Source organism: Mucilaginibacter puniceus, from assembly GCF_054783175.1.
The window spans coordinates 57,542-115,212 of record NZ_BAAGRB010000003.1; the positions used below are offsets into that span (position 1 = coordinate 57,542).

The 57,671-nt window shown below is 39.5% G+C and carries 54 protein-coding genes (2 of these 54 running past the window's edge); 22 read left to right on the top strand and 32 right to left on the bottom strand.

Features of this window, described 5'->3' with window-relative positions:
- Window positions 1-251: the 3' portion of a BamA/TamA family outer membrane protein gene (locus tag ACYVJ6_RS13900; protein WP_460694693.1), read on the top strand. 1,042 nt of this gene lie to the left of the window's left edge; the window shows 251 of its 1,293 coding nt (coding positions 1,043-1,293); its start codon lies off the left edge, out of view; the stop codon is at window positions 249-251.
- Between the two features lie 66 nt (window positions 252-317).
- Here the strand turns inward: ACYVJ6_RS13900 and ACYVJ6_RS13905 are convergent, their stop codons facing one another.
- From ACYVJ6_RS13905 to ACYVJ6_RS13940, 8 genes are all read right to left on the bottom strand, one after another.
- Window positions 318-746 (bottom strand): SPW repeat domain-containing protein, encoded by a 429-nt coding sequence (locus ACYVJ6_RS13905; protein WP_460694694.1) that lies wholly within the window; start codon window positions 744-746, stop codon window positions 318-320.
- Between the two features lie 66 nt (window positions 747-812).
- Window positions 813-1,214: a hypothetical protein gene (locus tag ACYVJ6_RS13910; protein ID WP_460694695.1), complete on the bottom strand. Its 402-nt coding sequence runs from the start codon at window positions 1,212-1,214 to the stop codon at window positions 813-815.
- 125 nt (window positions 1,215-1,339) lie between these two features.
- Window positions 1,340-2,293, bottom strand: a complete 954-nt coding sequence (locus tag ACYVJ6_RS13915) for an energy transducer TonB (RefSeq protein WP_460694696.1) — start codon at window positions 2,291-2,293, stop codon at window positions 1,340-1,342.
- Between the two features lie 136 nt (window positions 2,294-2,429).
- On the bottom strand, window positions 2,430-4,391 hold the full coding sequence (locus tag ACYVJ6_RS13920) for a TonB family protein (protein ID WP_460694697.1): 1,962 nt from the start codon (window positions 4,389-4,391) through the stop codon (window positions 2,430-2,432).
- Window position 4,392: 1 nt separating this feature from the next.
- Window positions 4,393-4,764 carry a BlaI/MecI/CopY family transcriptional regulator gene (locus tag ACYVJ6_RS13925; RefSeq protein ID WP_460694698.1) on the bottom strand — a complete coding sequence of 124 codons (372 nt, stop codon included), beginning with the start codon at window positions 4,762-4,764 and terminating at the stop codon, window positions 4,393-4,395.
- A gap of 9 nt (window positions 4,765-4,773) precedes the next feature.
- Window positions 4,774-5,223 (bottom strand): energy transducer TonB, encoded by a 450-nt coding sequence (locus tag ACYVJ6_RS13930; RefSeq protein ID WP_460694699.1) that lies wholly within the window; start codon window positions 5,221-5,223, stop codon window positions 4,774-4,776.
- Window positions 5,224-5,306: 83 nt separating this feature from the next.
- Window positions 5,307-6,920, bottom strand: a complete 1,614-nt coding sequence (locus ACYVJ6_RS13935) for a TonB family protein (RefSeq protein WP_460694700.1) — start codon at window positions 6,918-6,920, stop codon at window positions 5,307-5,309.
- A 2-nt stretch (window positions 6,921-6,922) separates the two neighbouring features.
- A complete protein-coding gene (locus ACYVJ6_RS13940; protein WP_460694701.1) occupies window positions 6,923-7,294 on the bottom strand; it encodes a BlaI/MecI/CopY family transcriptional regulator in 372 nt (123 codons plus the stop codon).
- 134 nt (window positions 7,295-7,428) lie between these two features.
- On the opposite strand from ACYVJ6_RS13940, the gene ACYVJ6_RS13945 reads away from it, so the two are divergent.
- Window positions 7,429-8,832 (top strand): MBL fold metallo-hydrolase RNA specificity domain-containing protein, encoded by a 1,404-nt coding sequence (locus ACYVJ6_RS13945; protein WP_460694702.1) that lies wholly within the window; start codon window positions 7,429-7,431, stop codon window positions 8,830-8,832.
- Here the strand turns inward: ACYVJ6_RS13945 and ACYVJ6_RS13950 are convergent.
- From ACYVJ6_RS13950 to ACYVJ6_RS13975, 6 genes are all read right to left on the bottom strand, one after another.
- Window positions 8,829-9,521 (bottom strand): response regulator transcription factor, encoded by a 693-nt coding sequence (locus ACYVJ6_RS13950; RefSeq protein WP_460694703.1) that lies wholly within the window; start codon window positions 9,519-9,521, stop codon window positions 8,829-8,831. The genes ACYVJ6_RS13945 and ACYVJ6_RS13950 overlap by 4 nt on opposite strands.
- 63 nt (window positions 9,522-9,584) lie before the next feature.
- On the bottom strand, window positions 9,585-11,372 hold the full coding sequence (locus tag ACYVJ6_RS13955) for a sensor histidine kinase (RefSeq protein ID WP_460694704.1): 1,788 nt from the start codon (window positions 11,370-11,372) through the stop codon (window positions 9,585-9,587).
- Between the two features lie 155 nt (window positions 11,373-11,527).
- Window positions 11,528-11,890: a DUF3127 domain-containing protein gene (locus tag ACYVJ6_RS13960; RefSeq protein WP_460694705.1), complete on the bottom strand. Its 363-nt coding sequence runs from the start codon at window positions 11,888-11,890 to the stop codon at window positions 11,528-11,530.
- A 190-nt stretch (window positions 11,891-12,080) separates the two neighbouring features.
- A complete protein-coding gene (locus ACYVJ6_RS13965; protein WP_460694706.1) occupies window positions 12,081-14,012 on the bottom strand; it encodes an OmpA family protein in 1,932 nt (643 codons plus the stop codon).
- Between the two features lie 29 nt (window positions 14,013-14,041).
- Window positions 14,042-15,853: an ice-binding family protein gene (locus tag ACYVJ6_RS13970; protein WP_460694707.1), complete on the bottom strand. Its 1,812-nt coding sequence runs from the start codon at window positions 15,851-15,853 to the stop codon at window positions 14,042-14,044.
- Window positions 15,854-15,986: 133 nt separating this feature from the next.
- Window positions 15,987-16,538 carry a helix-turn-helix domain-containing protein gene (locus tag ACYVJ6_RS13975; protein ID WP_460694708.1) on the bottom strand — a complete coding sequence of 184 codons (552 nt, stop codon included), beginning with the start codon at window positions 16,536-16,538 and terminating at the stop codon, window positions 15,987-15,989.
- A 508-nt stretch (window positions 16,539-17,046) separates the two neighbouring features.
- On the opposite strand from ACYVJ6_RS13975, the gene ACYVJ6_RS13980 reads away from it, so the two are divergent.
- The 9 genes from ACYVJ6_RS13980 (at window position 17,047) to ACYVJ6_RS14020 (ending at window position 24,110) form a co-directional block, all read left to right on the top strand.
- Entirely contained in the window at window positions 17,047-18,222 is a 1,176-nt protein-coding gene (locus ACYVJ6_RS13980) for a THUMP domain-containing class I SAM-dependent RNA methyltransferase (RefSeq protein ID WP_460694709.1), read from the top strand.
- 72 nt (window positions 18,223-18,294) lie between these two features.
- Window positions 18,295-18,792, top strand: coding sequence for an energy transducer TonB (locus ACYVJ6_RS13985; RefSeq protein WP_460694710.1), 498 nt, complete (start codon window positions 18,295-18,297; stop codon window positions 18,790-18,792).
- Window positions 18,793-18,868: 76 nt separating this feature from the next.
- Window positions 18,869-19,129 (top strand): helix-turn-helix domain-containing protein, encoded by a 261-nt coding sequence (locus ACYVJ6_RS13990; protein ID WP_460694711.1) that lies wholly within the window; start codon window positions 18,869-18,871, stop codon window positions 19,127-19,129.
- Between the two features lie 29 nt (window positions 19,130-19,158).
- Window positions 19,159-19,806: an HD domain-containing protein gene (locus ACYVJ6_RS13995; RefSeq protein WP_460694712.1), complete on the top strand. Its 648-nt coding sequence runs from the start codon at window positions 19,159-19,161 to the stop codon at window positions 19,804-19,806.
- Window positions 19,807-19,887: 81 nt separating this feature from the next.
- Window positions 19,888-20,415: a YceI family protein gene (locus ACYVJ6_RS14000; RefSeq protein WP_460694713.1), complete on the top strand. Its 528-nt coding sequence runs from the start codon at window positions 19,888-19,890 to the stop codon at window positions 20,413-20,415.
- A 124-nt stretch (window positions 20,416-20,539) separates the two neighbouring features.
- Complete coding sequence (locus ACYVJ6_RS14005; RefSeq protein ID WP_460694714.1) at window positions 20,540-21,604, top strand: sensor histidine kinase; 1,065 nt, start codon at window positions 20,540-20,542, stop codon at window positions 21,602-21,604.
- Window positions 21,605-21,652: 48 nt separating this feature from the next.
- On the top strand, window positions 21,653-22,303 hold the full coding sequence (locus tag ACYVJ6_RS14010) for a DUF47 domain-containing protein (RefSeq protein ID WP_460694715.1): 651 nt from the start codon (window positions 21,653-21,655) through the stop codon (window positions 22,301-22,303).
- Window positions 22,304-22,325: 22 nt separating this feature from the next.
- Window positions 22,326-23,339 carry an inorganic phosphate transporter gene (locus ACYVJ6_RS14015; protein ID WP_460694716.1) on the top strand — a complete coding sequence of 338 codons (1,014 nt, stop codon included), beginning with the start codon at window positions 22,326-22,328 and terminating at the stop codon, window positions 23,337-23,339.
- A 30-nt stretch (window positions 23,340-23,369) separates the two neighbouring features.
- Entirely contained in the window at window positions 23,370-24,110 is a 741-nt protein-coding gene (locus tag ACYVJ6_RS14020; RefSeq protein ID WP_460694717.1) for a DUF4197 domain-containing protein, read from the top strand.
- Here the strand turns inward: ACYVJ6_RS14020 and ACYVJ6_RS14025 are convergent.
- The 3 genes from ACYVJ6_RS14025 to pdhA form a co-directional block, all read right to left on the bottom strand.
- Window positions 24,107-24,706, bottom strand: coding sequence for an energy transducer TonB family protein (locus ACYVJ6_RS14025; protein WP_460694718.1), 600 nt, complete (start codon window positions 24,704-24,706; stop codon window positions 24,107-24,109). The genes ACYVJ6_RS14020 and ACYVJ6_RS14025 overlap by 4 nt on opposite strands.
- Window positions 24,707-25,035: 329 nt before the next feature.
- Complete coding sequence (locus ACYVJ6_RS14030) at window positions 25,036-26,697, bottom strand: dihydrolipoamide acetyltransferase family protein (RefSeq protein WP_460694719.1); 1,662 nt, start codon at window positions 26,695-26,697, stop codon at window positions 25,036-25,038.
- Between the two features lie 39 nt (window positions 26,698-26,736).
- On the bottom strand, window positions 26,737-27,732 hold the full coding sequence (gene pdhA, locus ACYVJ6_RS14035; protein WP_460694720.1) for a pyruvate dehydrogenase (acetyl-transferring) E1 component subunit alpha: 996 nt from the start codon (window positions 27,730-27,732) through the stop codon (window positions 26,737-26,739).
- A gap of 216 nt (window positions 27,733-27,948) precedes the next feature.
- On the opposite strand from pdhA, the gene ACYVJ6_RS14040 reads away from it, so the two are divergent.
- Window positions 27,949-28,515 (top strand): C40 family peptidase, encoded by a 567-nt coding sequence (locus ACYVJ6_RS14040; RefSeq protein WP_460694721.1) that lies wholly within the window; start codon window positions 27,949-27,951, stop codon window positions 28,513-28,515.
- A gap of 71 nt (window positions 28,516-28,586) precedes the next feature.
- Here ACYVJ6_RS14040 and ACYVJ6_RS14045 read toward each other — a convergent pair whose 3' ends face one another.
- Entirely contained in the window at window positions 28,587-28,772 is a 186-nt protein-coding gene (locus tag ACYVJ6_RS14045; RefSeq protein ID WP_460694722.1) for a hypothetical protein, read from the bottom strand.
- Window positions 28,773-28,862: 90 nt separating this feature from the next.
- Here ACYVJ6_RS14045 and ACYVJ6_RS14050 point away from each other — a divergent pair, with 90 nt between their 5' ends.
- The 7 genes from ACYVJ6_RS14050 to ACYVJ6_RS14080 all read left to right on the top strand — a co-directional run bounded on the left by ACYVJ6_RS14050 (window position 28,863) and on the right by ACYVJ6_RS14080 (window position 34,213).
- Window positions 28,863-29,807, top strand: coding sequence for an SPFH domain-containing protein (locus tag ACYVJ6_RS14050; RefSeq protein WP_460694723.1), 945 nt, complete (start codon window positions 28,863-28,865; stop codon window positions 29,805-29,807).
- A 119-nt stretch (window positions 29,808-29,926) separates the two neighbouring features.
- Window positions 29,927-30,562: a Crp/Fnr family transcriptional regulator gene (locus ACYVJ6_RS14055; RefSeq protein WP_460694724.1), complete on the top strand. Its 636-nt coding sequence runs from the start codon at window positions 29,927-29,929 to the stop codon at window positions 30,560-30,562.
- A 66-nt stretch (window positions 30,563-30,628) separates the two neighbouring features.
- Window positions 30,629-31,426, top strand: coding sequence for a sulfite exporter TauE/SafE family protein (locus tag ACYVJ6_RS14060; RefSeq protein WP_460694725.1), 798 nt, complete (start codon window positions 30,629-30,631; stop codon window positions 31,424-31,426).
- 63 nt (window positions 31,427-31,489) lie between these two features.
- On the top strand, window positions 31,490-32,899 hold the full coding sequence (locus tag ACYVJ6_RS14065; RefSeq protein WP_460694726.1) for an MBL fold metallo-hydrolase: 1,410 nt from the start codon (window positions 31,490-31,492) through the stop codon (window positions 32,897-32,899).
- 34 nt (window positions 32,900-32,933) lie between these two features.
- On the top strand, window positions 32,934-33,491 hold the full coding sequence (locus ACYVJ6_RS14070) for a YeeE/YedE family protein (protein WP_460694727.1): 558 nt from the start codon (window positions 32,934-32,936) through the stop codon (window positions 33,489-33,491).
- 4 nt (window positions 33,492-33,495) lie between these two features.
- Complete coding sequence (locus ACYVJ6_RS14075; protein WP_460694728.1) at window positions 33,496-33,909, top strand: YeeE/YedE family protein; 414 nt, start codon at window positions 33,496-33,498, stop codon at window positions 33,907-33,909.
- 94 nt (window positions 33,910-34,003) lie between these two features.
- Window positions 34,004-34,213: a YgaP family membrane protein gene (locus ACYVJ6_RS14080; protein WP_460694729.1), complete on the top strand. Its 210-nt coding sequence runs from the start codon at window positions 34,004-34,006 to the stop codon at window positions 34,211-34,213.
- A 19-nt stretch (window positions 34,214-34,232) separates the two neighbouring features.
- Here the strand turns inward: ACYVJ6_RS14080 and ACYVJ6_RS14085 are convergent, their stop codons facing one another.
- From ACYVJ6_RS14085 to nagB, 4 genes are all read right to left on the bottom strand, one after another.
- Window positions 34,233-36,773, bottom strand: coding sequence for a ligase-associated DNA damage response DEXH box helicase (locus ACYVJ6_RS14085; protein ID WP_460694730.1), 2,541 nt, complete (start codon window positions 36,771-36,773; stop codon window positions 34,233-34,235).
- A 96-nt stretch (window positions 36,774-36,869) separates the two neighbouring features.
- Window positions 36,870-39,716 carry a M16 family metallopeptidase gene (locus ACYVJ6_RS14090; protein ID WP_460694731.1) on the bottom strand — a complete coding sequence of 949 codons (2,847 nt, stop codon included), beginning with the start codon at window positions 39,714-39,716 and terminating at the stop codon, window positions 36,870-36,872.
- Between the two features lie 72 nt (window positions 39,717-39,788).
- Window positions 39,789-40,889, bottom strand: coding sequence for an acyltransferase family protein (locus ACYVJ6_RS14095; RefSeq protein ID WP_460694732.1), 1,101 nt, complete (start codon window positions 40,887-40,889; stop codon window positions 39,789-39,791).
- A gap of 130 nt (window positions 40,890-41,019) precedes the next feature.
- A complete protein-coding gene (gene nagB / locus ACYVJ6_RS14100) occupies window positions 41,020-42,936 on the bottom strand; it encodes a glucosamine-6-phosphate deaminase (RefSeq protein ID WP_460694733.1) in 1,917 nt (638 codons plus the stop codon).
- An 86-nt stretch (window positions 42,937-43,022) separates the two neighbouring features.
- Between nagB and ACYVJ6_RS14105 the strand changes: the two genes are divergently transcribed.
- Window positions 43,023-44,210, top strand: coding sequence for an anhydro-N-acetylmuramic acid kinase (locus ACYVJ6_RS14105; RefSeq protein ID WP_460694734.1), 1,188 nt, complete (start codon window positions 43,023-43,025; stop codon window positions 44,208-44,210).
- Here ACYVJ6_RS14105 and ACYVJ6_RS14110 read toward each other — a convergent pair.
- The 4 genes from ACYVJ6_RS14110 to ACYVJ6_RS14125 form a co-directional block, all read right to left on the bottom strand.
- Window positions 44,194-47,937 carry a sensor histidine kinase gene (locus ACYVJ6_RS14110; RefSeq protein ID WP_460694735.1) on the bottom strand — a complete coding sequence of 1,248 codons (3,744 nt, stop codon included), beginning with the start codon at window positions 47,935-47,937 and terminating at the stop codon, window positions 44,194-44,196. The two genes, ACYVJ6_RS14105 and ACYVJ6_RS14110, sit on opposite strands and share 17 nt — an antisense overlap.
- A 68-nt stretch (window positions 47,938-48,005) precedes the next feature.
- The gene (fabD, locus tag ACYVJ6_RS14115) at window positions 48,006-48,890 is read right to left on the bottom strand and encodes an ACP S-malonyltransferase (protein WP_460694736.1); all 885 of its coding nucleotides are present in this window, start codon (window positions 48,888-48,890) and stop codon (window positions 48,006-48,008) included.
- 121 nt (window positions 48,891-49,011) lie between these two features.
- Entirely contained in the window at window positions 49,012-49,650 is a 639-nt protein-coding gene (gene folE, locus ACYVJ6_RS14120; protein ID WP_460694737.1) for a GTP cyclohydrolase I FolE, read from the bottom strand.
- Between the two features lie 10 nt (window positions 49,651-49,660).
- Window positions 49,661-50,077: a 6-pyruvoyl trahydropterin synthase family protein gene (locus tag ACYVJ6_RS14125; RefSeq protein WP_460694860.1), complete on the bottom strand. Its 417-nt coding sequence runs from the start codon at window positions 50,075-50,077 to the stop codon at window positions 49,661-49,663.
- Window positions 50,078-50,152: 75 nt separating this feature from the next.
- Here ACYVJ6_RS14125 and mqnB point away from each other — a divergent pair, with 75 nt between their 5' ends.
- Window positions 50,153-50,818 carry a futalosine hydrolase gene (gene mqnB / locus ACYVJ6_RS14130; RefSeq protein ID WP_460694738.1) on the top strand — a complete coding sequence of 222 codons (666 nt, stop codon included), beginning with the start codon at window positions 50,153-50,155 and terminating at the stop codon, window positions 50,816-50,818.
- A gap of 82 nt (window positions 50,819-50,900) precedes the next feature.
- A complete protein-coding gene (locus ACYVJ6_RS14135) occupies window positions 50,901-51,767 on the top strand; it encodes a menaquinone biosynthesis family protein (RefSeq protein WP_460694739.1) in 867 nt (288 codons plus the stop codon).
- Window positions 51,768-51,883: 116 nt separating this feature from the next.
- Here ACYVJ6_RS14135 and hflX read toward each other — a convergent pair whose 3' ends face one another.
- From hflX to ACYVJ6_RS14165, 6 genes are all read right to left on the bottom strand, one after another.
- Window positions 51,884-53,068: a GTPase HflX gene (hflX, locus tag ACYVJ6_RS14140; protein WP_460694740.1), complete on the bottom strand. Its 1,185-nt coding sequence runs from the start codon at window positions 53,066-53,068 to the stop codon at window positions 51,884-51,886.
- Window positions 53,069-53,131: 63 nt separating this feature from the next.
- Window positions 53,132-53,914, bottom strand: a complete 783-nt coding sequence (gene trpC, locus ACYVJ6_RS14145) for an indole-3-glycerol phosphate synthase TrpC (RefSeq protein WP_460694741.1) — start codon at window positions 53,912-53,914, stop codon at window positions 53,132-53,134.
- A gap of 182 nt (window positions 53,915-54,096) precedes the next feature.
- Window positions 54,097-54,669, bottom strand: a complete 573-nt coding sequence (locus ACYVJ6_RS14150; protein ID WP_460694742.1) for an anthranilate synthase component II — start codon at window positions 54,667-54,669, stop codon at window positions 54,097-54,099.
- Between the two features lie 106 nt (window positions 54,670-54,775).
- Complete coding sequence (locus tag ACYVJ6_RS14155) at window positions 54,776-56,188, bottom strand: anthranilate synthase component I family protein (RefSeq protein ID WP_460694743.1); 1,413 nt, start codon at window positions 56,186-56,188, stop codon at window positions 54,776-54,778.
- A 228-nt stretch (window positions 56,189-56,416) separates the two neighbouring features.
- Window positions 56,417-56,854 (bottom strand): cytochrome B, encoded by a 438-nt coding sequence (locus ACYVJ6_RS14160; protein ID WP_460694744.1) that lies wholly within the window; start codon window positions 56,852-56,854, stop codon window positions 56,417-56,419.
- A 32-nt stretch (window positions 56,855-56,886) separates the two neighbouring features.
- Window positions 56,887-57,671: the 3' portion of an ABC transporter substrate-binding protein gene (locus ACYVJ6_RS14165; RefSeq protein WP_460694745.1), read on the bottom strand. The gene runs 691 nt beyond the window's last position; 785 of the gene's 1,476 nt are visible here — the last part of the coding sequence; its start codon lies beyond the right edge, outside the window — the gene reads right to left on this strand; it ends in the stop codon at window positions 56,887-56,889.

Genomic DNA, 57,671 nt, shown 5'->3' on the forward strand with positions numbered 1-57,671 from the left:
TGTATAGCGAATTAGAATATCGTTTCCCTATTACTAAAAACAAATTACTATCAGGCGTTACCTTTGTTAACGGGCAAACAGCCAGCAACCGGAGGCGCGATATTAAATTAATGGAATATATTGAACCCGGTGCAGGGGTAGGGTTAAGATTACTTTTTAATAAAAATAGCCGCTCCAACCTTTGTATTGATTATGCCCGTGGTGCTTATGGGTCAAGCGGCATATTTTTAGGGCTTAACGAGGTGTTTTAGCCAGGCAACAAAACACGGCTTGAAAATTTTATTTTCCAAGCCGTGTTAAAAAATATTTCTTTATTCTTAGTGATTCAATCTTCCTTCGTGCGCATCAACAGATGTAATACCGGCTTCGGGCAAACTTGGCGTGGCCCTGGTTAAAAACGGCGAATTGGTTACAAAAATACCATTTAAACAAAGCACCAATCCTAATGCAAAGTGCGGTAACCAAACCGACCCTGAGAAATGATATATCCATGGTAATGATAATAAAAATGAACCCGGCAAAACATTTAAGCAGGTATGCATCTGTAACGGGAATACCCTGATAAAACCTAACGGAGTAATGCTAAAAATGGCCATAATTAACTGTATCCAGCCTATTAATAACGGCATAAAAAAGGCAGCACCTCCCATGTCGTCAAATCCAAATAACCATGGTGATGTTAATAATAAAATTGCGCAAGCGTAATTTATAAATCCGTAAAGTTTTGTTGATATAAAAGGTTTCATTTTTTATTGCTGATTAATGCATTAATGGCCCAAAATTAATAATTTAAATGCAAGATTAGGCTTCGGTTATGCCTTTTTTACAAATTTTGATGCTATAACCGAAAACAGCCCCAATACTACACCCGAAATAACACCAATTAACGCGCCAAATATGGCCTGTACCAGCCTTGGATGGGTAGCCACGCCCACAGGAGCATCATTATTCATTAATGCAACACTTGGATGATTAGCTATATAGGTGTTATAAAATATAGTATGCACGGCAATTATCCACACACAGTTAACCAGCGATACTAAAAAGCCATGTAAAAAATATTTACCCGGCGCCGCTTTTGCAATAACCCACGCGCAAATAATAAATATAACTATCCAAAAAACAGGTTCAATTTGCTGGGGTATCAATGATACTGTACCCAGGGACATGATCAACCCAAAGGCCGATAGTTGTAAAATAAGTTTTAGGTTCATGATGATTTGTTTTAATTAAATATATCAAAAAAATCATAACCAAAACTCAAAAAAAAGCCCTGCAAAGTATCACTCTGAAAGGCCAAATTTACTAATTGAAAAAGATATGGTTTAGGCTATTTAATTTATTGTTTTACAGCATCTGTTACCCCTTTTGATGTAGTATTATCATTGTTAAGGGTGAAATTAATAGGTACGGTAAATTGTGATCTTACAAAACTTCCGCCTTGCATACCGGGGATCCATTTTGGTGAGCTGCTCACCACCCTTACAGCTTCTTCGCTCATAGTATTGCTTGGGCTGCGTATTGCTTTAATATCGGTCAAACTACCGTTGGTTTCTATAACAAACTGAACTATAACCTTTCCCTGTAAATTATTTTTCCTGTCTTCTGCCGGGTATTTTACGTTATTGGCTATATATTGCAGAAAATTTTTTATTCCACCCGGAAATGTGGGCTGGGTTTCAAGCACAGTAAAAACCTGGTTATCTACACTATTATCAACCACTTTAAAAATTTTGGCCCCATTTGAGTTATCGTAACTTAAAGTAAAATTTACCTCATAGCTATAAGGCATTTTTATCAATTTTCCATTTTTGTAACCCGGTATCCACTTTGGCGAATTTTTCATAGCCACTATGGCAGCATCTTTCAGGCTTTGACTGGGGCCCGAAATGGCTATTACATCAGTAACTGATCCGTCGGTTTCAATAGCAAACTGCAGGTTAACTTTTCCCTGTATATTATGTTCCCTATCCCTTATCGGATATCTTACATTTCTTCCCATGTATGCATCCAATGCAGATTTTCCTCCCGGGAAAGATGGCTGCTGTGTATTCTCACTGGTATCGGCTAGCAATACAGGGGGCGCCACCGCAACATTGTTATCATCGGTCAACATAGCTACAGATGACGAGGCCGGGACCAATAATACATCTTTGGCTTTTGTGCTAATATTTTTTACTGCCTTGCTGTTGTCTATTGTAGCTGATGATAAAATCAGCATTAAAACAAATAGCGGTACCGAAAGGCCGTATTTACCCAGGGCTATGCGTTTCGATCTATTTTTTTGTAACATGATAATGCGTTGTTTAATAAATTTACCAAAAATCATAACTCTATAAACTCACAAAAAACCTTGCAAAGTATCACTTTGCAAGGCCAAATTAACTAATTGAAAAAGATATGGTTTAGGATATTTTTAGTTATTGCTTTTAATTGGTGGGGGGGGTCTCTCCCTTAGGACCCGTACCATTTTTTGTAGTTATTATTATCACCCCATTTTTTGCTTTTTCGCCGTATTTTGAAACAGCTGTAGCATCCCTTAATATACTAAATGATTGGACACTACTTGCATCTACCCGGTTTAAATCGCTTGTTACTTCTATGCCATCAACAATAATTAGCGGGGAGTTAGCGTCTACTCTCAATCCTCTTATAAAATTTGAAGGGTCATCGTTACTTAAACTAAAATTTATCGGCACGGTATATTGCAATCTTATTTTACGCCCCTTTTGAATTGCGGGATTCCATTTTGGAGCATTTTTTAACACCCTAACAGCCTCATTAGCCATGCTGGTAGTTGGACTTTTTAAAACCTTTATATTAGTTAAACGTCCATCGGCTTCAACAACAAGTTGCGTAGTAACCCTACCTTCCACTTTGTTATTTTTATCAGCTTCGGGGTATTTTAAATTTTGTTTTAAATACTCCAAAAAAGTTTTTGTACCGCCCTTAGGATATGGCATGATATCTACCGCATCATATATCTTGTTATATTGTACCTTGCTATAATCATCATCAATTTTTTTATCCAGGGTAAAATTAACAGGTATAGTAAATTGGGCCCTTACAGCGCTTCCGCCCTGTTTACCGGGTTCCCATTTTGGTGAGTTGCTTAACACTCTTACGGCCTCCTGTCCCATTGCGGCGCTGGGGCTGCGTACCACCTTAATATTAGTTAAACTTCCGTCTTTTTCAACGACAAACTGAAGTACAACACGCCCTGTTACATTGTTTTTCCTGTCATCTGCCGGGTATCTGATATTAGCGGCCATATACTGTAGAAAATTCTGTGTTCCGCCTGGGAATTTTGGCTGAATTTCAAGCACGGTAAAAATACGGTCATCCTTGCTGGTGTCTCTAAAAGTGCTTTGTACTTCATAAATAGGCAATACATCACTTTCGTCAGCAAACAAGTGTTGCTGCGTAGGTTTAATTTTATCTGCCGAATTTACAAGATCACTTTTTTCATCATTGGTTAACATGGCAACCGACGACGAGGCCGGAACCAATAATACATCTTCGGCCTTTGTGGTAATATTTTCTAACGCCTTGCTATTGTTTACTGTTGCTGATGATAATATCAGCATTAAAACAAATAGTGGTGCCGAAAGGCCATATTTAGCCAGGGCTATGCGTTTTGATTTATTTTTTTGTAACATGATAATACGTTGCTTTAATAAACTGTGGTTATAAAAATTGCTTACTAAATGATTTGATGGGACATCAAATGTTTGGGTTAACAGCAGCATGGCATAGTCGGCTTTATCTGTTGTACCCGTTTGCAGCACCTGGTTATCAGCAATAAACTCATGAACATATTTAATGGCAAACCTATACAGGTATACCACCGGATTAAACCAATTAATAATAACTATACTTTCAATGATCAATACATCAATAGTATGCCATTGGCTGGCATGAACATGCTCGTGCCGGGCGATTACATCGTGGTTATCCGTATTATTACCCAAGCTTATTTTTTTAAAAAACGAATAGGCTACTGATGGATCTGGCTTTTCTATTTCCTTTTTCAAAACTATAAGCTCCCACATCAGCTTTAAAACTAAAATTAAGGCTACAACTATATATAATATGCCCAACGCCTCGCCAATGGTAAGCAAATCATCGGCCGGTGTGATATTATAGGTAAAATTGTAGGTGTAGGTACTTATAGGCGTATTATAAATGGTTTGCTGTACTTGTTGCGTAATGAATAAGTTTTTTACCCAATCGGCTTGAATAAGTGGAATAGCAAATGACAATACCGCCGCCACTACCAGGTAAATGCGATTAAGCTGAAAAAACGTTTCTTTACGTAGCAGTAAAGTGTAAAACCCGAAAAACAATACCAGGTAAAAATTTACCAGTAATAAATAATGCCACCAGTTCATATTACTTCTTCTTTAATTTTTCAATCAGTTCAATAATTTCATCAGCCTCGTTCAGGTCAATTTTTTCCTTTTTCACAAAATAGGATAACATGCGCTTTACCGAGTTATCAAAATAACCGCTCATTAATTTATCGGCGGCAAAGCTTTTATACTGCTCTTTACTTATCAACGGATAATACTCATGACTTTTACCATGTGCTACGTAACTAACAAAACCTTTAGCCTCCAATATTCTAATAAAAGTTGATACGGTGTTATATGCAGGCTTTGGCTCGGGTAAGTGTTCAATTACATCCTTAACAAAACCCTTTTTTAAATCCCAAAGTATTTGCATCAACTGCTCTTCGGCACGCGTTAGTTCCTTTATTTCCATTTTTTTAATTTATGCTTCCAGGGTAAAAGTTACCGGCACAGTATACATTGCTCTTACAGCTTTACCCTTTACTTTACCCGGTTTCCATTTAGGCGATTTCTTTAAAACTCTTATAGCCTCATCAGCCATTGCCTTACTTGGTGAACGGACAGTTTTAATTTCGGTCAAACTACCATCGTTTTCTACAACAAATTGAGCAATTACTCTGCCTTGTACATTGTTTTCCAAATCTGTAGTAGGATATTTAACGTTTTGGGCCAGGTAATTCATAAACGCATTAGCTCCCCCCGGAAAAGCAGGCGCATCCTCTACCATACTATAAACCCCATTTTTTTGCTGAGTCAGTAATTTGGGATTAGGCGCATTTGGCTTTTTAGAATTTTGGGCCATTGCCGGTAATACCAGCGTTAATGCAAACACTATGGCCATTAGGTGTTGCAATAGTTTCTTAAGTTTCATAATCATTGGTTTTAAATTATAAAACTAAGATATTAGTTATATTTTACTTTTGCAACTAATTTTTTAGTTTTATAATTTCTTCCCTAATAATCCGAGTCTGAATCCTGCTTTATACCGCTTAAGCCACCCATTATTCGCCTGGCCATTGTAGCCACCATGGTGGTTAAACTACTTTCGGGTTGAATAATTACCGGGGTTAATACTTTTGTTTTAACCACATCCAAAGCGGTAACTGATTTTGTTGCTGCAATAAGCGAGGTTGCTTTCTTCTTATAATTACGTGCAGACGTAGTATCCTTTAAGTTAGGTTCAGCCTCTAATTTAAATGTAATAGGTATTTGGTACCTAACACTAACCGGGTGCCCGTTTTGATAGCCCGGCTTCCATTTAGGTAATAATGCCATTACCCTTTGTGTTTCTTCCTCTGATCCATATCCCGGGTCGCGAATGGTTTTAAAATCGGTAACAGAACCATCTTTTTCAACCACAAACTGAACAAAGGCTTTACCCTCAATACTGCTTTCACGCATTTGCTCAGGATATTTTATGTGGCTTTTTATTATCTCATAAAATTTTTCTATCCCTCCGGGAAACTCGGGTTGCTTTTCAATAGGTACAAAAACAACCTGGCCTTTTACATTGTCGGTGTTTATACCATCAACATTTTTCCTAACCGCAAATAAGTCGGAAAATTCTTCCCTTGGCAATGTCATATCTTCTGTATCGGGTACTGGTGTATCATGGGCAACATATTGCAAATCGTTAACTACTTTCTCCTTACTTGTGATATTAGAATTAACATCCTTTAATAACTGTGTTGAAGCAGCGGGCAGCATAGCTATTTTTGCCGCCTTATTATTAATAACTTTTACCGCCTTGCTATTATTTACTGTAGCTGATGAAAATATTAACATCAATATAAATAATGGAGCCGATAAGCCATATTTTGCCAGGGCTATTCGTTTTGATTTATCTTTTTGCAACATCAAAATTCGCTGCCTTAATAAACTGCTGCTATAAAAATTGCTTACAAGGCCGCTTGTTGGTGTATCAAAAGTTTGGCTTAATAATAATAAAGCATAATCAGCTTTATCTGTACCTGCTTGTAATACCTGCCTGTCGGCAATAAATTCATGTATGTATTTAATAGAAAAACGATACAAATAAACCACCGGATTAAACCAGTTGATGATCATCACTATTTCAATGATCATTACATCAACTGAATGCCATTGACTGGCATGTACTTGTTCATGCTCGGCAATAACACCCTGGTTTAACAAATTGTTGCCCAAACTTATTTTTTTAAAAAAGGAGTATGCTGCTGATGGCTGTGGCTTTTCAATAGCCTTTTTTATCGTCATGAGCTGCCATAAAAGCCTTACCAATAAAAACAGGCTAACTGTTATATATAGGGTGGTAAGTATATTGCCAAGTGTGAGGGCGTGTTCTGCAGGCTTAAAGCGGTATAAAATAACCTGCTGACTATAAATAGTGCTTTGTACCTGCTGGGTTATAAATAATCCCTTTACCCAATTGGATTGAATAAGGGGAATAAAAAATGATAATAAGGAGGCCGCAACCAGATAAACTCGGTTAAGATGAAAAAATGTCTCCTTACTAAGCAGTAAGGCATAAAAGACAAAAAATAAAACCAGGTAAAAATTAACCAGTAATAAATAATGCCACCAGCCCATACTTATTTATTTTTCAATTTTTCAATAAGTTTCATGATCTCATCTGCCTCCTTCAAGTCAATCTTCTCCTTTTTTACAAAGTATGAAAACATGTGCTTTACAGAATTATCAAAATAACCATTCATTAATTTATCAGTAGCAAAGTTTTGATATTCTTCTTTACTAACAACCGGATGATACTCATGACTTTTACCATAAGCCGTATGGCCTACAAATCCTTTGGTTTCTAATATTCTGATAATAGTTGATACGGTATTATATGCAGGCTTGGGCTCGGGTAATTGTTCCATTACATCTTTCACAAAGCCTTTTTTTAATTGCCACAATATTTGCATCAATTGTTCTTCGGCACGAGTAAGTTCTTTAATTTTCATTTCTTTAGTTTTTAGGGGGGGTATTCAAATCAATCTAACGAATTTATTAGTTTAAAACGATAAATGCTAATTTTTTTTCAAAAAAATTAAAACTTCTTTTCAAATATTGTCTTTATTTGGGCACAAACCTATATATGAATATAACTTTTCATGGTGCTGCCCGCAATGTTACCGGCAGTAAGCATTTAATACATTTACAGGACGGAACCAGCATTTTGCTGGATTGCGGCATGTTTCAGGGTATGGGCGAACATACAGATGACCTGAATGACCACTTTGGCTTTAACCCTAAAAAGCTGGATTACCTGATACTATCGCATGCACATATTGATCATTGCGGCTTAATACCTCGCCTGGTTGCACAGGGATTTAACGGGCAAATTTTTTGTACGTCGGCCACGATGGATCTTGCCCGTATATTGCTGATGGATTCGGCTAAAATTCAGATGCAGGATATAGCTTATAGCAATAAACACCGTATAAGAAAGGGCTTACCTCTTTTAACACCTTTATATACCGAAGATGATGCCATAGAAGCTTTACGCTTATTTAAAATTGTTGAATATCATGAAGAGTACGCCATTACCCCGCGCATAAAATTTCATTTTACAGATGCCGGACATGTATTAGGAAGTGCAGCGGCACACCTGGTTATTTTGGAGGATGGCAAAGAAACCCGTATTACTTTTAGTGGCGATGTTGGCCGTTATGACGATATGGTGTTAAAAAGCCCGCAACCGTTTCCGCAGGCTGATTATATTTTATTAGAATCAACTTATGGCGATTCACTGCATAAAGAGTTAGCACCTATTGCCGATGCTTTACTGGAGATTATTAATCAAACTTGCCTGATAAAAAAAGGAAAGGTTATTATACCCGCTTTTAGCGTTGGCCGTACACAGGAATTACTATATGCTTTAAACGCATTAGAATTAAAAGGTATATTGCCTGATTTGCCTTATTATGTAGATAGCCCCTTGTCTGAAAAAGCCACTAAAGTGTTAAAGGAACATCCTGAGGTATATAACAAAGCGGTTAACGAGGTATTAAAGGTTGACTATGACCCATTTGGCTTTAAGGGACTTCGTTTTGTGCAATCAACAGAAGAATCTATCGCGTTAAATAATGACCCAAGACCATGTGTGATTATTTCGTCATCAGGAATGGCCGAGGCGGGGCGAGTTAAGCATCATATTAAAAACAATATTAATACCGAAAAGACAACCATTTTAATGGTAGGTTATTGTGAACCAGATTCGTTAGGCGGAAGCCTGATGAGAGGGGATAAAGAAGTGTTTATTTTTGACGAAAGGTATGATGTTAAAGCCGAGGTGAGGTCCATCAAATCTATGAGCGCGCACGGCGATTATGAAGACCTGTTACGCTTCCTATCTTGCCAGGATCCTGAAAAAATTAAAAAGATATTCCTGGTACACGGCGAATACGATGTACAGCTACATTTTAGCAAAATGTTAAAAGAGAAGGGCTTTTTAAATGTGGAGATACCATCTCAGCATGAAAAGATAATGTTGAATTAATTGATCAGCAATTTATACCCCCTGCCATGCACGTTAACTATCTCCACATTAGGGTCGTCTTTTAAATACTTACGTATTTTGCTTAAAAACACATCCATACTACGACCGTTGAAGTAATTGTCATCATGCCAGATGTGTAGCAACGCTTCTTCGCGGGTTAATACCTCATTTTTATGCAGGCATAAAAGACGTAATAATTCGGCTTCTTTGGTAGAAAGTTTTTGCTGCAAATCGCCTATGGATATCACTTGAGTAGAATAATCAAAATCATACTTACCAATTTTAAAATGTGCCTGTATTTCTTCGGCTTTCTTCTCAGATCCCTCGGTACGTTTTAATAAAGCGTTTATGCGCAACAATAGCTCTTCTATACGGAAAGGTTTGGTGATGTAATCATCTCCGCCAAGGTTGTAGGCTTGCGTTTTATCCTCTATCATGGCTTTTGCAGTTGCAAAAATTATAGGCACGTGGTCATTGATCTTTCGTATCTCTTTACCTAAAGTAAACCCATCCTTTTTAGGCATCATCACATCCAGTATCAGTAAATCATAGCTTTGTTTGGTAAAAGCGCGCAAGCCTTCATCGCCATCGGTACACAACACCACTTCAAACTTTCCTTTTAACTGCAGATAATCCTGTAACAAAAGGCCAAGGTTGGGATCGTCTTCAACAAGTAATATTTTTTTCATAGGTAGGTGTACTAATTGTGATTTTTAATATCAATTACTCCCTGCACAGCTCAACCCCGCTATTTATACAACAGAAAATTTTAGCTCAAACTCCGAGCCCTTATCCTTTTCAGACTTAACCGCAATTGTGCCGTTAAGCCTTTTAACTATGGTATTTACATAGCTTAAACCTAAACCAAAACCTTTAACATTGTGTAAATTACCGGTAGGTATCCGGTAAAACTGCTCAAATATTTTAGCCTGCTGATCGCGGCCCATACCTATGCCTTTATCGGCAACCTTAATAACTACATGCCCATTTTTATTATAGGTACTTATGGTTATCTGCGGCACATCCTCACTATATTTGATGGCATTATCAATTAAATTATACAATACGTTTGAAAAATGAAGTTCATCTGCGTTTATGACTGCATTTTCGGCATCAAGGTTTAATGCTACATCGGCATTGCATTTTTGCAGCTTAAGAGCCATGCTATCCAGCACCACATTAACCATCTCATTCACATCAACCGGGTTATTTTCCAGTTTGAAATCGTTTTTATCAATACGGGCAATATTTAATACCCTCTCAATATGGCTGCCCAGGCGTTCATTTTCTTCATAAATAATATTAGCTAAACGCGATACCCGTGCCTTATCTTCGGTAATTTCATCATCAAGCAGGGCCTCGCTGGCTATCATAATGGTTGATACCGGAGTTTTAAACTCATGCGTCATGTTATTGATAAAGTCGGTTTTCATTTCGCCTATTTTTTTCTGCCTGATGATAGAGAAAAGGGTATATCCAAAACATATAATCAATACCAATAATAGCCCGGCAGTAGTAAACATGGTGGCTGTCATGCTGCTTAAAATGAGCGATTTTTTTTGTGGAAAGGTGAGCTTGATCAAACCCGGATCATTAACGATCTCTTTGCTAAATATAGGTGTTCGGTAGGTCTCTCCCTGTATAAAAACCGGCTTTTCGTTGGCATTACCTTTAGCATTTGAATAAATAAGTGTATCAGAATAAGCGTGCGATACCTCATAACTGAAAGGCAGGTAAATTCCCTGGTTATGCAGCTCATAATGTAATAATGAATCTACCCAAAGCCTATCAAGCCTTTTGCGCAGTGGCTCGCCGGAACGTTCATACTCCTGCACTAAAGATTGCATAACACCCGCTTTACCTGTTTGTGCGCGAGCTATAGAATCGCTACTTAACACTTGCCTTATCCGGTTTATTTGTCGTTCCTTTTGCTTACGTTCCTGTTCAGCCAACCATGATTGATTGATACGAATATCCACCATATTGCCAAATTGAGGATCATAATATGGTATGGTATCATATTTACGCAATTCCTTTTTGGAGTTGTGCTTAGGGGCTACAAACTGAGGCGTTATGCTATAATCAATATTGCCAAATACATCAATATATTGTTCAAACTTTATCTGTAGGCCGGCTAATACATCTTTTAGCTTTTGATCTACTATTAATTTCTGCAAACTATCACGTAGCCGTGCCAGTTGCCGCTCTCTATCGGGTTGATTTTTTATTTTTGAGGAATCAACTAATTGTATTCTTCGTTCGTTAGGGTCGGCCTTTTGAGTAGCACTTAAAATATCGGTTATATCATTAGCACCTTTTGCAAATAAACGCTGCTGCCTGCCTTGCTCATTTAAAAATTTATTGGCATCAATACGGTTTAGCTTTTCAACTACGTTTTTTAAAGCCTCATTAACCTGGCGGTCAAACGATTTGGATTGCATATCATAAGATTGCCTTAAAAAATATAATTGCATAGCAACTACACCTAATAGTGCAAAACTCATTAAACCTATAATAATAGCAATGCTGCGCTTTTTCAACGTAAGTTATCTATATGTAAAAGCGGTTATTATCTCCGCAGCACAAAAATATTCTTAAATAAAGGTATTGCAGTTTGTTTTAACAATTTTTAACATATAATAGAAAAACCCCGGCAAGCGGGGTTTTTCTATTATTTTTCTGAAAATAAAATATTTTAAAAAGGCAGATCGTCTTCTTCAGTGGCTGAGCTGATGTCTGCAGGTGGTGCATACTCAGGGGTAGTATTGTTGCTGGCGCCACTTAAAATGTTAATTTTCCATAGTTGCATGGAGTTAAAATAACTTTTTTTACCGGTTTTATCTGTCCATGGACGGCCTCTTAAATTAAAGAAAACCTCCACATCATCACCAACTTTTACGTTATCCAATAAGTTGCAGCGATCATTTATTGCTTCAAATTTTAAGTATTCAGGGTATTGTGGGTTTTCAACATACTCCACTATCAATTCGCGCTTTTTAAGCGAATCGGTTACCTGTTGTGTTGGCGCCACTTCATGTACTTTGCCTTTAATATCCATAGTATTAAAAATTAAAATGTAAAGTTAATAGATATGGAATGAAATTAGGATTTATTTAATTTATAAATCCGCACAAAAGCAGGCAAGTTTTCCACATTTAATCGGATTATTAGTGGCTGATGCGGCTCCACCAAAATAAAAGCCACCCTAATTAGGGTGGCTTTATCAAATATCAATAAAGAGTTAATGATTAGTTCAGAATAATATCTATAATAACAGTCCTATTATAAAAACGCTCTTCGGGAAGATTGTTATCAAACGGTGAATGTGCATCATCTTCGCCAAATCCTAATGTTTGATATTTAACATTGTTTTTGCCTGAAGCCCTTACTGCTTGTTCAATCATCTTTTGCGTCTGCGATGATCTACTGTCAGACAATGATTGGTTATACTCATCACTTCCGGTAACGTCTGTGTGGCCATGTATAATTACTGTTGACCCATCAGCAATTAATGGTGCAACGGTTTCAGATACAAACTTGCTGTAAGAATCAATGGTTTTTGACTTGTCAAAATTAAAGAGTATGCTATAACGTAAACCTTTTAAGTCAGTATTTTCATAGCGCACCAAATGTACCGTACTTTGTTTTTGTATGGTTGCACCCTTTTTAGTTGTACCCAATAAAGTAATTTTATAATCGCCTGTTGGATTATTACCCAATATGGCAGAACCGGGTACACTTTGCATATCGCCAGTAAATGGTCCGTATTGTTGTACAACACCTCTGCTGTCGGTAGCGGTTATTCTCCATGAACTTAATACTTCGTTACCACCATCGACATTAAATACCACATGACTGTCTAACGGGTCAATTTGTGTAGCTGTAATTTGTACCGGCTTCATCATGTCTCCGCCTACTTCAAGTAATAACTCTGGCGAGGTGCTGGTAATATCAACACGTGTATCTTCGGCACGAAGCAATGCAAGCTCTTTATCACCACCCGGCTGTTCGGACGGATACAATGGTTTGATGCTGGCCTGGGTTGCAATTCTTGAACCATCAATACCAAATGTATTAATCAGGTATTGCTTAACAGATTCGGCAAAAGCTTTAGCATTTGTAAGATTTGGTGAGGCGCCGCTTAATGTTACGGCAGTTCCGGCATTTGATCGCATACGGTCGCCTAAAATATTTAATATATTATGGTATACATTTAATTGGCGTGCTGAGCGCCCTGTCATGTTTTCTGTCGACTCTTTTTGTAATACGCTTTCCTGGAATGCTGTTGCCTGATCTTTGGTAAGCATTACATACCTGTTTGGTATTGCAACCGATCCCTCATCAAAAAACACAGCATTAATTAATGGTAAAGTTTCACTAACCTGGCGTTTTAACGGCACTGCCTTAGGTTCGCGCACCGCAAATTGTATTTCGCGTTCGGTAACTATTGGCGGGGGTGTTACTATAACAATCGGTGCTTTATGTGCCTTACCAAATTTAATGGCAATACCGGCCCTCACTGTGGTAATTGACCAGCTTTCAATATTACGCGGCTCGCGGCCAAAATAGGGATGAAAAGAAACAAATGGAGATATGCTTACCTGATTGAGATTATCAGGAGAAGATGTTTTAATATCATACCCTAAACCAACCTGGCCAGAAATCAGGGTATTACGCACATTGCTTAATTCCGACCTGGTATCAGGTTGCCTAAGTTGCGTATAAGTAAAATTTTTGGTTAAGTTAAAGGCGATGCTTGGACCTGCAAAAAAGTACAATCCGGTCTTAGGCACGCCAAGCCTAAGGCTTGGTTCAATTACGGCATAGCTTAAATCGGTACTTAAATTAGCCGGACAGTTACAAGGAGCTATTACCTCATTGAATTTGCCACCACGGCCATCATAACCTACATTTAACATTAAACCGAATACGCCCGCAGGGCGATACTCTACAAGGATTGACCCATAAGGACGTATCCCCCTACCTTTACCCAATGCGGTTGGAGCTATTAATGAGCTATTAAGCGTTTGAGTTGTACCATCGTAAAAATTAAAATTTGCAGCTCCGGATAAACCGAACCACCAGGTAGGTTGTGTAATTTGCGCTTGAACCGCAACATGGGCGAAGATCAATACAAATGAAAATGCAATTGATCTTTTTATTTTATTTATGAGTGACATATGATTTCTCTTTTAAAATTAAGTTTAGATTAAGGTAAAATAACTGTATTGGCAATTAGCGTTACCTCTGTTTGAGCCAATAATCTTCCAACTACTGTGGAACCGGATTTTAAAGAGACAAGTGTTTTACTCAAAATATTTCCTTTGAAATTGACATTTGTCCCCAAGGTCGCCTGTCCGGCCACAACCCAGGTAATATTCTTAGCTTGTGCACCACCAATAAGGTTGATATTGGCCCCGTTACCAACAATAAGATCTTGCGCTATTTGGAAAACCCAGGTATCATTTGGCCCACCTGAAAGCGTTACTCCCGGGCTATTTATCAAAAGTGGGGTAGTCCATTTGTACAATCCGGGAACCAACGTTAAACCGGTAACATTTCCGGAACCTGCCTCATTAATACGTCCTGTTGATAAACCATTAGCTGTTGTATAGGCAGTTTCCATATTACTTACTGCTGTAGATAGATTTGCAGGGGTTGGTGCTGCGTAATCTTTAGCATAAACGCGACCTGATATATTAGGTGCAGTTGATGATTGCCCGTCAGCGCTCAATGTCAAAGTAAACCCCGTAATTGCAGCGGCTACTATTGGGCTTACTCCTATATTACCACCAATTGAAGTAACACCTGTTGTAGTTATACCTGCTTTGGTTAAAATTGTATAGTTAGCTGCTAAGCCAAGGTCTATCACACCAGGGCCTATAGCTATGCCAGGTGTGAAGTTGGCCACTAAGTTTCTGTTTGCGTTTATATTGAACGTGTAACTTGCGTTGGTTGATTGAATACCGCCTTCTGTCCAATTAGTAAATGTATATCCTACATTAGGCGTTGCAGTTACTGTTACAGACGAACCCGATGCAAATGAACCCGATCCTGTTGTTGTACCGCCTATTGCCGGATTGGAAGATACAGCAACAGCAAATTGACCCGGTGCAACTACTGCGTAATTTGCAACCAATATTCTGTTTGCGGCTATATTGAATGAGTAGCTTGTGCTGGTTGATACAGGGTTCCCGTTTTCTGTCCAGTTAACAAAGGAATATCCTGCGTTTGGCGTTGCAACAACCGTTACAAATGATCCTGGGTTATATGAACCCGATCCTGTATTTGTTCCACCTGCAACTGGGTTTGATGTTAAGGTTACCGCTAACTGGCCAACAGGTATTGCTGCAAAATTAGCCACTAATGCTTTGTTACCCGCCATAGTAAATGTATAGCTTGTACTTTTAGAGACCTCAATACCTGCAAGCGTCCAGTTAGTAAAGGTATAACCTGTTGCCGGTGTAGCAGTTACGGTTACCGTTGCTCCCTGTGCAAATACGCCTGCGCCAGTAGCTGTGCCTCCGGCAACCGGTGTTGTAGTGAGTGTAACCTGCGGTATGGTGGTAAAGGTCCACACATAATCAGCAACTAATGCCGTTTTAAATTTATCGGTAGCGCCGGTTGTAATTGTACCAGTATATACGGTAAATGGTAATAAAGGCACATCTGGGGTGAAAGTGTACGTAGCAGCGTTAGCAGTTGCACTAACTGTTCCTGATATTACTGCCGTACCGTTTTTAATTATAAATGTTGCTTTATTAACAGTAGCAGCGTCCATATCGGTATTAAAGGTTGCCGAAATAACTTTGGCAAGTGGCACATCTACCGCTTTATCTAAAGGATCAGTAACAACAAGAGGGCAAACGCCCTGTACAGGTTTAAAAAGATCCTTTTTGCAGCCAGCTGCAAAAAGAATAAGAAGTAATACTACCGACCCAATGGTAGCAACTATTTTAGAATAGCCTCTGCTTTTACGCATTTGAGCACTATTAATAGTGGGAGTAATTTTTTTGTTCATAGCTTAATGTTTAAAATAGGTGTAAATGCTTCCTAACTCTCTTAGGCAGAATTAGGACTATGCAAACCTACCCGGAACTTAAGCGACTGATGTTACACTATTATTTAAAAACATTATATGATTCACACCTTTTTTAAGCCATAACAAGGCTTTGATGTACAAGTTGTTTAAACTGCGATGGGGTTATACCGGTCACTTTTTTAAACTGGGTGGAAAGGTGAGCAACGCTGCTATAATTAAGCTTCCAAGAAATTTGGGTAAGCGTAAGTTCATTATAACGAATAAGCTCCTTTACGTATTTTACCTTTTGTTGGATGACAAAATGCTCAATAGTAACTCCCTGATCCTCAGAAAATGTATTAGCCATATAGGTATAGTCCATCTTGATCTTCTCACTTAGGTAGTCTGAAAAATTTACCTTTGGTTGGTCGTCCGAGGAATAGATCATTTCAATTATCACACCTTTTATTCTTTCTACCAGGATGCTTTTTTTAGCATCTATTAATTCCAATCCTAAGTCAAGAAACGCCAAGCGTATTTGATCGATCTTCTCATTAGAAGGATTGCCTATAATCTCTGCCCTCCCCAATTCAACAACCGCGCAACTAAGCCCCAACTTTTCCAGTTCCAATTTCACTATCATTTGGCAGCGGATGCTTACCATGTTTTTTATAAATATTATCATTATACACAATCAGGTGCAAAGCAAGTGCCGTGTTACAACCTGATGTTTTAATTAAAATCATTATTCTTTTACTTTAGTGCCCCACAAGCGTATCAACACTGTTTCCAAGAATATATAGAGAATATATTTATTTGGACCTATAATTGGTATTGCCCCAGACTTTTCACAGATACATCGATAATTACACCGACAATACTTCATTAATGGTAATAATAATGCTTTAAAAGAAACAATAAGTCACTTAAGGCAACAACCGAACGCTATTCATAATCAATACAAACTGCACCAAGCTTAATGCTACTAATTACGATAAATACTTAATTTGATTAGTATAAAGGAATACTGTATCTTATTAACTATTAATTAGCAACAACAGACATAAATTGTGTGTTTGTTTTTTAAAGTTTACTTTTGCACATATTGCTTTGATCATTATTAAAGTAATATAGTTTATATTATAATAAACGATTATCCCTTACGCTACAAGTATAGTAGCTGAACACAAGAAATGTCAATTTTCCACACTGAAAGTAAAATCATCATAACCTGTAACAAAAGGCTGTCGCCTTACTTGCAACAGGAGGTTGAAGAATTGGGTTTTGAACCCACCCGAGTATTCCAAACCGGCATTGAGCTACAGGGCACAGTTACTGATACTATACCTTTAAATTTAAACCTGCGCTGTGCCAGCCAGATTTTATATTTATTAAAAAGCTTTACCGCTAACGACCCTAAAGAGCTTTACGATAACCTGGTGGAGATTGAATGGGAGACCCTGATAGATTTTTCGGGCTACTTCTCGGTAACTTCCAACGTTAATAATGAGCATATATTAACACCGTTGTTTGCCAACGTAAAAGTAAAGGATGCCATTGTTGACCGTATCAAATCTGTAAAGGGCATACGTCCAAACTCAGGTTCAGATGGTAATAAAACAGTTATCCACCTGTATTGGCAGGATGACAAGGCCGAAATATTTATTGATACATCGGGCGAAACTTTGGCGAAACACAGCTATCGTAAAATACCGGGCAAAGCCCCTATGCTGGAGGCTTTGGCTACATCAACCATTATGGCTACCCATTGGGATAGAGCCAGCACGTTTATTAACCCCATGTGCGGATCAGGAACATTGGCTATTGAGGCGGCGCTGCTGGCTACCGATAAACATCCCGGCTTATTTAGAATGAATTATGGCTTTATGCATATAATGGGATACGATGAGCAAATTTTCTTTAATGAGCGTCGTGCATTAAAAGACAAGGCAAAAAAAGCTATCAGTTTTAAAATAATTGCTACCGATATATCGCAGGACGCGGTTGACATTGCACAAAAAAATGCAAATACCGCGGGGGTAGAACATTTAATAGAATTTAGCGTTTGTGATTTTGAAGAAACCGATGTACCCGAAGAAGCGGGCGTTGTAATGTTTAATCCGGAGTATGGCGAGCGTTTAGGCGTACACAGTAAACTGGAAGCAACCTACAAGCGTATTGGCGATTTCATGAAAAAAAAATGCGGTGGATACCGTGGTTATATATTTACCGGCAACCCGGACCTGGCCAAAAAAATTGGCCTGCGTGCTAACCGCAGAATTGAATTTTATAATGGCAAACTGGATTGCCGCCTTTTGGAATATGAATTATACGAAGGCAGCAAAAGGGAGCCGAAGAATAGTGAGTAGTTAATTAGTTGATTAGTGAATAGTTGTGTTCAACCACTCACTTTTTCAACCACTCACACAATCAACTTAAAAATGAAGAAATTACTTTTATTTGCAATTACCATTTTGATCTCTGTTAGCGCCATGGCGCAGGAGCAATTGGCTTTTCCTTTTCAGGGCGGCAAAGAAATTATGACACGCTTTTTTACTGATAACGTTATCGTTCCAAAAGATGCGGTAAAAAAAAGAGTTGCCGGCACCGTAATTTTTAAATTTACTGCAGATGAAAACGGCGCGTTATCAAAAATTGTGATTTACTATGCAGATGATCTGGCATTAACGCCTTTTATTGTTGAAGCACTAAAAAAATCAAGCAGCAAATGGATCATACCTAACAAAGAAAAATTTCATGATTTTATATTGCCGTTTTCTATCAGGCATAATACGCCGGCAACCGGCATTGCCGAAGTGCAAAAATCACACTATGATTTTTATAAAAACAGCAATCCTTTTCTTTCTGCTGATCAGATACCGCTTAATGAGGCATCCTTGTTACCGGCTATCATTATAAATTATGATGTTGCGCAATAGCTGATTTCATTTTCGGGTGTTTTTCTAAAAACCGACTTATTATTCATTTCGTAGATAGGGTTTTATATCTCCTTATATGGATAATACTTTGTCGTTAAAAATTAAATCAATAGCTGCCAATATCAGGCGCAAAAGAGAATATCGTAATTACACACAGGAGTACCTGGCGTTAAAATTAAATATCTCGCAAAACGCTTACAGCAAAATAGAGTTGGGCTATACAAAAATAACCGTAGAAAGACTTTTTCAAATTGCCGGAATTTTGGAGTTTAATGTCGCCGAACTGATCAACACGGAAGAAGATATTAAAAATTTGCGAACCGGCACTACGGCATAAACCTATATTTGCAAACTCAATTTGCAAATATGCATCACGCCGAAATAATAAATAAAACCGTAATTTTTGTACAAACCAGCCTCAAAAATGCGGAAGGGGGCCACGACTGGTGGCATATTCACCGGGTTTGGACCAACGCCAAACTGATAGCCCAAACAGAACCATCTAATATATTAATTGTTGAATTAGCTGCCCTATTGCATGATATCGCGGATAGTAAATTCAACAATGGCGATGAAGAAATTGGCCCCAATATTGCAGGCGATTTTTTACATAGCATAAATATAGATGAGGCTACTGTAGTACACGTGCAGCAGATCATTCGCTATATGTCTTTCAAATCAAGTTTTGATAAACCGGCTTTTACTTCAAAAGAATTAGAGATTGTGCAGGACGCCGACAGACTGGATGCCATAGGCGCTATTGGTATTGCCCGCACCTTTAATTACGGCGGCTTTAAGGGTCGCGAATTGTATAATCCTGATATAAAACCAGATTTGAATATGAGCAAAGAGGCTTATAAAAGCTCCACGGCCCCTACTATTAATCATTTTTACGAAAAGCTACTGCTGCTGAAGGATAAAATGAACACCCCAACCGGTAAACAACTGGCCGAACAACGGCACCGCTTTATGGAAGATTACCTAAAGCAATTTTATATGGAGTGTGGCAATTAAACTATTATGCTATTACTAGGTCAATGTAAAAATACTAACACACTTATATATTTAAATATATATAACTCGTTTATTCGCAATATGAAAAAACTACTTCCCCTAATAGCTTTTCTGTTTTTTATAACAACAGCGTTTGCACAGGTTAAGGTCACCAAAGCAAAAATCACTTTTCAAATAAAAAACCTGGGTATTAATACCAGCGGTTTCTTTAGCAATATGCAGGCTAATATTCAGTTTGACCCGGCTAATTTAGCTGGCAGTAGCATTGAAGCTACAACTGACGTTAACAGTATTAACACTGATAACGACACCAGGGATGAGCATTTAAGAAGCGATGAGTTTTTTGATGCAGCAAAATATCCTAAAATAACCATCAAGGCGGTTTCATTTAAACACAAAAGCGGCAATAACTACAGCGGCAAGTTTAACGTGACTATGAAGGACAAAACAAAGGCTTTTGAAATTCCTTTCTCTTATATTCCGGCAGCTAATGGAGCCACCTTTAAAGGCAGTTTTAAATTAAACCGTTTGGACTTTGGTGTGGGCGAGAAAAGCCTTGTACTATCTAATGATGTTACCATATCAATTGAGGTAGAAACGACAAAATAGTTGATTGGTGAGTAGTTGATTAGGTGAGCGGTTTTAATATCGACCCTGGTCGTTAACACTTTATTAATTTAATCCTAACTTTTTCAACCCAATCAACCATTAACTAATTTACTAACTTTACGTTATGAAATTACGTGTATTGGTATTTATTAATGCCCTGGCGGTAGCCATTACCCTATCAGCAGTAAACTACTATTTTCAGCATAGCATTAAAGACCTGTTGATTACCTTTACAGTAACCATAGTAACCAGTTTTGTGGTTTTTTATTATTTGATAGAAAAATACATCTACTCAAAAATTAAACTCATTTATAAGCTTATACATAATTTAAAATTGGGCCGCGACCTGCGTGATGCCTTGGGCGAACACGTAAGCGCCGACCCCATAAATGATGTGGAACTGGAAGTAAAGGAATGGGCCAAACAAAAAAGCACCGAGATAGATGGGCTTCGTCAGCAGGAAAAATTCAGGCGCGAGTTTTTGTCTAATATCTCACATGAATTTAAAACACCATTATTTGCTATACAGGGATATATTGAAGCCCTACAGGATGATGGCTTTGATGATAAAGAAATGGCAGAGCAATTTTTGGAAAAAGCCTCAAAAAATGTTGACCGCTTAAGTTATTTGATCAAGGACCTGGATGAGATATCCAAATTAGAGTCGGGCGAGATACCTATTAATTATACCAAATTTAAGGTTAATGACCTGATTAAGGAGGTTATTGAATCTTTAGAAATGAAAGCCAAACAGCACAATATCAAAATTGTGTTTAAGCAAAAATATGATGAGGGTATATGGGTAAATGCCGATCGTGAAAAAATAGCACAGGTATTAATTAATTTAATAGATAATGCCCTAAAATATGGTAAAGAAGACGGCAACACTTTTATAAGCCTGTTTGATTTGCATGACCAGGTATTAATAGAAGTTACTGATGATGGTGCCGGCATTGAAGAAAAATATTTACCACGCTTATTTGAACGTTTTTTCCGCACGGACCTAAGCCGCTCAAGGCAAATAGGTGGGTCAGGGTTAGGGTTGGCTATTGTAAAACACATTATTGAAGCACATGAGCAAACCATTAATGTGCGGAGTACTGAGGGTGTGGGCTCAACATTTGGCTTTACGCTGCAAAAAGTTAAACAAGGCTTACCATTTCCGGGTATACCGGTTATGAAAAATTAACATTAACTTAACATTGCAAAGTTACCTTTGTTCCAAATTCAAGATAAGATGTCATTAAATAGCATTTTCCAATACTTTGTACCTAAGGATAAAAAAGTGTTTTTTCCTTTATTTGAGCAATCATCTAATAATGTTGTTGCAATGGCAACTATTTTGGTGGAAGCTGTTAATTGTAACAGTGATGCCACACGCGAAGAACTATTTAAACAAATTGACAAATTAGAGAATAAAGGCGACGAAATTACTCACCAGGTATATTTGGAGTTGAGTAAAAACTTCATCACCCCTTTTGACCGCGAAGATATACATGCTTTAGTAAGCGCTATTGATGATGTAGCCGATTATATACAAGGTGCAGCCAACCGCATGAACCTTTATCGTATCGACGATTATAATGAGCATATCCGCAAACTATCTGAACTGGTACTACAAGCCAGTGTTGATCTGGAAAAAGCCGTAAAAGAACTTAAAGACCTTAAAAATGTACGCGCCATTGCCGATTCATGCATTAGAATAAATAGTGTTGAAAATCAAGCGGATTATGTGTTTGACCGTGCAGTAGCCGACCTGTTCTTGTACGAAAAAGATGCTATCCGCCTGATAAAATACAAAGAGATACTGGCGGCATTAGAAACCGCTACCGACATGTGCGAAGACGCAGCCGATGTAATGGAATCTATCCTGGTTAAAAACGCTTAATAAATAAAAGCCTTATCAATAAATGGTTACCACTCTATTAGTTGTTGTAGTAATTCTTGCCTTAGCGTTTGACTATACTAACGGGTTTCATGACGCTGCAAACTCCATCGCCACTATTGTTTCCACCAAGGTATTAACCCCTTTTCAGGCAGTATTGTGGGCAGCTGCATTTAACTTTCTGGCGTATTTTGTAGTTAAGGACCATAAGGTGGCCAACTACGTAGCCAAAATTGTGGTCGAGCAGTTTGTGGATATGCACGTAATATTAGCGGGTTTAATAGCTGCCATTACCTGGAATTTGATCACCTGGTGGTTTGGTATCCCTTCAAGTTCATCGCATACACTTATAGGCGGATTTGCCGGTGCCGGTATAACCAATGCCTTATATATGGGCGCAAATGGCTTAGCTGCTGTTAATGCGTCTTATATACTACCTATTTTATTGTACATTGTATTAGCGCCTTTTATAGGCTTGCTGGTGGGGTATGTCATTACCATTATTATTCTACATATCTGTAAAAATGCCCGGCCGGCCGCAGCCGAGCGCTGGTTTAAAGTATTGCAATTAGTATCATCAGGCTTTTTAAGTTTTGCACACGGTGCTAACGATGCGCAAAAAGTAATGGGTATTTTGTACTTAGCTGTTGTGTCATCCAAGTTAATAGGCAACGGCGACCCAATGCCCGAGTGGATACCTTTAGCTTGTTACTCGGCTATCGCATTAGGCACCATGTCTGGCGGATGGAAAATTGTTAAAACCATGGGCAGCAAAATCACTAAAATTACCCCGTTAGAGGGAGTAAGTGCCGAAACGGCCGCCGCTGTAACTTTAAGTTTTACCGAGCATTTTGGTATACCGGTTTCAACTACGCATACCATTACCGGTTCAATTATAGGCGTTGGGTTAACTAAGCGTGTATCGGCCGTACGTTGGGGCGTAACAGTTAACCTGCTTTGGGCATGGATAATTACCATTCCTATATCTGCACTAGTAGCCGGAACAGTATTTGTTTTAATACGTTTAGCCGGATATTAATACTGGCTCGATTTTAGCAGGGGTGACAGTATGAAAAAATTGCTGATACCCTTTTTTATTTTCCTATGTGCGTTTATTACTTTATCCGGGTGTGATACCTTAAGCGCTATACAAAATTCAACCGTATCACTTCCCGGACAAACCACCCCAACAACATTTGAAATTGGCAACGCGTTAAAACAAGCGCTGGAATTGGGTGCTACCAAAAGCTCCGACCAACTATCTGCAGTTGATGGCTTTTTTGCCAATGCCGCTGTTAAGATCCTTTTCCCGCCCGAGGCGCAAAAAGTAGAAAACACCTTACGAACCTTAGGCTTAGGTAAGTTGGCGGATAATGTTATCCTATCCATGAACCGTGCTGCCGAGGATGCAGCCAAACAGGCAAAGCCTATATTTATTGCCGCTGTTAAGCAAATGACCATACAGGATGTAACCAATATCCTTTTTGGCAGCCAGGATGCGGCAACCCAATATTTTAAACGTACTACAACTGATGGCTTATCGCTGGCTTTTAAACCGATAGTGCAAAACAGTTTAAATAAGGTTGGTGCTACAAAGTATTATACCGATGCTGCCACAGCTTATAATAAAGTTCCTTTTGTAACCAAGGTAGATCCTGACATAAGTGATTATGTTACCCGCAAAGCTATTGATGGATTATTTATTGAGATTGCAGAAGAAGAATTGAACATTCGTAAAAATTTGAGTGCGCGCACAACACCTTTATTGCAAAAGGTATTCGCTTACGCGGATAGAAACAAGAAATTTTAAAGGAAGTCTGGCGTATCAGTATGCAACTTATGGAAGTTAATGGTAACTGAAACTACTTTGGCGTCAGTTGTATTAACCCATGATGGTCCGTTTTTGATCAATTCAACCGCTTTCTTATCAGCAGCTTCGCTTAAGCCTGTAATAACCTTGCAGTCATTAATAGCGCCATTAGCGTCAACCGTAAATGAAAGTTTTACATCACCGCATTTTCCATCAGGAGAGATAGCTACGGTGCTGATGTATTTTTGAAAAGCGTTCCAACCTGCTTTAGGGCGTGCTTCTTCGCTGGTTAAAGAAGTAGCTGCTTTAGCATCCATCTTTTTCTTAGCAGCAAAATCCATTATTAATGATTCTTCTAAAGGAGATGAAGAACCCATTATGTCAAAAACCGGCGTTGCAGCAGGTTTAGCTTTTACAGTATTGGTATCAGTAGGATCATAAGAAGCTACTGAATTTGAAGATCTGTTCAACATGGCCAACAACTCTTGCGCGGTTGCTAACTGTGCAGCACCAAATACAAACAGCATAGCCAATACCGCGGTTTTAAATGCTGCCGGGTTGTTGCTTTTGCTGATGTTATTGTTGTTCAACTTCATTTTGTTAAGTCGCAACTCTTTGTATCAAGAATGTTGCGGAATAACAAATCTATTATTTTATTAAATAAATATTAAGGATATGATAATTTTTAGTCAAAAATCAAGAGATAATTGATTAAATTGTTAATGTTATATTAAACAGGAAGTTTTGTTACTAAAAATGCAAGAAAATTGGTAGTTTAAAATATCAGAATAGCAGTGTTAACCCTATTAATTACGAATAATTTATAAAAAACGTGCGTTTGTTTTGATATTTATCATAATCATAAAAAAAAGCGATAAGTAAACTTATCGCCTTTGTCTTGTACCATGATTCTTAACTCTTGAATCTATATCAACAGCCTTACCGGCTCTTCTAATAATGATTTTAATGTTTGCAGGAAGGCAGCTGCGGTAGCACCATCAACCACGCGGTGATCGGCACTTAAAGTTACCTTCATTACATTACCCGGTACAACCGCGCCATTTTTAACAACCGGAACGGCTTGAATACCGCTAACGGCTAAAATACATGCGTTAGGCGTATTAATAATTGCGGTAAACTCATCAACACCAAACATACCTAAGTTTGATATGGTGAAAGTTGAACCTTCCATTTCGGCAGGTTGAAGTTTTTTGCTTTTGGCTTTCTGCGCAAACTCCTTAACCTCGGCAGATATATGGCTGAAGGTTTTATTGTCTGCAAACTTAATTACAGGCACCAATAAGCCCTCATCAACCGCTACGGCTACACCAATATGTATATGCTCGTTAAAACGGATCTTATCGCCCTGGAATGATGAATTAATAGCCGGGTGCTGTCTTAAAGCTACGGCACATGCTTTTAATACAAAATCGTTAAATGATATCTTAACCGGCGCAACATCGTTTATTTTGGTACGCGCTGCAATTGCTTGGTCCATATCAATAGACATGGTTACATAAAAATGCGGTGCGGTAAATAAACTTTCGCCTAACCTACGGCTGATAGCCTTGCGCATTTGCGTAACCGGCTTCTCGGTAAACTTCTCTTCGCCGGTAAAAGTTGGCAACGTTACCGCAGGTTTTGCAGCCGGGGTGGCAGCACCTTCTGCAGCAACAGGAGCGGCAGCGGGCTTTTCACTTGGTTTATACTCTTCTATATCCTTTTTAATAATGCGGCCGCCTTCGGCAGATCCTTTTACGTCATTTAAATTAATGCCCTTATCCTTAGCAATTTTACGTGCCAACGGCGATGCTTTTACACGACTGTCATCTGAGCTTTCAGATTTACTTTCGGTAGCAACTGGAATTGCAGCTGGTGCGTTATCGGCAGCTGGAGCAGCAGGAGCGCTGGCAGGCGCATCCTGCAGTAACGGAGTAATATCGGTTCCCTCTTTACCAACAATAGCAATAATACCGTTAACCGGTGCGGCCTCGCCCTCTTTAGGGCCAATGTATAATAAAGTACCTTCTTCATAACCTACCACATCCATAGTAGCTTTATCGGTTTCTACATCAGCTAATGAATCGTCTGATTTTACTTTATCGCCAACTTTAAAGTTCCATTTATTAATTACGCCTTCGGTCATAGTATCGCTCAAGGCAGGCATACGTATTACCGTAGCCGGTATGCTTGACAGATCAACCTTAGGGGCAGCTTCTTTTGCAGGAGTTGCAGCGGGGGCCTTATCAGTTGTTGCCGCAGGGGCAGCCTCCGCTTTTTCTTTAGCAGCAGGTTTAGCTTCAGCAGAGCCGCTACCTTCAGCATCAAGTGCTGCTTTATAATCTTCGCCATCATTACCTATTACAGCAATAACTGCATCAACAGGGGCAGCGGCACCTTCTTCAATTCCAATGTATAATAAAGTACCATCCTGGTACGATTCAAAATCCATCGTGGCTTTATCGGTTTCAATCTCGGCCAATACATCGCCTGATTTCACTTTATCACCAACTTTTTTATGCCATTTCGCCAACACACCCTCAGTCATGGTGTCGCTCATTTTAGGCATTTTAACTACTTCGGCCATATTTTTATAGGATGAATGGTATTTTTAAATATTATGGGGTTAGTCTTTAATGTAAGGATAATCCTTTTGTACATACACATCGGTGTATAACTCTGATGCTTCTGGCCACGGTGATTCTTCAGCAAATTTTACCGATTCTTCAATTATCGCTTTTATCCTGGCATCAATATCCTCAAACCATTTTTCATCAGCATAACCATTTTTTTCAATAGTTGCTTTTACCATATCAATAGGGTCCTTAGCCTTATAGCTTTCCAACTCCTCTTTAGTACGGTATTTTTGCGGATCAGACATCGAGTGTCCTTTATAACGATAGGTACGCATCTCTAAGAAAGTTGGGCCCTCGCCCTTGCGTGCACGCTGTACAGCTTCGTCCATGGCATTATGCACCGCAACCGGGTCCATGCCATCAACAGCGGATGAAGGTATGCCGTAAGGCAAGCCTAATTTATAAATATCGGGCTGTATAGTACTACGCGCTACAGAGGTACCCATGGCGTAACCATTGTTTTCACAAACAAAAATTACAGGTAATTTCCATAAAGCAGCCATGTTGAATGTTTCACTTAAAGCACCCTGGCGTACGGCACCATCGCCCATATAAGTGATGTTAACAAATTCGGTACCTTTAAATTTCTCGGCAAATGCAACGCCTGCGCCTAAAGGTATCTGACCACCAACAATACCGTGGCCACCATAAAAATGATGCTCTTTACTAAACATGTGCATTGAGCCACCTTTACCTTTTGAGCATCCGGTAGCTTTACCATACAATTCGGCCATAATAGCGTTAGGTGTAATGCCTTTAGCCAATGCGTGTGCGTGGTCACGATAAGTGGTTATCATGCTGTCCTCCTGCTTAATTGCAGACATGGCCCCGGCCAATACGGCTTCCTGGCCAATATATAAATGGCAAAAACCGCGTATTTTTTGTTGTCCGTATAACTGGCCTGCTTTCTCCTCAAACTTGCGCATCAAAAGCATGTCTTCGTACCACTTCAGGTAGGTGTCCTTATTTATTTCGATTGAAGCCATTCTATTCAGTCAATTTACATATAATGCGCAAATCTAATTATATCCTGCAAATTATCGAAACTGCAACGCATTTGTTAGACGATTTATTTGCATAAAAAAATTACAAACGATTGTTTGGTATTTTAATTTATTTGGATAGTTTTGTAGTCAACCGTGACGACTTTGTCTCATTTAATGAACAGTTTGTTGAATTTATCAGCAACAAAACAATAATTAATGAAGAAAATCATATTGGCAATTGCCTTATTAACAAGCGTTTTAGCGGCCCCGGCCCAAACAAAAACCGTTCCAACACAGCCAACTGAAAAGGCCGAAGAGCAAGAGAGCTTAGCAAAAGATTATTTATCACAAATTATGGGTGTTGCCTTGTCTGCAACCTCAAATATGAAACTTTTTAATTTTGTTTACGATTGGATAGGTACCCCTTACCGTTATGCAGGTAGCACTAAAAAAGGTGTTGATTGTTCGGGTTTTACCAAACAGTTATACAGCCAGGTATTCAATTTAGATATTAAACGCAACTCGCGCGATATTTTTAGTATGGTTAACCCTATTAAAAAAGATGAGTTAAAAGAAGGCGATCTGGTTTTCTTTAAAATTAAAAGCCGCAGCATTACACATATCGGTATTTATTTAGGCAATGACCGTTTTGCGCATGCATCATCAAAAGGTGTAGCCGTAAGCAGTTTAGATGAAGCTTATTACAGTCGTTATTTTTATAAAGGCGGACGCGTATTAGATGCCTTTAAAAGCGATCTGGGCTTTACCGCATCAAACGAGTAATAGAAAAAACCTTATATAACAAAAAAAAGTCCTTTCGAAAACGAAAGGACTTTTTTTATGCATTTTATTTATTATGCTTCGTCTTTGGTATTTCGTACCAGGCTTATACCTGTAAGAAAGAATATTAATCCTATAATACCTACAACGGTTAAAGTGGTATAGTTAGCGCTATGCTGTATAACACCAATACCTGTGTAAATTAATCCTATAATACCCAATACGGTTAGTATAGTTCCAAAGGTTCGTTTTACGTTCATGTTTAGTCAGTTAGTTTTAAATCATTTATTATAAAAACAAATAACACACCAAATAATAATTATATCTTTAATTATTAAAACCTTATAGCCATGAATAGCCAAATAATCTCTTTTCTGTTACTTTTTATAATACTTGTTATTTTATTTTCTTCATTTGTGACTGTAAAACAGGGCACAATTGCGGTAATTACTGTATTTGGCAAATATCGTCGTATCCTAACGCCGGGCTTAAATTTTAAAATTCCACTAATCGAAAATATTTACTCTAAAATATCCATCCAAAACCGTTCGGTCGAGTTGGAGTTTCAGGCGGTTACGTTTGACCAGGCTAACGTTTATTTTAAAGCCATGTTGCTTTACTCGGTATTGGACCAACAGGAAGAAACCATTAAAAATGTAGCCTTTAAATTTGTTGACGACAGGAACCTGATGCAAGCTTTGATACGCACCGTAGAGGGCTCTATCCGTGCCTTTGTAGCCACTAAACGTCAATCAGAAGTACTGATACTTCGCCGTGATATTGTGGAGCACGTAAAAGACCAATTAGATACCATACTGGAAAGCTGGGGCTACCATTTGCAGGACCTGCAATTGAACGACATCACTTTTGATGACGTGATCATGAAATCAATGAGCCAGGTAGTGGCATCAAATAACCTGAAGGCCGCTGCAGAAAATGAGGGCCAGGCATTATTGATCACTAAAACCAAAGCTGCCGAGGCAGAAGGTAATGCCATAAAAATATCTGCCGAAGCCGACCGTCAGGCATCACAGCTGCGCGGGCAAGGTGTTGCCTTGTTCCGCGAGGAGGTGGCCAAGGGTATGAGTGTGGCCGCTAAAGAAATGAACCAGGCCAACATGGATACATCAGTTATTTTATTTACCATGTGGACAGAATCTATTAAGCACTTTGCCGAAAACTCAAAAGGCAATGTGATATTTTTAGACGGTTCGCCAGAGTCGATGCAGAAAACCATGAAAGAAATGATGAGTTTAAACCTTATGGAGACCGATAAATTTAAGCCTAAAAAATAAAGTTTTGTTTATAGTACAGGCTTGAGTTTTGCGTGGCGATATGCATTGCTTTAACTTGACGAAAACAAGTAACATGGCGATATAAGCTATGGTCTGCTTTATTTTGTAAATTGCCTAATATGAGCAATGACCTATCAATAGATAAACTGTTTACCCAATTTGAACCGGGGCTTAAACAATTTATAGCCGAGCATGGAACGATACGATCTTTTAAAGCCGGTGATATTATCATGCAAACCGGGCAATATATGAAAGCTACCGTACTGATACTTGACGGCAGGGTAAAGCTTTACCGTGAGGGTGAAGAAGGAGGCGAGTTTTTTATGTATTACCTTGAGCCGGGCAATGCCTGTGCCTTATCAATGGTTTGCGCTATTAAGCAGGAAACCAGCGAAGTTATGGCCATGGCTGTTGAGGATACTACGGTGTTAATGATACCCATATCCTATATGGATGATATGATGAAGCAATACAAAACCTGGTATTATTTTGTACTGGAAACCTACCGCGCCCGGTTTGAAGAATTATTAACCGTGATAGACGATGTCGCATTTAGAGGGATGGACGAGCGCCTGTTTTTTTACCTGCAAAAACAACATAAAAAATTAAATACCAACCAAATAGAACTATCACACTCAGACATTGCTAAGGACCTCAATTCATCCCGCGAGGTGATATCGCGCCTGCTTAAAAAAATGGAGCAACGCGGCGATGTAAAACTGCACCGCAATGCCATTGAATGGTTAAAACCGTAGGCGTGTGACATAAGTCACCTTTTATAGGTAAGCTAATTTCCACTTTTGTATAAATAAAAATACTAAATGGAAATATTAGCTTACATCGCGTCTGCACTTATTGGCATATCATTGGGCTTAATAGGCGGGGGCGGATCAATACTCACTATGCCGGTACTGGTTTACCTGTTTGGGTTAAACCCGGTTTTAGCCACTTCATACTCGTTATTTATTGTTGGCTCAACCAGCTTAATAGGCACTATAGACAATTACAGAAAAGGATTGGTAAGCGTTAAAACCGCATTGCTATTTGGACTATCATCAATTACCACCGTTTTTGTTACCCGAAAATTTCTTATCCCGGTTATTCCTGATAAGCTTTTTACTATTGGCAGTTTTACGGTAACACATAACCTATTAACCATGGTGTTATTTGCTGTATTAATGATAGTTGCAGCAACGGCTATGATACGCAACGGTAGAACTACTGAATCAAACACAGCAAGCAAGAAAAATCCGAATATACCCAAGCTGCTATTGTTTGGCGTTGCTATAGGATTAGCCACAGGTATATTAGGTGCCGGGGGCGGATTTTTATTAATACCCACTTTAGTTTTATTGGTTGGGCTTAACATGAAAGAAGCGGTGGGTACATCGTTACTCATCATTGCCCTTAACTCGCTTATTGGGTTTGCCGGCGATATTGGTCATTTTCAAATCGACTGGCTGTTTCTTTTATCCATTACCGCCATTGCCACAGCCGGCATTTTTATTGGCACCGCCATCAACAAAAAAATTAATGGCGCAAACCTTAAAAAAGGGTTTGGCTGGTTCCTTTTATTGATGGGTACCTACATTATTATAAAAGAAATTTTTCTTACGTGACTTTGGTCACCGTTGAAGACCTAATGCATAACAGACATTTGTATACTATTAAAATATAAAGATATGATCATCGAACAAATTTACACCGGCTGCTTAGCACAAGGTGCTTACTATATTCAATCAGAAAATGAAGTGGCTATAATTGACCCGCTAAGAGAAGTTGAACCTTATATTGCTAAAGCAAAAGCTGCGGGAGCAAATATCAAGTACGTTTTTGAAACCCATTTTCATGCTGATTTTGTATCAGGGCACATTGATTTGGCAAAACAAACCGGAGCATCCATTATTTATGGCCCTACAGCCGAGCCCGGCTTTTCAGCTCACGTAGCCCAAGATGGCGAGGAATTTAAATTAGGTAAACTAACTATACGCGTTCTGCATACACCCGGCCATACCATGGAGTCGGCATGTTACCTATTGTTAGATGAAAATGGCCAGCAAAAAGCCCTGTTCTCTGGCGATACCTTGTTTATTGGTGATGTAGGCCGCCCCGACCTGGCACAAAAAGCTGCGCATTTAACCCAGGAAGAATTGGCGGGGATATTGTTTGATTCGTTACGAAATAAGGTAATGCCCCTGAATGATGATATTATTATTTACCCGGCGCATGGTGCAGGATCGGCCTGCGGAAAAAAAATGAGTGCCGAAACTACCGATACGCTGGGTAACCAAAAAAAATATAATTACGCATTACGTGCTAACATGACCAGGGACGAGTTTATTAAAGAAGTCACCCATGGATTAATGCCGCCACCTGCTTATTTCCCGGCAAACGTAAAAATGAATAAAGAAGGTTATGAAAGTATTGATAATGTATTAAGCCACGGCACACAAGCCTTGTCGCCCGAAGTTTTTGAAACAATTGCCAATGAAACCGGGGCCGTAATTTTTGATACCCGTAGCCCTGATGCGTTTGGAGAAGAATTTATACCCGGGTCTATCAACATTGGCCTGGATGGCAACTTTGCGCCCTGGGTTGGAACATTAATAACAGACATTAAGCAACCTATACTGATAATTGCTAATGAAGATAACGAAGAAGAGGTAGTTACCAGATTGGCCAGGGTAGGCTATGACAACACTTTGGGCTATTTAAAAGGCGGTGTTAAAGCATGGAAAGCAGCCGGCAAAGAAACCGACCATATTGAATCTATATCAGCTACAGATTTGGCAAAAAAGGGCAAAAAAGTAACTATTATTGATGTTAGAAAAGCCAGTGAGTACGAATCAGAACATATAGTAGGTGCCGAGAATATACCACTTGATTATATTAATGATAACATGAGTAGTGTTGATAAAAATAAAACAGCTTATGTACATTGTGCCGGTGGTTACAGGTCTATGATATTTAACTCCATTATGCGGGCACGTGGTTATAATAACTTAATAAATGTAAAAGGCGGTTTCTCGGCCATAAAGGACAGCGGTAAGTTTAATGTCAGTCCGTACGTATGCCCGAGTACGCTTTTATAAAAAACCTCTATCTTCATGGTGCTATTAAATATTTATGATCGACTTAATTAAACAACCCTGGCCCTGGTATGCATCGGGCACTGCGATAGCTTTTATTATGGTTGTGCTGCTGTTATTTGGTAAATCGTTTGGGTTTTCATCTAACCTGCGCACCCTATGTACCCTGGCAGGAGCGGGAAAAACCACTCATTTTTTTGACTTTGACTGGAAAAAACAGCGATGGAACCTTTTATTTCTTGTCGGTGCCATTATGGGCGGGTATATATCTAATACACTTTTAAAAAGCGATCAGCCTTTACAGCTGTCCGGTGCAACCATTGCGGACCTGCAAGCATTAGGGATACCTTTTGATGGGGGCTTAAACCCTTCGGCCATTTATAACTGGAATTTTGCTTTAAGCGCTAAGGGCCTGGCCATACTATTAGGCGGCGGGTTTATGATAGGTTTTGGTTCGCGATATGCCGGAGGTTGTACTTCTGGCCATGCCATAAGCGGCCTTTCCAATTTACAACTGCCATCACTATGGGCCGTAATTGGCTTTTTTATAGGTGGATTGATCATGACACACCTTTTATTCCCCCTAATATTTTAAGCAAATGAAAGGATTAAAATTTATACTTGCCGGTATCCTATTCGGCATTATCATGGTCAAATCAGAGGCGGCCTCATGGTACCGTATACAAGAGATGTTCCGCTTTCAATCATTCCAGATGTATGGCATAATTGGCACCGCGGTAGTATTGGGTGCAATAGCCGTTTATCTTATCAAAAAAAATCACCTGAAAGACACCCAGGGGCATCCCATTTTATTTCATAACAAGGACAAACGCTGGCCAAAATATATTATTGGTGGCACCATATTCGGGCTGGGCTGGGCCCTGGCGGGCTTATGTCCGGGACCTATGTTTGTTAACCTGGGTTATGGGTATCTAACTATGTTGGTGGTTATTTTAGGCGCGTTGTTGGGCACTTATTTATATGGTGCAGTTAAAAGTAAATTACCCCATTAATTTCTCCAAAACATTTAATTTCATTTATGTGACTATGGTCACCTTATTTAATTTATTACCTGGTTAAATTAGCCCTAACTAAAACATAATCAATATGAAAGCAAATATGGGAAAATTTGACCGCACACTACGTTTGTTGGTAGCAGTTGCAATAGGGGCGTTATACTTTATGCAAGTTATTTCGGGCACAGTAGCTATAGTGTTACTGGTGGTAGCCACTATATTTATACTTACCAGCTTAATTAGTTTTTGTCCGCTTTATTATCCTTTTGGTATTAATACCTGTAAAACCAGGAAAGCATAAATGTGAGTTGGTATGGTAGTTAAAATCCTTTTTTTCGGGTAATTCCAACCTTACGCGGCTTTTTGGTTTCAACCGCGCCAACGCCTTCGGCACCGTAGCGGCGCGCCATTTTGGCTATGCGCTCCTCTAAAGTTTCGGTGGTTAGTTTCTCACGTCCAAGGCTATCTACCATTATAGGGAACGCAAATGGCGTTGGCCGTTCAATAGTTTTTAGTACGATGCTTTGCTTTTCTATACGCTGCAAAGCTGCGCGTAATCTAAACTCTTCTAATTGGAAGGCCAATGCTTCGTTATAGGCTTGCCTAACTAATAAATTATCCGGCTCATACTCGCTAAAAACTTCAAACAGCAAAGATGATGATGCCTGCAAGTGACGGTTTTTTATCTGCTGCCCGGGATATCCTGTAAACACTAACCCGCCAATATGGGCAATATCCCTAAAACGCCGGCGGGCCATCTCGTTGGCATTTAAACTATGCTGAATATCTTCCAACAGGTTATCTATTGAAAAGAAGCCTGCATCTTCCAAAACCTGCTCAATGGGGATATCCTCGTCAGTCAATAACTCAAACCCATAATCATTCATGGCGATTGAAAAGCTGGCTGATTTGACTTTTGATATCCGGTAGGCAAATAACGATGCCATCCCCTCATGCACTAACCGCCCCTCAAAAGGATAAAACAACAAATGATGCCCCTCGCGCGATTTGAATGATTCAATCAAAAACTCATGGCTCTGCGGCAAGTGCGACAACTGCTTTTGCAGATCAAACAAAGGTTTTAAAGCAACTACCTCTTCATCGCTTTCAATACCATGTGCTACCTCATCTAATTTATCTCTGAACATAGAAGATAATTGCGACGACAACGGCATCCGTCCGCCCATCCAACTTGGTATAATACCTTTTGTAGCGGTTGATTTTTTGACGTAGGCCGTCATGTCTTTTATCTTAATAAATTCTAAACTGCGGCCTGCAAACCAAAACGTATTACCGGGTTTAAGTTTGGATATGAATGATTCTTCCAACGTACCCAAACTGCCGCCGCTTAACCATTTTACACGGATGCTCAAATCGCTGGTGATGGTGCCAATGCTTAGCCTATGCCGCATGGCTACCCGGCGGCTGTTCACCTTATATAAACCATTCTCTACCTCAACCTTTAAAAACTCATCATACTGCGCCAGTGTTTTACCACCATTGGTAATAAAGTCTAACAGTTGGTTAAATTCACTCCGGGTGATGTCAGCAAAAGCATAGGTAGTTTTAACTTCTTTAAACAATTCATCCGCTCTAAAACCTTCTGATACAGCCAGCGTCACCATAAATTGTATCAGCACATCCATGGTTAACAGCATAGGGTCGCGGCTTTCAAATATCTCGCGTTTGATGGCTTCCTTTAAAGCCGCGCCTTCCAAAAGCTCCATCGAGTGTGTAGGCACAAAAAAGGCTTTTGATACTGCGCCGGGATGGTGCCCGCTACGACCTGCCCGTTGCATAAACCGGGCTACCCCTTTAGGACTGCCCACCTGCACCACCGTATCCACCGGGCGAAAATCAACCCCCAGATCTAAACTGGAAGTGCATACCACCACTTTTAAAGCTTCGGCATGCAGGGCCTGCTCAACCCAGTTACGCAACTCGTTATCCAACGAGCCGTGATGCATGGCCATTACCCCGGCATACTCGGGGTAATTATCTAAAATGGCATGATACCATATTTCGGATTGTGAGCGGGTATTGGTAAATATGAGTGTGGTTTTACTTTTGGCCACCAGCTTCATTACATCAGGCAACAGCTTTAAGCCGATATGTCCTGACCATGAGTAATTCTCTACATTTTCGGGGATGATGGATTTGATAAGCAATTTCTTCTCCAAATTAGCCCGCACCATTTTTATCCGGTCAGGCGGAAAATCGTTACCTAATAACACCTCTGCGGCTTGCTCCAGGTTGCCGATGGTTGCGCTGATACCCCAGATTTTCACCCCCTCTCCTTTGGAGAGGGTTGGGGAGAGGTGTTTCAACCTTGATAATCCCAACTCTACCTGTACGCCTCTTTTAGTACCCAGCAACTCGTGCCATTCATCAATCACCAATACCTGCAGGCTTTGAAATATTTTAGGATACTCCTTTTGGGCCAGCATCAGGTGCAAGCTCTCGGGCGTGGTTAACAAAACTTCGGGCAGTTTCTTTTTTAAGGCCGCTTTTTCGGCGGCAGATGTGTCGCCGGTGCGGGCAGCAATTTTCCAGGGTATTTGCAGGTCGTCGCAAACCTCCTGCATGGCTTTTTTAATGTCATTGGTTAAGGCACGTAATGGAGTAAGCCACAACATTTGCAGGCCATTGTTTTTGCAGGTTTTATAGTCGGGGTTTTTATTAATAAAATCAGCTAAAAAGGGTAAAAACAAGGCGAATGTTTTGCCACTACCGGTAGGGGCATTTAGCAAGCCGGAATAACCTCCTAAATAAGCGGTTTCCATCTCCTGCTGAAACGGGAACTGCTTCCACTTTTTTACTTTATACCACTCTTGTATAATTTTTTGCCCTGGGGTAACCATTATTTATCTAACAAAAAAATAATTGTTTAGTTAGCTAATATAGCAAAGCAGCCCGTTCATTATATGAACGGGCTGCTTTAAATGATGTGCAAAATTCTATTGCTTCTCCGGCAATAATATTAGTTTGATCAAATTGGTATCGTTAAAATATTTATTGGCTGCCTCTTTGGTGCTTTGCGCAGTTACTTTCGACAGGTTTTGAACATGACTTATCAACCTGGCAGGGTCTTCCTGATTTTGAGACGTTGTATTTAAATATCCTGCCCAAAAAATATTTTGCCTGAAACTGGTTTTAGTTTGTTGCGCTTCCTTCAAAGTAAAATTCTTTATCTCTTTATCGTCAGCACCATTAGTTTTTAATTTGTTGATCTCCTCAAAAGTCATATTTATTAGCTTGTCAACATTAGTGGGTATAGCATCAAAGTATACCGTAATTTCATAACGGCCCTCGGGTATTTTTGCATAGTTTATGCTGGCTCCGGGCGCAAATGCTCCTTCTTCTTCAGTTAAACGGGTACCCAGTTTCATGTTTATCGCTTCCTCTAAGGCATCCATTTGCAAATTATTATCTTCATTATAAATGTAGTTGCCGCTGTAGGTTAACTGCACAGATGCTTTTTCATTGGTGCCCTTTGATATAGTTTTGGAAATCTTACCGGGTTGCGGGTATATTTTCCAATTTTTATAGGTCTCATTTTTATTAGTTGACGGTAATGAGCCCAGGTAAGTTTCCAAATAAGGAATAATAGCCTTAACATCAAACGAGCCTACAAACGCAAACGTAAATCCGCTTGCGTCAGCAAACCTGTCTTTGTAAAACTGGTATGCTTTATCTAAACTGGCTGCATCTAAATCGGTTATGGTAAAGTTCCTTGCACGTGGATTATAATTAGTTAAAATTGCCGATGCCGTATCCTGGTAGGCACTTAACGGATCAATTGCCCTTTTCATCACTGCTGTCTTTTGCTGCTTCATTTCTTCCTGCCAGGTAGCAGCATCCTTACGGGGTTGTGTAAAGTATAAATACAACAATTGCATGGCTAATTCAAAATCTTCAGTGGTTGCGCTACCGGATATTCCCTGGGTAAGTTCGCTTATATATGGATAGACTTTTGCATTTTTACCGTTAAGCCTTTTATCCAACTGGGTCTGGGTAATATTACCAACCCCGCTAACTGGTATTATCTGCTCAGCATATTTAGCCGATACCAAGTCTGCGTCTGATGCTAATGATGTGCCACCAAAACTATAGCCGCTTATTAGTATTTGGTTATTGGCAAAATCAGTAGGTTTCAATATAACTTTTACCCCGTTTGATAAGGTTAGTCTCGTTATAATAATTGAACTATCCTGTTCGGTTTTTACCACCTTACCGGCCTCGGGTAGTTTGTCCAGTAAAGGCTCATCCTTTTCATCAACATATGCCGTAATATTTTTACCGGCATCATTTATCCAGGCCAATAGAGTAGCTTCATTAGGCATGTTGTTTTTTTCAGCTTCGGCACCCTGAACAAGAATTACCCTGTTTGGCAAAGACAAATATTTGTTGGCGATACCATTAATGTCTGCAACACTAATTTTAGTAATGTTGTTAGTATAAAAGTTATACTCATAATCCACCCCTGGTATAGGTTCGCCATATAAATAGTTTTGTATATATTGTGATACATACCCTACTGAGAGGGTTCTGTCCTTATTTTGGTAAGCATTACTAAACCCTATCAGGGCATTTTGTTTGGCGCGCTCCAGTTCAGTTACCGTAAAACCAAACTTTTTTGCACGCTCAGTTTCGGCTATTATAGCTTTTACCGCTTCTTCAAACTCCCCGGACCTGCCTGCCGCAATTGTAGTAAACGCGTTTTGCTTACCAATAAAGGGTGTGTATGATGCCTGCCCACTTGTTAATGGCGAATTGCGCTGTTTGACCAATTCATCTATACGGGCGCCAAGCATTTGATTAAACAAATTGACGCGTACGCCTTGCATATAATCTGCTACAGTTTTTACCTGTGCAGGCGGTTGCAAAGCAACAATTTGCATTTGCTGGTAAACAACATCTTTATCAGTAATAAAATTCACGGTTGTTCCGGTGGGGGGAGCAACTGTATATTCAACAGCGGGTTTTAACGGTACCGGGTTGGTTAATGATGAGAAATTGTCTTTTATCAGCTTCTCTACATTTTTTGCATCAAAATCGCCTACTATAATTATACCCTGTAAATTGGGGCGGTACCAATCTTTATAAAAGGCTTTTATAGCAGCTGCATCAAGTTTTTTAATGGCAGCCTCTGTACCTTCGGGCTGGCGCAAAGCATACCTGGAGTTTTTAAGCAATATGGGTATTGATTGGTTTTGCAAACGCTGCTGCGCATTGTTGCCATTAACCTCTGCAATGGCTATAGCTCGTTCCTTCTCTATATCCGCCGCGTCAAAATTAATGTTGCCTGCCCAGTTAGCTAAAATTTTAAATCCCTTTTCAAAAACATCTATGGTATCTGTCGGCAGTGTTAATTGATAGGTTGATTGGTCAAATGATGAAGATGCACTTATTTCGGGCCCATAAGCTCCGCCACGTGCTTTTAAATAATTTTCTAATTCGGCTTTAGGAAAATCGCGGGTGCCATTAAAAGCCATATGCTGAATAACGTGGGCCGCTCCCTGCTGGGCATCGCTTTCCAATAGCGAGCCGGCTTTATTTACTAAAAATAACGAAGCACGCGACTTAGGGAAAGCATTGCTGCGGATATAATAGGTTAGGCCATTGGGTAATTTTCCAATAATAACTTCAGGGTCAATAGGTAATGCAGCCGGTTTAGCCGGAGCAATTGCTACAGTTGGTTTAGATTTTGGTGAAGGTGCAGGTTTCTTTTTTACCTGTGCAAAACTTGTAGCAGATATTAATAAGGCAATAATGCCTGTAAGAGCAATTTTGTTAAAATTCATGTTTAAATTTAAAATTGTGCTAAGATGCAAAAACGAAAGGAGCAGTTAAATATTATTTACTTATTTAACATATCATACTTTTATAATGATCTTCCGAAGATACAATATCCACATTATTAAACAAATGAGCAAAACCAAAGCAAAGCCACTTATAACGGATGCATTAAAAGGTGAAAAATATGGCGCATATAGTAATTGGTAAATGCCTTGTCCATCTATTTTTATCTTATTGATAATATAATGCGGGATGTAATTCGACAGTATATAGGCGAACAACGCATTCCTACCAAAGGCCACAAACGGCGTAGCGTATTTTTTATATCCCTGTACATCTATCAGCCAATAACAAATAGCCAGGCCTGTTATAGCCCAACCACCGGTATATAACACGTATGAACTGGTCCACAAGGCTTTATTTATAGGGAAGAACAGGTCCCATATCAATCCTGCAACTATAGCCAACATCCCGTACGTTAGCATCCAGCTTACTTTAACTGCATCATCCCTATCCTCACGCTTTAGCCAGCTGCCTATGCGTATACCTATCAATCCGGTGGCAATAGCAGGTATAGTACCCAACAAGCCTTCCGGGTCCCAGGTATGCGATTCGCTCCAAAGGTGATTGGTGGTAAATACCGTTCTGTCAAGCCAGGCGCCAAAATTTGTTTCCGGCTCTAAACTCGCTACACCGGTATCCGGCACCGGCACAAAATTTAATAAAACGTAATAGCCAACCAGTATGACAACCAGCAGCCAGTCGCGTGTTTTTTGCGAAGATTTTAAATACAAAACAGTACAAATGAAATATACCAAACCTATACGCTGCAATACTCCAGGGAAACGCAAATGCGCCAATCCCGGATGAAAAAGCAATTGTGTTATCAGGCTTATAGTTATCAAAATAACCGAGCGGCGCAAAGCAGACCAAATCATTTTAGAATGATTTACTTTATTCTCCGCCTTGGTTTCCATCGCGTAAACGATAGATACACCGACAATAAACAGGAAAAAAGGGAATATCAGATCAGTGGGTGTACAACCATTCCACGCCGAGTGCTCTAACGGCGCATAAATATGGCCCCAATCGCCGGGATTGTTAACGAGAATCATGGCTGCTACCGTGATTCCTCTAAAAACGTCCAGTGATAAAAGTCTTGGTTTTTGGTTTTGCATGAGATTTATCCCTCACGTTATGGCGAGCGTAGCGCGGCAATCTCTACATAGGACAAGTGCACGGTTTTGATTGTCTGGCTTAGAGATTGCTTCGTTCCTCGCAATGACGCTTTATTATTTTTTAAATATACTAAAAGTAGTATCGCTTAAACGCTTCCATAGCCGCATATTCAGAAAGTCCCAACTTATCATATTTCCCGGCAGTTTCACGGTTACGCTCCTCTGCCCTTATCCAAAATTCACGGGCATCTTCACCCGGAAAAACAGGCTTATCCTTTTGCGATTGATGCTTAAATATCGCATCCCGCTTGCGTAATACTTCTGCAGGAGATAGTGGTACAGCCATTTCAATATCGTAAATTTCAAACTCCTGCCATGCCCCACGGTACATCCATAGCCAGCAGTCATTTACCCAGCTTTCGCTTTTAAGGCGATTTAATGCCTGTAAAATAATATTAAAACAAACGATATGTGTCCCATGCGGATCGGCAAAATCGCCGGCGGCATATATTTGGTGCGGCTTTATTTTTTGCAGCAGATCGACGGTCATTTGTATATCTATATCGGTAACCGAGTTTTTTTTAACCTTACCTGTTTCATAAAACGGTAAGGCCATAAAATGAATTTGCTCATCCTTTAACCCGGCATAACGTGCCGCTGATATCGCTTCTGATTTCCGTATAAAACCTTTTACATCCCGCACTTCTGGCGTATCAATCTGGTTAGGCTGCTTGGTGGCAAAAAAAGTGCGCATTTCATCGTGTATGGCCTGTAGTTTGGTTACGTCATTCCCCATGTTTTTATTAAAGTCGATAGCAAATTCGGCATAACGTAATACATCGTCATCCCAAACCGCTGTATTGCCCGATGTTTGATAAGCCACGTGTACATCGTGTCCCTGGTCAACCAAACGGATAAACGTACCACCCATGGATATCACATCATCATCCGGATGCGGCGAAAATATAATACAACGCTTTTTAGCAGGCAAGGCACGCTCGGGCCGCTGACTATCGTCGGCGTCGGGCTTGCCGCCTGGCCAACCGGTTATAGTATGCTGCAACTGGTTAAAAATATCTATGTTTATCTGATATACCGGACCTTGCTCAACTGCCAGTTGAGCCATGCCATTGTTATTATAATCTTCCTCTATCAGCTTTAATATTGGCTTATTAACCTTGTTTGAAAGCCATATCACGGCTTTCTTTTTTAATTCATTATCCCAAATACAATCCTTTACCAACCACGGTGTATCAAAGCGTGTTAGTTCAGATGCGGCATCTTCATCCAGCACAAATTCAACATTGTCTGATAATTGCAGGTAAGTTGCCGGCACTTCGCCGGAAATTTCACCTTCAACCGCTTTTTTTATGATAGGCGCTTTCTTTTTGTTCCACGCCATCAGTATAATTTGACGGGCCTTAAATATAGTGCCAATACCCATGGTGATGGCTTTTGTGGGTACGTTTTCTTTACCCCCAAAATCGCGCGAAGCATCGGCCCGGGTAAGGTCATCTAAAGTAACCAGCCGCGTACCCGAGTTTGGTGCGGAGCCCGGTTCATTAAAACCAATATGCCCGGTACGGCCTATGCCTAATATTTGTAAATCAAGGCCGCCTAATTGTTCTATTTGCTTTTCATAGTTTAAACAAAAAGCAGGTATATCTTCCTGTTTTAATGTACCGTCGGGAATATGGATATTAGCCCGGTCAATATCAATATAATCAAACAGGTTTTGGTTCATAAAGGTAACGTAGCTTTGCACCGCGTTTGGCTGCATGGGATAATACTCGTCCAGGTTAAAGGTGATCACATTTTTAAAGCTCAACCCTTCTTCGCGATGCAGCCTTACCAATTCATTATATACACCAATTGGGGTTACACCTGTTGCCAGGCCTAATACTGTCTTTTCTCCTTTGGTATCTTTATCGCTTATAAGCGCGGCAATTCTGTTTGCTACTGTAATTGATGCAGCATTGGCATTAGGATATACCTTAACAGGTAATTTTTCGTATCGGGTTTCTTCCAATAAATTTAATCGGGCCATAATTATGTGGGCTTTAAACAAAAATATCGGGATATAATTTAACTTTTGCGCATCGGCTTACAAATAAGTAATTTAAACCCGTGTTAATGTTAAACCAAAATCTGCAAAAATTAGTATCTATAGCCCAAAAACCAGTTAAGCTGGGTATTGGTTTAATGTCGGGCACGTCGTTAGATGGACTGGACATTGCTTTATGCGAGTTTACCGGCAATGGTTTACAAACATCGTTTAAACTGCTGCACTATATTACCATACCTTACAATAATGGTTTTAAAGATGAGGTAAGATCAATTTTCTCCAAACGGTCGGTTGATCTGGAAAAAGTTTGTTTGCTGAATGATTACATAGGTACTTTTCATGGCGAACTGATATTAACGGCGCTGGCTGATTGGAACATCGACCCAACAACTATTGATTTTATAGCCAGCCACGGGCAAACCATTTACCACGCGCCTAAAAGATTGCACCAACAACAGAACTACTCAAATGCCACCCTACAAATTGGGGACGGTGATCATTTAGCGGTAAAAACAGGGGTATTAACCATTAGCGATTTTAGGCAAAAACATATTGCCGCCGGCGGCGAGGGCGCTCCACTAGCCTTATATGGCGATGTGTTGTTGGGCAGCAAACCCGGCCAGAACAGGATATTGCTAAATATTGGCGGCATATCTAATTTAACTTATCTGCCTGCGGATAGCAATATGGACCATATTTTATGCACCGATATTGGCCCCGGCAACACCCTGGTTGATGCCGCTTGTAAAAAATATTTTGATCAGCCTTATGATGAAGATGCAAAGATAGCGCTGGCCGGAAATGTAAATGAGGCATTGTTAAATGAGTTGCTGAAACACTCATTTTTTACGGAGGCTGCCCCCAAAACTACCGGACCGGAGTTGTTTAATTTAACTTATGTAGCGCAAGCACAACAGGCATCAAACACTACTGGTATATCCCCAAACGACCTGGTAAAAACACTGACTGCTTTATCGGCAACGGCAATATCAAATTTTATTAAAGCCAATTTCCTGATCAATGATATACACTTGTTTGTTAGCGGCGGCGGTGCCAGTAACCCTTTATTAATGAATTTGATCAAACAAGCCCTACCACAAATTAAAGTAGCAGATACCTCTGCTTTAGGCATAAATCCGGACGCTAAGGAGGCTATACTATTTGCTTTATTGGGGAATGAAGCATTAGCGGGCGAGCCGATTACAATAGGCCATAATCCGGCAGTTTTAATGGGTAAGTTTAGCTTTCCCGGTTAGCAGCAGGCAGACTAAGGTAAAAGGTAGTCCCCACCCCAGTAACGGTTTCAAACCATACTTTACCGCCTGCATTTTCAATAGAGTTTTTAACAAAAGCCAGCCCTAACCCTGTACCCGAGCTTTTGGTCGTAAAATTAGGCTCAAAAATTTTCTCGCGCGTTTTTTCAGGTATCCCGTTACCATTGTCTTTAATAGTCAGTAAAATATTTTTATCAGTAATAGTATGGGTAATCTCAATAATGCCTGCCCTATCCTCCGGCGTGGCTTCAATAGCATTTTTCAATAAATTATTAAAACAACGTAATAGCTGGTCCTTATCGGCAAAAATATAAAATGGTTCGGCAGCAGGATGGTAGATTATTTTAAGATTATCCATTTGTTTAAAAATGGTTACCGCCTGGTTTAACATGTCAAATATATTAATGCGCTCCAATCGCGTATCGGGCATTTTAGCAAAGGCCGAAAACTCGGATGCTATTGATGATAAGCTCTCTATCTGTTCAACGAATGATTTACTAAACCGCTCAAATTTTTGATCAAACTTAGGGTCTTTATCTTTCCATGATTTATCCAGTAATTGTAACCCTAATTTTAATGGGGTTAATGGATTTTTAATCTCATGGGCAACCTGTTTAGCCATTTCGCGCCAGGCGCTTTCCCTTTCAGATTGGGCTAGTTTACCAGCACTTTCCTCTAAAGCAGCTATCATGTTATTATATTCCTTTACCAATGCGCCTATCTCATCATCACGCTCCCATTTAATGGGCTCATTTTTTTTACCGTAAATTATCTTGCTAAGGCTTGCCTGTATAAAATTTAACGGATAGGTAATTTGACGTGCGATAAATACAGCAAATAAGGCAATCGCTATAAAAACCAACGCATATATGTTAAACATTATATTTAGGAGTGAACCAATTCGATCTTGGTAGTCAGCCTGGTTAGAAAAATAAGGAAGCTGCAAATAAGCAATAACATCACCCCTGGTATTTTTTAGAGGCGAATATGCAGCCTTATAATTTAATCCTGCTATTTTTTCATCGTTCACAAATTCAGACCGCTGCATGCGGTTAAGATTTACAAATGCCCGCGCATTCATTCTTCGTATTAATAAATCCGACTCGTAAATTTTAGGTTGTGTGGTAATTAATAATACGCCGTTGCGGTTAAACAAACTTAAATCAGTACTGTATGAATCAGCCAAAGCCTCAAAATCTATCTGGTCCTGTTCTGTGATTTTCCCGGTAAATTTGTCAATAAGTCCATCCTCAAATGATCCTGCAATGCGGTTTATCTTATCGCGTATAGCTTTATCCTGTTGATTTTGATATTGGGTACTAATAGATATGTACGTTATAATTGCTACCATGATCAATGTAATTACTACGGCAAATACCATTGAAAACTGGATGCGCGTTTTATACAGTACCTTGTCAAAATTTATCCTGAAATTCCATTTTATACGGTTGTCGGTAACGCTTAATACCTTGATACGTATCCATGACCATCTTATTAAAATAACAATTACACTAAATACCAGCATTACCACAAAAAAGAAAGTTAACGATGCAATATCATACAGCACCGCGTTTTCCTGCCTGCTTAAAACGATAAGGTTCCTATCGCTGGTTTTATACACCAGGTGGCTGTACCGGGCAAATGGCCGGTACCACTGTGGGTTACTGATGTCTGTAGTTGTAAACACATATTTTCCGGTGGTTCCTTTAAAATCAGTATTTATTAAATTATATACAAAATTGCCATGCTGTGCCATTAGCTTATTATCGCTGTAAAAAGCATAGGAATAATCTTTAAAAACATCTTCCTGTTGACCATTACCATCAATCAGCAAATCGGGAAATGCATCAGCTATTTGGATTGATCTTGACTGTAAATCAACTACAATTACACCAAGGCTTTGCTCCTTATCAGCTATTGGTAATATGGCGAAATAGTTTTGTGAGCCAAATGTTGAGTTTTCACGATAAAAGTTGTCAGACACTTTAAATGAACTAAAAAGAACCATGTCTTTAAAATCATTCAACCTAATGTCTTTATCTTTTGATATGGTTTGGTCGTTACTATCAAACACATGCACTTTAAAATCATACTTTGATAAATAATCATCAAAATAGAGTTTCTGCAGCCAGTTTTTAAGAAAAATTATATTAAAATTTTTACCCTTAAATGAGTTAATAACATCTTTGTCGTCAATAATTTTTTTCTCTATTTTTTTAAATAGTTCTTCCGCTTTAGGGTCATCTTCCTTTTTAAGTCGATTTGCAAGTTGTATTCTTGAATCCTGCTCCTTTATCGATTCAAAATGATTAAGCATTACAGATGATATGAAGGCGTATAACAAGATGATTACGGCAAACATACCCGAACTAAGACTACGGTTATTGTAGCGGTAAGAATAGCCTCGTATTAAAACAATAATAGCCCAAAAGCAATAAACCAGCGTAAACTCCCAATAATACGCGTAAATTATAGTTGTTAAAAAAACAATGGTTATAAAAATTGCTAATTGGTGGTTTAAGGGTATAGTAAGGCGTTTGGAAATTGTAAGGACGGTTTCGGTAAACAAAAAGAATATTAAAAAGCTAAAGCATAACAATAAAATACCAACAACACTAAAACCCGAAAGATTAAGCACATTGTTTACATCAAAATTAATTTGGGAATTATAAACTAAATTGAAAAAAGTTCGCAATAAGGCTGTTAATGATGCTAATAATATGCTTACACACACTATATACAAAACATAACTACCTGTTTTGCCCGGCGGCACTTTTATTAAACGATTACGCTGTTTAAACAAAAACGTAGCAAACCACGATAGCAATGATATGTTAATACAAAAATCGCCCAGGGTAGCATTAATGTATTTTGATCCATATATCTGCGGTTTAAATATTTCCAGTTGCTGTAAAAGATCTGGCCAATGATAGTACCTGTTTACAAAGCGCAGGGCAATAATAAATAATGCTACAAATAATACCGACGAAAGCACATAGCCTTTACGTGAAATATATCCCGCAATATTATGTACTAATAAGCATAAGGCTATAAAGGCTAATACCCAAAAAGTAAGCTCAAAATAAAAAAAGCGATGGTTAATTTCATTGGGGTTTACTTTTACCGAAAACAGGTATTTATGGTTTACATCATGTATTTGGTATACCCTGTTATCTGTAAAGTCTGCTATCTCAATACTTTTATCATTAAATAAATCAGGTATAAAAGTATTTTGCAGATATTGGTTTTGATACGAGAAACTGTTTTTTACCAATATGAAAAATAAGATAGAAAATGGACCCTCTGTTTTTTTTATAACTTCATAATAACCATTATTTGTTTTATAAAAGGATGAGCCATTTTTTATGGCATCAATATTAGGTGGCATTAACTTAATGCCACTCCAAAAAATCAAATTTTTATTATTAAAAGCTAAAACCCAAATGCTATTATTAGTAGTCATTTCCCTCATAAAATCAAGGGCATACCCGTTGTCAGTTGAAAGGGTCTGTAATTTTTTTAAATCGGCAGGTGTACCTATCTTACTATTAACCAGAACCTCCTTTTTATGTAGGTTGTCTTCTAATAATTTAGCCGATTGATTGAGGCTGTTTTGAGGCGTATACGTTTCACGGGCAATAATTGCCGTTAACAACAGCATAGTTGTTAACAGGGCAAGCATCCAACGTATTTTTCCCGAGTAAGTCAATTTGGCTATAGATAGATTAGTGTACCTCTAAAATAAAAAAAAGCCGCTTTAGTTTGCGGCTTTTAAAATTATTGTTGCAATGCAGCACTTGAAGTGGGTATGGCGCGATCAACTTTTTTAACCAACCCTTGTAGAACAGCCCCTGGCCCCACCTCGGTAAACGAGGTTGCACCATCCTGTAGCATGTGTGTAACTGTTTGCGTCCATTTAACCGGCCCGGTAAGCTGGGCAATTAAATTATGCTTAATTTCTTCGGGTTTAATGTATGGTTTGGCATCAATATTTTGATAAATAGGGCAAACCGGCGATTTGATCTCAGTATGTACAATGGCATGTTCCAACTCCACCCTGGCTGTTTCCATCAGCGGGGAATGGAAGGCGCCGCCTACATTTAATTTTATGGCGCGTTTGGCACCGGCTTCAGTCATCATTTCGCAAGCCTTATCAATACCTGCTATGGTACCTGATATAACCAACTGGCCCGGGCAGTTATAATTAGCCGGCACAACAATTTCGCTGGTACGCTGGCAAATGTCCTCTACCGTAAAATCATCCAGACCCAAAATAGCCGCCATGGTTGATGGCTGTATCTCGCAGGCTTTTTGCATGGCATTGGCACGTGCAGCAACCAAACGTAAACCATCCTCAAATGACAATGCACCGGCAGCTACCAAAGCAGAAAATTCGCCTAACGAGTGGCCTGCTACCATTTCGGGAGCAAAATCATCCATCACTTTAGCCAGTATAACCGAATGTAAAAATATGGCCGGTTGGGTAACGTTAGTTTGTTTCAGGTCCTCGTCGGTACCGTTAAACATAATATCAGTAATACGGAAACCCAATATATCATTGGCTTGCTCAAACAGTTCACGGGCTTTGTCTGACTGATCATAAAGATCTTTACCCATGCCAACAAACTGGGCACCTTGCCCCGGAAAAATATATGCTTTCAAAATAGTGATTAGTTAATTGGTGATTAGAGATTAGTTGTTTATATGGTATATTAATGATAAATAACAATTAGGTTAAAGATTTGTGTTAGCGTACTAATCACTAATCTCCAACCTCTGATCACTAACTTAATTTCTGTGAAATTAAGTTCAAAAACTCCGCCCTGGTTTTTTCCTGCAAAAACCCGCCGGTAAATGCCGATGTTGTGGTAACAGAATTTTGTTTTTGCACACCACGCATACACATGCATAGGTGGCGGCACTCAATAACTACACCTACACCTATTGGTTGCAACGTTTCCTGTATACAATCGCGTATCTCATTGGTTAAACGCTCCTGTACCTGTAGCCGACGTGCATAAGCATCAACAACACGGGGTATTTTGCTCAAACCTACTACATAGCCGTTAGGTATATAGGCAATATGTGCCTTACCAAAAAATGGAAGCATATGGTGCTCGCACATTGAATATACTTCTATATCCTTAACCACCACCATTTGGCTATACTCTTCTTTAAAAAGGGCCGAGTTTAATATTTCTTTAGCATCCAGATCATAACCATGGGTAAGGTATAACAAGGCTTTGGCTATGCGTTCGGGGGTTTTTAATAACCCTTCGCGTTCCGGATTCTCGCCTATTTGCTTTAAAACTTCCTTGTAGTGGGCAGAAAGGCTGGTGATCAGATCAGGGTTATAACGGTCAATTTTTTCGTAGCCGTTTATATCATCATCCCTGTCAGGGATATTGTTTTTATCAATCATGGGTTATCGGTTAATCACCAAAATACTCTGCCGAGTTATTTTCGGTTTCATATAATTTTACCGAGTGCAAAAACACGCCGGGGTAAGCTTCAATAGGTGCTTTTAACTGGTTAAAAATGCCAATACAAAGCAATTCGGTTGATGCCATCATGCCTTTCATAAAATCAACATCAAGGTTAATATTTTTATGGTCAAGCTTCTCTATAACATGCTCGTTAATGATCACTTTAAGCTCTTTCAAATCTATTAAGTAACCCGTAGCATGAGTAATCTCTCCTTTTACGGTTACAAAAAGATTATAGTTGTGGCCATGCCAGTTAGGGTTGGCGCATTTGCCAAACATTTCGGCATTTTTCTCTGCGCTCCATTCATCACGGTACATTTTATGGGCTGCATTAAAATGTTCTTTGCGCGTTACGTATATCATCATAATATTTAGTGGTGCAAATATACAAACAAATATAAAGTGGTTTGTTTATCTTAGTGATAAAACAAAAACGACATGCGTGTATTAATTGTTGCTGCCACCCCAACCGAAGTTGAACCATTAATGACCACCTTCGGCATGCAAAGGTCGGATGAAGAAGAAAATTTGTTTGTTACGCGCCATGTGTCTGTAGCCAACTGCTCGGTACTAATAACCGGGGCGGGTATGGTGCCAACAGCTTTTGCGTTAGCCAGACATTTGCCTCATAATGTTTATAATGTGGTTATAAATCTGGGCATTGCCGGCAGCTTTGACCGCAATATCCCCTTAGGTAAAGTGCTGGAGGTATATGAAGACACTTTTGCCGAATTGGGTGCCGAAGATGACAAACAGTTTATCAGTATTGAAAAACTGGGGTTTGGCGCCAGTATTTTTAAACCCACCAGCGCCATCAATCAGTTTACCAAAAAGCACTTTATTAATAAAGCTAATGCCATTACCGTTAACACCGTGCACGGTAATGATGAGAGCATAGCCGCCATTATTGCCCGCCTTAACCCACAGTTGGAAAGCATGGAGGGCGCCGCGTTTTTTTACGCCTGCCATAAACTGCACGTACCCTGCATACAGATCAGGGCTGTGTCAAATTATGTGGAGAAACGTAACCGCGATAACTGGGATATACCACTTGCCATCAAAAATCTGAATAACTTTGCGCTGGAATTGATAAAGGACTTGTAGGTGTGCGAGTTGAACGTTTGACGTTATACGTCGTACGTTTTTAATACTCTTCACGTATAACGTACCACGTAAAACGTATAACATGAAATTAACCCTCGGCTTTTCGCCTTGCCCTAACGATACTTTTATTTTTGACGCGCTTATCCATCATAAAATTGATACCGAAGGTTTAGAGTTTGAGGTGTTTTATGATGATGTTGAAACGCTTAACCAAAAAGCCTTTCGTGGCGAACTGGATATTACCAAGCTAAGCTACCATGCTTTTGCTTATGTAGCCAATCAATATGTACTGTTAGAGAGCGGCAGCGCGTTGGGATTTGGAGTTGGACCACTTTTGATTTCGGATTTCGAAATTTCAATTTCGGATTTAAAGAATAACCAAATTCGAAATCGTAAATCCGAAATTCGAAATCCTTTAATCGGTATTCCCGGCAAATACACCACCGCCAATTTTTTATTAGGATTGGCTTTTCCTGATGCTACTAATAAAGTGGAATTAGTTTTCAGCGATATTGAAGATGCTGTTTTAGAGGGCCGCGTTGATGTCGGACTGATCATCCACGAGAACCGTTTCACCTACCAGGATAAAGGGTTAAAAAAGATCATAGACCTGGGCGATTACTGGGAAAAACAAACCGGCTGCGCTATTCCGCTGGGTGGTATTGTGGCAAACCGTAATTTACCTGAGGATGTTCAGCATAAAATTAATAGGGTGCTGCGCAGATCCGTTGAGTATGCGTTTGCCAACCCTAAATCGGGATTGGATTTTATCCGCCAGCACGCGCAGGAAATGAGCGAGGAAGTGATGTACAAGCATATTGAATTGTACGTAAATAAATATTCTATAGAGTTGGGTGAAGAGGGCCGCAAAGCCATCAAATTGCTTTTTGATACCGCTTTGGAAAAAGGGATAATTCCGGAGATAACCCACAACATCTTTCTTACTTAAAGCGAGGCCCGGTGCGATTCCCCTCTTGAGAGGGGCAGAGGGGTGTGTTATTTGCGATTAACCCGCCCCTGCCACTACACATTCCTTTCGCGCCCCCTCCGAGGAGGGGAACTTTTTTAATACAACAAATTATCATACGGATACCTGTCGGCATGGATAGCTTTTACATGCTCATATAACAGGTTCCTAAACTCGTCAATATTTTCTTTTTCGGTAGCTGATATAAATATAGCCGGGCTATTATTCTTGGCCATCCAGCTGTGTTTAAAATCTTCCAGGGTTAATGGTTCAGCCTCTTCACCCTGTTGGGTTGCAGGTGGCTGAAAGGCATCCATTTTATTAAATACCGTAATGGTATCTTTATCTACCGCGCCCATATCTTTTAGCGTTTCATTTACGGCACGCATCTGGTCCTCAAAGCTGGGGTGCGATACATCAACCACATGGATCAAAATATCCGCTTCGCGTACTTCATCTAAAGTCGATTTAAAACACTCTACCAAATGATGAGGCAACTTGCGAATGAATCCAACCGTATCTGATAGCAGGAACGGCACATTCTCTATAACTACTTTGCGTACCGTAGTATCAAGCGTTGCAAACAGCTTGTTCTCGGCAAATACATCCGATTTAGAAAGCATATTCATAATGGTTGATTTACCTACGTTGGTATAACCTACCAATGCCGCGCGCACCATTTGTGTACGGTTTTTACGCTGTGTTTCATTTTGACGATCGATCAGTTTTAACCGATCTTTCAACAACGAAATTTTATCTAAAATCAACCTTCTATCTGTCTCTATCTGGCTCTCACCCGGGCCACGCATACCAATACCACCTTTTTGCCGCTCCAAGTGTGTCCAAAGGCGGGTAAGGCGGGGTAATAAGTATTGCAATTGCGCCAGCTCTACCTGGGTCTTAGCCTGCGCGGTTTTAGCACGGCTGGCAAAAATATCCAGTATCAGATTGTTGCGGTCCAGTATTTTAACTTGTAGCTCATTCTCAATATTGCGCAGTTGCGATGGCGTTAACTCATCGTCAAATACCACAATATCAATTTCCTCTTCTTTTACGTAGGCTTTAATATCTTCCAAACGGCCCGAGCCTACAAACGTACGCCTATCAGTTTGGGCTAGTTTTTGGGTAAATATCTTTTCGGTTTTGGCACCTGCGGTATCTACCAAAAATTGTAACTCTTCTAAATATTCTTTCGCGCGTTCGTCCGTTTCGTTGGCGGTAATAACGCCAACTAAAACCGCACGCTCCTGCTTAATGGCAGTGTCATAAAATTTTTGTTTCATTAATATTGATTTAACAATCAAAGTGCCAAGTTAACGAAATAGACACTTTGACACAGGGTTATATTACAACCCCTTCACAAATTCCCTTATAGCTGCACCGGGGTCTTGCTCCTTCATAAAGTTCTCGCCGATTAAAAATCCGTTAAAGCCGGCTTGCTTTAAAGTTTTAATAACCTCCGTGTTGCTTATAGCGCTTTCAGATATTTTTAAAAACTCAGCAGGGATGTGCTCAACTAACTGGAACGACGTCTCTACCGATACCGTAAAATCAGCCAGGTTGCGGTTGTTTACGCCAATGGCATCCAGGTTGGGGTTAATGCTTCGTTGCAGTTCTTCCAGGTTATGCACCTCTAATAATACATTTAAACCTAAGCTTTTGGCCAGTTTTGCCAGTGTGTCAATTTCCTTTGGAGTGAGTATAGCGGCTATCAATAAAATAATATCTGCTCCCCAGGCTTTGGCTTCCAATACCTGGTACTCGTCTATCATAAAGTCTTTACGTAAAACCGGAATTGTATTCGCATTGCGGGCCTCTATCAAATCAGGTTGAGCGCCCATAAAGAAATCCTTATCGGTCAACACCGATAAAGCCGATGCTCCAGCAGCTGCATAAGCACTGGTCACTTCTTTAACACTTACCTTATCATTAATTATCCCTTTCGAGGGCGATTTACGCTTAAACTCGGCAATAATTCCGGTACGATCAGGTGCCAGCAAAAACTCACGGAACGAATAAGTATCACGGTTAAAAAACTCCGCGGCTTCCAGTTGTGCTACCGATACTTTAGCTTTTGCGGCTGCAATTTCAGCGCGTTTATTAAGTACTATCTTATCAAGAATATTCATTGTTGTAACCCTAAAAGGGCAATAATATTAGCAATTATTTTATGAAAATCATGGTTTACAAAGGTTAACACTTTTTGGGGTTAACATGGTATTAATTATCTGAAAATCAATTATTTAAAAAATAAATTGCTAAAAAAGTGTAAACCATGATTTTTTTAGCGCGAATTTAATGATAACTGCCTTTAAATCAGCCAGTTCTTCATCATTTCCTTACCATACTCGGTTAATATCGACTCCGGGTGAAATTGTACACCGCGCACATCATATTCCTTATGCCTTATGGCCATAGCCGAGTTGTCCACCTCGTCAATTGCCGTAACCGTTAATACATCAGGAATGGCTTTTTCATCAACTACCCATGAGTGGTAACGGCCAACGTTAAAAACTTGCGGCAGGTCAATAAATAATTTTTCTGTCTCATCAGTAACCTTAATAGGTGTGGCTATACCATGCATAGGCTGTTTTAAATTATATAGCTTACCGCCAAAAACTTCGGCAATGGCCTGCTGGCCCAGGCACACTCCAAAAATACTTTTCGTAGGGGCATATTTTTTTATCACATCCAACAGCAACCCGGCTTCTGATGGTATTCCCGGGCCGGGAGATAATATGATCTTATCATAAGCGTCCACATCATCAATGTTAAATTGGTCGTTCCTCCACACATCGCACTGCATTCCAATTTCATTAACCAGGTGAACCAGGTTATAAGTAAACGAATCGTAGTTATCAATAATTAGTATTTTCTTTTCCATTTTCACCTACTCCCAACGTCTTTTTTTATAAGGGAATTTTTATTTGTACGTATTATTTGCTGTATGGTTACTCCTAATTTGTTTAAACCACAAATGCCGGGTATTGTTACAGTTCTTCTGCCAATTCAATTGCTTTACGCAAAGCGGCAATTTTGTTATTTACTTCATTTAACTCACTCTCGGCCACCGAACCGGCAACAATACCCGCCCCTGCCTGGTAATGCAGTGTATTGTTTTTACTTAAAAACGAGCGTATCATAATAGCATGATTAAAATCGCCGTTAAAACCTAAATAACCTATGGCACCACTATAAAAGCTACGCTTGGTTTTTTCATTTTCATCTATGATCTCCATAGCACGATATTTTGGCGCGCCGCTTAATGTTCCTGCCGGGAAAGTATCGGCAACTACCTTAAAGCTGGGTACACCCGGTAACAATTTGCCGCTTACCTGCGACACCAGGTGTATCAGGTGCGAGTAGTACTGTACCTCTTTAAATGCCTTTACTTCCACCTGTTCGCAATGGCGGCTTAGGTCATTACGCGCCAAATCAACCAGCATTACGTGTTCTGATGATTCTTTAGGGTCATTTTTTAAGTTCTGTGCCAGTTCCGCATCTTTTTCGTCATCGCCACTACGCTTAAAGGTACCCGCGATAGGAAATATACTGGCTACGCGATTTTTTATCGTGATCTGTGCCTCCGGCGATGAACCAAATATCCGGAAGTCGCCAAAATCAAAATAAAATAAATATGGCGAGGGGTTGATAGAGCGCAACGCACGGTAAACATTAAATTCATCACCGGTAAACTGTTTAGAGAATGCCCTTGACGGCACTATCTGGAACACATCACCCCGATAAATATGCTGTTTCATTTTCTCAACAATACCAATAAACTCCTCATTGGTTAAGTTTGATTGCTCCTCGTTTTTACTTTTAAAACCGTATTCAGGGAAGTTTTTGTTTTTGATCAGGTCCTCAATTCGCTGAATGCCTGCATTAGCAGCATCCTCCCCTTCAAACTGGTTATAAAATATATACAGCTCATTTTTAAAATGATCAATAGCTATAATATAACGGTACACATGGTATTGCATTACCGGTATAGTACGTGTAGTATCATCACTATGCTTTAGCTTGATGGTTTCGTAATGCTCTACCGCCTCATGGGTAAAGTATCCAAACAAACCATTGGCCGCGGCTTTTAAATCTATCTTAGTAGGTTCAAAACGGTTTAAAAAATCATTAATATGGCCGGTTAATTCAAACTCGCCCGGTTGGTAAATTTCGGTTTGTCCGCCGGGATAACTCTCGGTAAGTACCCCATTATTCAGCACTAAGCCCGCAATTGGTTCGCAGCAAACGTAGCTCATGCTGTTTTCGCGGCTATGGTAATCCGAGCTTTCTAACAGTAACGAGTTAGGGAACACATCGCGCAGGCGCAGGTATATGCTTACCGGCGTGGTCGTATCGGCCAGCAGCTTTTTATAAGTAGTTAAAATTTTATATTTTTTCATTTATTGTGATATCCAAATTCTGTAAAACAAAAAACCCAGCGCATGAGGGTCGCCGGGTTTTCCTATTAGGTTTGTAATTGATTAGTGAAGGTTCTCTGACCAAAAAATTATCCGGCTGCCAAAATTAATGGGCGCCACCAGCTTGTATTATTTGTTTTTTTGATCATTGTGGACGCAAATTTATAAAGAAATTTGAATTGGCAAACTTTTTTACCACTTTTTTTCAAACTATTTAAATACCGGTATATGGCCCATAATTAATGTTCCAACAACTACTGTTAAGGCAATTGCATAATATATACCTATGGTGCGGTGCTTAATTTGGGGCAAAGCTATCTTTTTTGATTTGCTGTGGCCGATGGTTATTAAAGCAATAGCGATGATCATCCCAAACCAATGCTCAACCGCGAAGTAACGCAGGGTAGGGTTTTTCATGGTTTCGCCGGTAAACTGTACCATAGGGCTAATGATGTATAATATTATACCGATCAACAATTGGGTGTGTGCCGATATCATGGCAAACATATTCACTTTGCGGTTAAACTCAGTATAAGGGCTTTTGTTAACCGCACCTAATAATGATTGAATTATAGCCAGTATCAGCAATACTAATACAATGTACCTGAAACCCGAGTGCAGATGGTTAATAATAGTGTAAGCGTCCATGATTTTAATTTTTTACGAATATACAATAAAACTTATTTACTGCCCTTTACCACCCTTTTCAGCGTCATTAAATTTTGGGCGTTAACACTATAGCCTGATATACAGTTTTGATACAGGTTGATGCGTTTTTCATAATACAGCACCACCACCGGCGATTGCTGCATAATAATATTGTCCATTTGCCGGTAAAGCGCGTAGCGTTGTTCGTCATCCTTTATTTGATCAGCTTTTTCAAAAAGTATGTCAAATTGTTTATTGTTAAACCCTGTGTAGTTGGGCCCAAATGGTATTTTATTTTTTGAGTAGAAAAGAGACAGGTAATTTTCGGCATCGGGATAATCGGCAATCCAAACGCCATAAAAAAAGTTCACCCCATTTTTGGCTATTAATTCGCGCAGGCTGCCGCCCTGTGTAATTTCAACACTGGCTTTTATACCTATTTTATCCAGTTCACGCTGGACGAACTCTATCAGTCCACGATAGGCTATAGTAGTATGTAATACTATTGGGGGCAAATTTTTTCCATCACGGTAGCCCGCCTCAGCTAATAACTGTCTCGCCTTTTCAGGATTATAAGAATAGCCCTTTATTTTATTCTTATCATAACCAGGCATACCTGCTGGTATAAAGCCTGCCTCGCCCGGTGTAGCCAAGCCATTGCGCAGGTATTTTACCATCTTTTGCTTATCAATAGCGTAATTAATAGCTTGCCTTATCTTCAATGCTTTTAAAGGCGACTTTTTTACAATAGCAATATTGGTATCAACCAATATCCCCAGGTATAGCGTGCTTAAATATGGACCAGTATTTAATATAA

Excerpts from the sequence above, each read along its gene's own strand:
- ACYVJ6_RS13905 (WP_460694694.1), bottom strand. The coding sequence starts at position 746 with ATGAAACCTTTTATATCAACAAAACTTTACGGATTTATAAATTACGCT.
- ACYVJ6_RS13910 (WP_460694695.1), bottom strand. The coding sequence starts at position 1,214 with ATGAACCTAAAACTTATTTTACAACTATCGGCCTTTGGGTTGATCATG.
- ACYVJ6_RS13915 (WP_460694696.1), bottom strand. The coding sequence starts at position 2,293 with ATGTTACAAAAAAATAGATCGAAACGCATAGCCCTGGGTAAATACGGC.
- ACYVJ6_RS13920 (WP_460694697.1), bottom strand. The coding sequence starts at position 4,391 with ATGAACTGGTGGCATTATTTATTACTGGTAAATTTTTACCTGGTATTG.
- ACYVJ6_RS13925 (WP_460694698.1), bottom strand. The coding sequence starts at position 4,764 with ATGGAAATAAAGGAACTAACGCGTGCCGAAGAGCAGTTGATGCAAATA.
- ACYVJ6_RS13930 (WP_460694699.1), bottom strand. The coding sequence starts at position 5,223 with ATGAAACTTAAGAAACTATTGCAACACCTAATGGCCATAGTGTTTGCA.
- ACYVJ6_RS13935 (WP_460694700.1), bottom strand. The coding sequence starts at position 6,920 with ATGGGCTGGTGGCATTATTTATTACTGGTTAATTTTTACCTGGTTTTA.
- ACYVJ6_RS13940 (WP_460694701.1), bottom strand. The coding sequence starts at position 7,294 with ATGAAAATTAAAGAACTTACTCGTGCCGAAGAACAATTGATGCAAATA.
- ACYVJ6_RS13945 (WP_460694702.1), top strand. The coding sequence starts at position 7,429 with ATGAATATAACTTTTCATGGTGCTGCCCGCAATGTTACCGGCAGTAAG.
- ACYVJ6_RS13950 (WP_460694703.1), bottom strand. The coding sequence starts at position 9,521 with ATGAAAAAAATATTACTTGTTGAAGACGATCCCAACCTTGGCCTTTTG.
- ACYVJ6_RS13960 (WP_460694705.1), bottom strand. The coding sequence starts at position 11,890 with ATGGATATTAAAGGCAAAGTACATGAAGTGGCGCCAACACAACAGGTA.
- ACYVJ6_RS13965 (WP_460694706.1), bottom strand. The coding sequence starts at position 14,012 with ATGTCACTCATAAATAAAATAAAAAGATCAATTGCATTTTCATTTGTA.
- ACYVJ6_RS13970 (WP_460694707.1), bottom strand. The coding sequence starts at position 15,853 with ATGAACAAAAAAATTACTCCCACTATTAATAGTGCTCAAATGCGTAAA.
- ACYVJ6_RS13975 (WP_460694708.1), bottom strand. The coding sequence starts at position 16,538 with ATGATAATATTTATAAAAAACATGGTAAGCATCCGCTGCCAAATGATA.
- ACYVJ6_RS13980 (WP_460694709.1), top strand. The coding sequence starts at position 17,047 with ATGTCAATTTTCCACACTGAAAGTAAAATCATCATAACCTGTAACAAA.
- ACYVJ6_RS13985 (WP_460694710.1), top strand. The coding sequence starts at position 18,295 with ATGAAGAAATTACTTTTATTTGCAATTACCATTTTGATCTCTGTTAGC.
- ACYVJ6_RS13990 (WP_460694711.1), top strand. The coding sequence starts at position 18,869 with ATGGATAATACTTTGTCGTTAAAAATTAAATCAATAGCTGCCAATATC.
- ACYVJ6_RS13995 (WP_460694712.1), top strand. The coding sequence starts at position 19,159 with ATGCATCACGCCGAAATAATAAATAAAACCGTAATTTTTGTACAAACC.
- ACYVJ6_RS14000 (WP_460694713.1), top strand. The coding sequence starts at position 19,888 with ATGAAAAAACTACTTCCCCTAATAGCTTTTCTGTTTTTTATAACAACA.
- ACYVJ6_RS14005 (WP_460694714.1), top strand. The coding sequence starts at position 20,540 with ATGAAATTACGTGTATTGGTATTTATTAATGCCCTGGCGGTAGCCATT.
- ACYVJ6_RS14010 (WP_460694715.1), top strand. The coding sequence starts at position 21,653 with ATGTCATTAAATAGCATTTTCCAATACTTTGTACCTAAGGATAAAAAA.
- ACYVJ6_RS14015 (WP_460694716.1), top strand. The coding sequence starts at position 22,326 with ATGGTTACCACTCTATTAGTTGTTGTAGTAATTCTTGCCTTAGCGTTT.
- ACYVJ6_RS14020 (WP_460694717.1), top strand. The coding sequence starts at position 23,370 with ATGAAAAAATTGCTGATACCCTTTTTTATTTTCCTATGTGCGTTTATT.
- ACYVJ6_RS14025 (WP_460694718.1), bottom strand. The coding sequence starts at position 24,706 with ATGAAGTTGAACAACAATAACATCAGCAAAAGCAACAACCCGGCAGCA.
- ACYVJ6_RS14030 (WP_460694719.1), bottom strand. The coding sequence starts at position 26,697 with ATGGCCGAAGTAGTTAAAATGCCTAAAATGAGCGACACCATGACTGAG.
- pdhA (WP_460694720.1), bottom strand. The coding sequence starts at position 27,732 with ATGGCTTCAATCGAAATAAATAAGGACACCTACCTGAAGTGGTACGAA.
- ACYVJ6_RS14040 (WP_460694721.1), top strand. The coding sequence starts at position 27,949 with ATGAAGAAAATCATATTGGCAATTGCCTTATTAACAAGCGTTTTAGCG.
- ACYVJ6_RS14045 (WP_460694722.1), bottom strand. The coding sequence starts at position 28,772 with ATGAACGTAAAACGAACCTTTGGAACTATACTAACCGTATTGGGTATT.
- ACYVJ6_RS14050 (WP_460694723.1), top strand. The coding sequence starts at position 28,863 with ATGAATAGCCAAATAATCTCTTTTCTGTTACTTTTTATAATACTTGTT.
- ACYVJ6_RS14055 (WP_460694724.1), top strand. The coding sequence starts at position 29,927 with ATGAGCAATGACCTATCAATAGATAAACTGTTTACCCAATTTGAACCG.
- ACYVJ6_RS14060 (WP_460694725.1), top strand. The coding sequence starts at position 30,629 with ATGGAAATATTAGCTTACATCGCGTCTGCACTTATTGGCATATCATTG.
- ACYVJ6_RS14065 (WP_460694726.1), top strand. The coding sequence starts at position 31,490 with ATGATCATCGAACAAATTTACACCGGCTGCTTAGCACAAGGTGCTTAC.
- ACYVJ6_RS14070 (WP_460694727.1), top strand. The coding sequence starts at position 32,934 with ATGATCGACTTAATTAAACAACCCTGGCCCTGGTATGCATCGGGCACT.
- ACYVJ6_RS14075 (WP_460694728.1), top strand. The coding sequence starts at position 33,496 with ATGAAAGGATTAAAATTTATACTTGCCGGTATCCTATTCGGCATTATC.
- ACYVJ6_RS14080 (WP_460694729.1), top strand. The coding sequence starts at position 34,004 with ATGAAAGCAAATATGGGAAAATTTGACCGCACACTACGTTTGTTGGTA.
- ACYVJ6_RS14085 (WP_460694730.1), bottom strand. The coding sequence starts at position 36,773 with ATGGTTACCCCAGGGCAAAAAATTATACAAGAGTGGTATAAAGTAAAA.
- ACYVJ6_RS14090 (WP_460694731.1), bottom strand. The coding sequence starts at position 39,716 with ATGAATTTTAACAAAATTGCTCTTACAGGCATTATTGCCTTATTAATA.
- ACYVJ6_RS14095 (WP_460694732.1), bottom strand. The coding sequence starts at position 40,889 with ATGCAAAACCAAAAACCAAGACTTTTATCACTGGACGTTTTTAGAGGA.
- nagB (WP_460694733.1), bottom strand. The coding sequence starts at position 42,936 with ATGGCCCGATTAAATTTATTGGAAGAAACCCGATACGAAAAATTACCT.
- ACYVJ6_RS14105 (WP_460694734.1), top strand. The coding sequence starts at position 43,023 with ATGTTAAACCAAAATCTGCAAAAATTAGTATCTATAGCCCAAAAACCA.
- folE (WP_460694737.1), bottom strand. The coding sequence starts at position 49,650 with ATGATTGATAAAAACAATATCCCTGACAGGGATGATGATATAAACGGC.
- ACYVJ6_RS14125 (WP_460694860.1), bottom strand. The coding sequence starts at position 50,077 with ATGATATACGTAACGCGCAAAGAACATTTTAATGCAGCCCATAAAATG.
- mqnB (WP_460694738.1), top strand. The coding sequence starts at position 50,153 with ATGCGTGTATTAATTGTTGCTGCCACCCCAACCGAAGTTGAACCATTA.
- ACYVJ6_RS14135 (WP_460694739.1), top strand. The coding sequence starts at position 50,901 with ATGAAATTAACCCTCGGCTTTTCGCCTTGCCCTAACGATACTTTTATT.
- hflX (WP_460694740.1), bottom strand. The coding sequence starts at position 53,068 with ATGAAACAAAAATTTTATGACACTGCCATTAAGCAGGAGCGTGCGGTT.
- trpC (WP_460694741.1), bottom strand. The coding sequence starts at position 53,914 with ATGAATATTCTTGATAAGATAGTACTTAATAAACGCGCTGAAATTGCA.
- ACYVJ6_RS14150 (WP_460694742.1), bottom strand. The coding sequence starts at position 54,669 with ATGGAAAAGAAAATACTAATTATTGATAACTACGATTCGTTTACTTAT.
- ACYVJ6_RS14155 (WP_460694743.1), bottom strand. The coding sequence starts at position 56,188 with ATGAAAAAATATAAAATTTTAACTACTTATAAAAAGCTGCTGGCCGAT.
- ACYVJ6_RS14160 (WP_460694744.1), bottom strand. The coding sequence starts at position 56,854 with ATGGACGCTTACACTATTATTAACCATCTGCACTCGGGTTTCAGGTAC.